The organism is Streptomyces sp. NPDC002851 (genome assembly GCF_053591935.1).
On the sequence record NZ_JBSFUT010000003.1, the window covers coordinates 170,485 to 225,721 of the forward strand.

Consider the following 55,237-nt stretch of genomic DNA (forward strand, 5'->3'; position numbering starts at 1 on the left):
ACGTGGGTGTAGGTGGCCATCGAACTGCTATTTTCGTGGCCAACCTGCTGCTGGATGAACCCGCGGTCCACCCCGTCCTCGGTGAGATGCGTGACGTACGAGTGGCGCAGCGAGTGGGGGACCAACTCCTTGTGGAGCCCGAGGGCGTCCCGGTACGTCTCGAACCGGTCGTTGATCGAACTGGGCTGGAGCCGACCACCTCGCTCAGTGATCCACAATGCTGGCTGATCCGGGAACCCGAAGCGCGGACGGACGTTCTCGACGTAGTCCACGACCGACTCGACGGCCCAGTCCATCACAGACAGTACGTTCCTACGGCGCGGCGGCTGCCCCTTCTTCGCCTTGCCGTAGCGGACGTTGAGTGTGCCGAACCTGCCGAACTGGGGCGCCTTTGCATTGCGCCCGAAGTCCACCAGGTCCAGCCGTGAGGACTCCGTGCGCCGTAGCCCCCACCCGTAGATCACCTTGAACAAGGTGGCGTCTCGGTACGCGGCCAGCGCCCCCTTGCGGCCGGCCCGGACCGCGCGTTCGACCTGCTCGTCGGCGTAGTCGAAGAAGAGCTGCAGTTCCTCGCGGGTGAATGGGCGGGCCTCCGGATCGCCCTCGTAGTCCTGCAGGTGCGGAAGCGTGTTCCACTCGTGGCAGATCGCCACGGGATAGGTGCCGAATGCGTCCTCACACGCCGTCGCCCACCCGTACCGCTGATCAATGAGGAACTCGGTGAACAGCCGTACCGTGCCCTGGTAGTTGCGCACCGATGCCGGGGAAAGATGGTCCTCGCTCGTGAGTTGGGCTGACCACTCATCCATATGGGCCGGGGTCCACGCCCACGGATAGTCGTTCACGAATTTGAGGAACCGGCGGATCAGCTTCTCGCGGTCGCCGATCGTCTTCGTCTTGAGTTTTCGGGCGAGCTGCTGGTTCCGCCAGCCGCGCAGCATGGCGTCGAACATCGCGTCCTCGGGACGCATGTGAACGACCCCCGAGATCAGCTCAAGGTGAGCCGCCCCGGCCAGGTCAACGGTTCGCTGCACGACGAAAATCCCCTTCCCGCCTGACGGGCATATCTTGCATCAGACGGGAAGAGGCTTCAAGAGTGGCAGGTCAGACGGCTAGAGAGTAAGCTCCTCGGAGCTTCATGTCGCCACCCCGTGACCTCGCGACCAGGGCGTTCGCGCCCGTCTGATGCAACTCCCGAGGGTTGGAGTAGCCAAGCGAAGCATGCGGGCGCCCGGGTGCGTATCGCACGGCGGAGGGGCCGCGGACGTCCAGTAGTGCTTTATCCACGATCGCCTGCAACTCATCGAACTCGGTACTCGGGAAGCCGTCCAGCAACGCTCCGGCGCTGTTAGCGATGGGCGGGCCACACATGAGCCGGAAGGCCGGAACATCGGTCAGTCGCTGACGGAGTGCTCCAACGAAGTCGTCGGTGTCCTGCCAGCTCATCTCATCCGACGGCACCGAGGTATCCATCGCGATCGTGATGTGCAGCAGCTCATCCGGCTGCGGGTCGATCGGGTACGGGGCCATCGCCGTGCGGCCGGCTTCGGCCAGTGCCAACAGTTCATGGTCACCTTTCTCGGGAAGGGCGTACACGTGTCGAGCCCGCATTCCGTGCTTCCAAGGGCGCGACTGGAACTCTGGGACCCACTTCTTCACTTGAATTTCCTCTCCATTAGCGGGAGTTGGTCCTATCGGCAACGTGCGATCACATGAAGGCGCGTAGAGACGTTCACGCCCTCCCTCGCTGCAGCGTCGGTGATGCCCGGTTGCCGTGCCAGTAGCGTCTGGGTGTCCCCGGCCTCTGGCATGACCCACACCCATGCGCGGTCCAAAAGGTGTCGATCGGTGAAGTCGACGACTTCGTCAACGTGGCTTTCGTCGGCTACAACAAACTTGAAGCACGCACGTCCTTGGCTCGCCAGGTCGGCGAATGCGGCGATCACGTTGGGTTTGATGCGGCGCTTTTCTGGATCAGCGCCGCCCATCGCGGTGAGCTTCGGGGACACGCTGAAGTGCGCAACATGCTGAGCTGTGCTCGACAGCGGGCCGATGGTGCCGTTGGTCTCCACGTGAACAGCGATGTCACGCTTCTCCAGCAGCGTGAGCAGGGTGGAGAACGCGCTTGTCTGCTGCCAGATGAGCGGCTCCCCTCCAGAGATCACCACCAATCGCACCGTGTGGGGAAGGCGCCCCACCACTTCGTCGACGGCCGTGTCCGGGCACGTGGCGCCCAGGTCGAATCGGGACGTGTCCCAGGTCTGCGCGGTGTCACACGGAGGGCAGTGCAGATTACAGAGGCCGAGACGGATAAAAGCACACGCGCGCCCGGTATAGGGACCTTCGCCCTGTACGACATCCCAGAAGACCTCGTTGACCGGAAGATGTGTCTCTCCACGCAGGGCCGGTTCCGCTGCGGCCAGCGGCAGTTCATCCCCGGTCACAGACCCTCCACGGAAGAAGAGCCGGAAGGCGGGAAGGCCCACTCAGGCTGGTGCCATCGCGCCAGCCGGTAAAGTAGCCGATTTCCTCGATCTGGCAGAACTCTGGGTGAGCATCGACTATTTGACGAAACTCGGCCTGAAGGACCCTGCATACAGACGGTTTATGCGGCACGAGGTTCTTTGCTGCGCCCAGCCTGAGAGCCCCGGGCTGTCTGGTGTCCATGTCGGTGTCGCTCATGCTCGGTCTCTTTCCGTCGTTGTGGGGAGCGGGCGCGCACTCGCCTATCTGCCAGTGCGTGGTCGTCACGTGAACGTGCGGATCTGCGAGTGGTCGGCGCGCTCTAGGTCGAGCGAGACGAGGAGCCCGTAGTGATCCGAGTTCGGGCCTGGATCCACGCGCTGGTAGTCGGTGATCGCCGGGAGCAGCGCGGGCGTGACGTGCGTCTGGTCGACGCGGAGCAGGCCGTGCTTGCCGGTGTGGGCGCGAAGTGTGGGGTCCTCGCGGAGGTCGGCAAGGTGCGCGGCGACGTCGGTGAGCTCCGCGTCGCGGAGGGTCTCGCCCACGATCCGGTTTCCTCGCCAGGGCTCGTCGGGGCTCTTGCGCCGGTGGCAGCGTGAGGTGCGGTTGTAGGGCTGGACCAGGGTCCAATCGATCTCCGGGTCACCGAGTGCCATGTGGTTGATGTCGCCGCCGACCAGGGCGATGCCGCCGTACCGGTAGGCCCGCGCGCACACGATCTGCGCTTCCAGAGCAGCGGCATCCGCCGAGTACGGAGTCAGGTGCGTGCTGATGGCAACCAGCGGCTCCGGCAGTTCACGCTTCAGACCCAGCGGCTTGAACCGCGGCGCACAGTATCCGTGGTGCAACTCCATGCTCAGTTTGGTCTCGACGCCGAGGAGTTCCAGATGGTCCGGGTCCCAGGCGACCGCGGTGGGCAGGTTCCTGCTCGGTGCCATCGCCAGACGGAGACCCAACTCCTCCTCGGCGGCCTCGGCCCTGTCCGGATCGGCGAGGAAGTCGACCTCCTGGAGGAGCACGAGCTGCGGGCGGGTGGCGCGGATGGTCTCCACGAGGTCGACCCAGCGGCCGTCCTGATCGGCGCCGTACTTCACGTTCTGGCTCATCACGGTCAACATGCGGTGGATCTCCTCTGCGGGGTAGGGGCGGGCACGTTCATGGCGTAGAGGCGTTACGGCGTTGCTGTCGGGTTGTGGCGGGCAGGCTCATGCGGGCGAGAGGGAGGCGGGGGACCGGCTACCCCCACTTGGTGATGGCCCATATGGCCGCGCCGCTCGGGGCAACGATGAGAACCGCGGCGAGGAACAGCGCGACGACGGCGCCGAGGGATAGTTCCGGCTCGGGCTCAGGCTCCGGTGGGGGCGGGTGTCCGGCGGCGTGATCCTTGGCTATGCAATGGGGACAGTTGGCGTGATTGGTCACGGGCGGGGAGCCTCCACGAGATCTACGGGGCGAAGGGCAGCCGAGTGCCGATGCGGGCGGTCGGTTACTGGCGACGAGGCGGATGGGGTTCCCGTGGGCTGATAGGCGGTCGGCTCTCGTAGCCGGGGGCGTCCGGGTTCCGCACGTTGCTGCCCTGCCCTATGGCCCGCATCCAGGGACTGGGCATCAACTCGACGCCCCCCTGCCGTTGGTGGGGGAGTGGCGGTGCAGGGCGTCGCGCAGAACAGCAGCGGCGGAGGAGGCGTCATCGCTGTTGTGCAGGGTGATCGCGTGGTGCAGATCCTCCACCGAGGCGAGAACGGCGGCGTCGTCGAGGACGTCCTGTTCGGCATCGTTGAGCGGTCGCTCGTACGCGGTGAAGAAGGCGTCGGCCAGATGCGGGTGTGCTGCCCACAAGGACGCGTTGCGCGCGAAGTCGCAGACCGCGGGAAGGACTTGGGCGCGACCCAGGCTGCTCAGCGACAGGGTGCGGCTGGAAAGGTTCCAACGCCAGGCTGCGGTGCCAAAGGTGCCGTGGCAGAACGCCATCGGCAGTTCCTCGCCCTGCTCCTGGAGTCGGCGGACGCTGCGGCGTACGCCCTCGGCCTCCTGGTCGCTCAGCGAGGTTCCGAGACGATCGAGGACGTACAGGACGCGCTGGACGTACAGGGTCAGGTGCCGGGCGCCCAGAGCTTCGGCATCCGGAACCCGCCGTATGCCGGCGTGGAGTCCGGCAAGAAGCTGCCCGGCGTCCTGATGGATGCGCGACGACACCTGCAGTTCCCGCTCACCGTCGACGGGTCTACCGCGCGGCTGAGCGGCCAGCAGGGCCTTCAATCGGGGCTCGAAGGCGATCAGCCGCGGGCCGTGGGAGGGGCCGAGACGGTGTATCGCCGTCTTGTAGGCGTGGATCTCGCGTCGGAAGTCCAGCTGGGTGCGGGCGACGCGAATGTCGATGAGTCCCTGGGGCGCTGAGTGGCGCCAGGCCCGTGCACCGCTGTGATCTAGCGGGACTGGCCAGGGTGTGATCGTTCCGAGGTGGGCCTTGGCCCATTCGGCCACCTGCGGCGGCATCGGCGTAGGCGGTGTGACTGCGGACTGTCGAGTGCGCATGGCGTGGGTGGGTGTCATGACCGGGTGGGGGAGGAGTGGGTGTCCGACAGGGGAGAGCGCGGGGAGGGCACGGCCGCGCTGTCGGCGGCGTACTGCTGGGCCTGGAGGCTGTATAGCTCGGCGTACACCGACCCTTCCTTGGCGAGGAGCTGGTCGGGGCTGCCGGATTCGACGAGTTGTCCGTTGTCGAGGACGTGGACGAGGTCGGCGTGCCGTACGGAGGCGAGCCGGTGGGTGATCAGCACGATGGTCTGCCCGGCATCCGCCAAAGTCCGGATCCGGTCGAAAACCTCCAGCTCAGCCCTCGCATCGAGCGCCGCGGTCGGCTCGTCCACGATCAACAAATCCCCCGAGCGGAATGCCGCTCGAGCGATCCCCAAACGCTGCCACTGCCCGCCGGAGAGTTCGACTCCGCCGCGAAAGCCCCGGCCGAGCAGGTTGTCCAGGCCGCGCGGCAGCTTCGCGATCACGTCCTGCGCACCCGCGTGGTCGATCGCGGCCTGAAGCCGACCGTTTTCCATAGGGAGTTCGGGGCGGCCGACGGTGATGTTCACGCGGGCGGTGAAGACCCACCTCACGAAGTCCTGGGCCACCATGGCGATCCGGGAGGCGAGCTGCTCACGGGAGGCGTGCGCGCTGTCCACGTCGTTCCACATGATGCGTCCGGAGGTCGGTTGGTAGAGCCCGGCCAGCAATTTCACCAGGGTGCTCTTGCCTGCACCGTTGACGCCGACGAGCGCGACGATCTTCCCCGTGGGGATAGTCAACGACACGTCCTTCAAGGCAAGTTCGCTGTTGTTGTCCTGGCCGGGGTAGGTGAAGGACACGTTCTCGAAGCGGATCACCTCGACCTGCTCAGGCAGATCCGCCCCGCCCGTGGGGATGGCGCGTTCGTCGGCCTCGACAACGAGCCGCTCCAGGTCAGCGACGTGCAACGCCTCGCGGTTCAGGGAGTTGAGCTGGGTGACCAGGGACGTCAGGCTGGATGCCCCGGTGCGGATCCCGATGATGGCGGTGCCGGCCACCGCAAGGTCCATGAACCCCGACCACAGCAGAAGGAAGAGGGCTCCGTAGGTGGCGGCCGTCGCCAGCCCGGTCCAGGCCGACGCGATCAACACCGTGCGCCCTTCCTGGCGGGCCACGCGTTCCTTCTCGGCCTCGGCCGCCTGCGACATGCCCCGGAAGTGGTGCAGCAGGAACGGTCCGACCCGGTGCACCCGGATCTCCGGCGCGGCCTTCGGATCAATGATCATCTGGGCGATCTTCTGGCAGGCACGGGAGTGCTGGACCCAGGCTTGGAAGAGCCGGTAACGGCGGCGGGCTGACACCATCGCCGACCAGCCGCTGGGCAGTGCCATCAGCACGAGCATCGGCATCAACACGGGGTGCAGCACGGTAAGAACGCCGATCGCGGCCACGAATGTCACCAGCGCGTTGATGACCTGAGTGCCCATCTTGATGCAGTAGCGCGCCGAGATCGTCCCGTACTGCGCGGAGTCCAACAGCCGGTGGAAGCCGTCGTCCTCGATGGCGGACAGCTCGACCTGGCAGGCGCGTTCCAGGTACGTCTCGGTCGCCCGCCGTTCCACCTTGGGTTCGAGGCGGCCGGTCGCGTACGTGGAGCGGGACCGGCACAGCGACCCCACCGCCATCGAGACCGCGATCACCGCGAGCGCCGGGGCCGCCGCCTGCGCCCGCTCCTGGAGGCTGACGCCGGTCATCACATGCGCCAAGGCCGAGTTGACCGCGAGTAGCGTGACCACCCGAGCGATGCCTTGGCCGAGCTCGGCTCCGAGAAGCTGCCAGGTCGCGCTCCGGTCGGCGGACCAGGCCAGCCGCATCACGATCGCCAGCTGCGTGGGCAGCTGCTTGATCATGCTCTTGAAACCGACGTCCAGGCGGGCCTCCTCGTGCCGCACCCAGCCCTGGTCGTAGCGCAGCGGCCCGCCGAACAGTAGCTTCTCCGACTCAGACACCATCGCGCCAGAATCATCGACACTGCCCCCCGCGCCCGCACTGTCCGTATCGGTCACAGCACGAACCCTTCCGCGGGGATCTCCCTGACCGCCACGTCGGACGCGGCCGGGAGACCCCACCGGTCCCGGGCGATGCGCTCGGCAGCTTTGGCCTGCATCTGCGCCTGCTCACCCCACCCGAACAGCTCCACCGCCCGCTGCGGTGGAGCGAGCACCCGCAGCAGCGTCTGCCCGGAGGCGGGATCCGGGGCGGCGGGCCCTACCTGGGTGACGCGGGCAGCCATCCGGACGCGGGCGCACGGACCAATGCCCCCGTACACGGCGCCTTCTGCGTCGTACACGTAGCCCAGATACACAGGATCGGCGAGGGAGAGCTGTGCCTCCTCGGCGGCCTCACGCTCCAGCGCGGCCAGAGGGCTGCCACCGTCCGCGTCCGGTTCGATCGTTCCGCCCGGGAGCAGCGGCAGCCAGTCCTCGGTGTCGATCAGCACGATGCACCGGCCGTCCGGGACGAACAGCCATCCCCATGCCTGCTTCACCGGCAAGCGAGCCGGAACCGGATCCGGGTGCCACGGCCACTGCTGGCAGTGCGGCGTCGCATACGGGCGCTCGGCGTGCAGCAGGGGCGTGGCAGGCAGCCGCTCCAGGGTGGTGAGTGGAAGGGGCGTGGCAGCCGGTCGGCGGGTGGTGTCGGGCACAGCAGATCCTCAAGGGTCGTTTGTGTTCAGGACAGTTCGAGCTGGTCTGGTGCGGTAGTACAGGGCCGCGGGCCGGTGCCCCGTACGCCGTCGGACCGCAACACCACAACGGTCACGGTCGCGTTCGGCACCGTCCGGTGCTGGTCCGCGGGGTGGGAAGTGCCGACGTGGGCGAGCGGCACCAGATGGGTCATGGTGTGCTGCCTCTCCTGTCCGCTGTGATCGTGGTGAGCGCGGCTTCGATGTCGTCGAGTTCGTCGAGGAGCCGTCGGACGGTGACCTGCCGTTCGGCCCAGTAGCGGCGAAGGTCGGCCTCAGCCGCGCTGGGCAGCCCGTACTCGCGGGTGGTGGCCCCGAACAGGCTGAACAGCAGATACAGCAGGGCGATGCGGGCACAGGCGCGGACGTCGGCTGTGGGCAGATGCGGGTTCTCCACCCGGTAGGCGCTGATCATCCGCAGCGCACAGTGCCGCCAGGCAGGGCAGTTCGCCACGGTGCGCGGGTCGAACGCGGCCCGCCCCAACTCCCAGGCCGGGAAGCAGGTTTCGCCCTGGAAGTCCAGGACCGCGGTGACCACATCGCCTTGGACCAGCAGGTTGGTGCGGGTGAAGTCGCCGTGCCCGGCCTGGACCACCAGCTCCTCGGGCAGCCCGGCGCGCAGGCGCGACACATGCCTGTCCGGGTCCTCGCGGCGCTGCGCAAGATCCACCCGGATACGAGGCAGGCGCGGTTCGTCTTGTTCGGTCGCCCGGGCCAGGGCCGTGTCGATGGCGTCGAGGGTGGTGTCGACGGGCGTGGTGCGCCACTCTGTCCGCCGGGTGCGGGCCGGGGGTGGGTAGGAGGCCAGCGCCTGGTGGAGGCGGCCCAGTAGTAGCCCTGTGTGCTGAGCCAGAGGCACCGTCATCGGGGTGGTGGCCACCCGGCCGGGTGCCACATCGGTCACCACCCACCCAGTGTCGTCGGTGCAGGTCAGCAGATCCCCAACCCGGTTGCACCACACAGGCGGGGTAGGGACGCGGGCGGTTCGGCAGAACTCCGACATCGCCCACGCAGCCTGAGCCTGATCCAGGTTGGCTGTGCTGGGGTACTGCTTGACGAAGATGCGGCGCGTGTCGCGCAGGGTGACGCGCCGGTTGATGGTCTCGGTGCCGATCGGCACGAGCTCGACCATGGCTGCGTCGACGCCGTACTGGTCGGACAGCACCTTGGCCAGCAGCTCGTCGCCGTGCAGAGTCTCCTCCTGCATGCGGGTCACCACCCGAGGCTTTGGCGGGCGTTGAGCCCGCATGTTCGCGGTCATCGAGGGTCACCGCCCCGACCCGATGGTCCGAAGTGCCTGTTCGAGGTCGTCGAGGTGGGTGAGAAGGCGCCGGACGGCGGCCTGTGTGTCGGCCCACTGCCGAAGCCGCCCGGTGCCGGGCTGGTGATGCCCCGGCGTGCTGGTGGCGCCGTCCACGTTGTGAAGCAGATGCAGCAGCGTGATCCGCGGGATCGCCTGCACCTCGGCCAGCGGCAAGCCCGGGTTCTCCGATCGGTACGCCTCGATCATGCGCAGGGCACACTGCACCCAGCGGGTACTGCTGGCCACCGTGCATGGGTCGAAGGCGGCCCGGCCCAGTTCCCAGGCGGGCGCCGCGGTCGCGGCACGAAAACCCGTTACGGCGGTGACGATGTCGGTCAGGACAAGGACGTTGGTACTGCGGTAGTCCGCGTGAACGGCCTGCTCGATCTGGCGCTCGGGCAGCTTGCTGCGCAGCCGGAGCGTGTGCCGGCGCAGGTCCTCGCGGCGTTGTTCGAGATCGTCTCGCAGCCGGGGCAGGAGCGGATGCTGCTGCCGGACCGCGTGGTTGAGCGCGCGAGTGCAGTGAGCGATGGACTCTTCAACCGTTCCGGTGAGCCACTGGGTCGGAGCCTTCCAGGGCGGCAAAGGGTAGGCGGCGAGGGCACGGTGCATGCGCCCGAGGACGAGGCCGAGGTGCTCGGCACGTTCCGGCGTCATCGGGCCGGTGGCGACCCGGCCGGGCGCTTCCTCGGTCACAGCCCACTCGACTTCGTCCGTGGCCGTGATCAGATATCCCGTCCGGTCCGGCACGACGCGGGGCACGGGCAACTCGGCGGCCCGGCAGAACTCGGACATGTCCCACGCGGCGCGCTCGCGCCTAGTCGTCTCGGCCGTGGGGTGCCGGTACTGGGTGATGACCAGCCGGCGCCCGTCGGTGGTCCGGGCCCGCCAGGTGAACCGGTCGGTGCTCTGCGCTGCGGGATCGACCGAGACGGCATCGATGCCGTACTGCACGGCCAGGACATCGCCGGCCAGGTCGCGGGCCCACTCCTCGTGCGTCATGCCCCTCACCTGCTGCCAGCCGCTGACGTCCCGGTGGCCAAGAGGGCCTTGCAGGCGGTGGATTGGCTGCGCCTCATGGAAGGCGGCCTTCCGTGGGGCGCCGGGTGTGCTCCTGGCTCAGGCGCTCGATCATCGCGTGGGCTTCGTCGACGAGGCCGAGGTCGTGATGGCGGATGCCCCAGCACAACGCGTCGAGCGCGTCCAGGACGGCGTACGCGGTGCGGGCTTGAACCTCGTCTTCGCTCAGGGGCCGGTTGTAGCCGTGCTGGAAGGCCGCGTTGAGGTCGAGGCGCTGAAGCAAGATCCGGTAGTGCAGTCGGCACAGATCCCTGGGGACAGCCGGAGTGATCTCAGTGCGCTCGAAGTCAATGATCCGCAGGCGCTGTTCGCGTGGGTCCCACAGCCAGTTCTTGGGCATGAAGTCGCCGTGCGACAGCACCGGCGCGAGGGCAGGAGGCGGGACTTCGGCCAATGACCGCAGCACGGCGAGCTGGTCCGCAGGCAGGTACCTGGTGGCGGCTTCGAGCCGCTTTCCCACAGATGCAGTCCAGTCCGGCTCTTCTGCTACCGCGGCGGTCCGGTGCACGTCGGCTGCGTGGAGACGCGCGAGGAGCATCCCGGCCTGCCGGTACGCTTCGCGTTCCTGCGCGGCGGGCAGACGAAGCCGGTCGAGGCTCTGGCCAGGTACAGCGGTGACGATGACCGTACGGGTGTCGGCATCGGCGGCTACGAGCTCAGGGGCCCGGTCGGCTCCGAGGGCCTGCGTCCAGTTCGCGTAGGCGTCGACCTCACGCTGGTGCAGGCGGGGACCGGCATGCTGCTTGGCGAACCACCGCATGCCGTGAGGGCCTTCGATCTCCCATACCGAGGAGGGAAGCGTGTGGTGCCGGGGGTGCTCGGCCAGGACGGTGAATGCGTCCGTGACGTCGGCCAGGAGGCCACGGACTGCGATGGGCAAGGAGGTCACGCGGTTCGCCCTTTCAGTACTCCAACCAAGACAGCACCCTGAGTGATCAAGTCAACGCGCTGAGTGCTGATTAGGGGTGCACCATGACATCCCCCACTGACAACGCGGCCCGGCGAACGCGGCGTTGCAGTTCACCCGGCCAAGGACCGCGTCCAACCATCCGCCAGAGACCGGAATCCGGCACATTCGGCTGGTGATATCACCGCAGTGATTTGGGCCCACGGCAGAGGAAGGCCACATTGTCCCGACACAGGGAGGCGGCAGTGGCACACGAATCAGCAGACCGATGCACCCGATGCGACGCCATGCTCAGCCGCTACAACCCCGAACCGGTCTGCGGCCCCTGCACCCGCCGCACTACCGCGCCCCCACTGGGACCCCTCGACCTGCCGAGCAGAGTGTGGCAGGATCAGGATGTCGTGTCCGCGATGACGAGCGGGAACTTCGGAGCGGCCTTTCGCCGCATCCGCGAGATCGCCGGACTGCGTCAGGACGACATGGCCCGCCTCACAGGGCTCAGCCAGTCCTTCCTGTCCAGCCTGGAGTCGGGCACGCGCCGCCTCGTCAACATCGACAAGATCCAGCCCGTGCTCGAGAACCTCGACGTTCCCGCCCACGCGCTGCCGGCCCTGTTCTCCCGCACACCGCCGACTGTCCAGCCGCGGCCGCATCCCATGTCCGAACCCGCGCCGCTGGCCGAGGACATGTGGGAGGAACCGCTCGACATCGCCGAGCGGCTCAACCGGACCACTTCCTCCAACACCGATCCCGCGGCCCTGGACCTGCTCCATCAGCAGGTCACGCAGATCGTCGACTCCTACGAGAGCGCAGGCCCGCACCAGCTGGCCCCAAAGACGATCAAGCTCCGGGCGGTCCTCCAGGACTTTCTCGACGGTCGCCAGCCGCCGCGCCAGCGTGAAGCCCTCTTCAAATTGGCTGCCCAGGTATCGGGCCTGCTCGGCTACATGGCCGTCAACGCGGGCCGCGAAGCCCTCGCCGAGGCGTACTGCACTGAGAGCCATCAACTCGCCCACGAAATCCATAGCCAGGAACTGTTGATGTGGACCTTCGGAACCCGCTCACTGGGCGCCTACTACGCCGGCAATTACCGGCAGGCCCTCCAATGGGCCGACGCCGGAATCGCGGTCAACCCCAGCCATACCCAGGCCATCCGGCTCCTGGCCAACGGCCGGGCCCGCGCCCTGGGCAAGCTCAAAGACCGTGCCGGAGCGCAACGCGCCATCGGCGCCGCCGAAGACCTCAGCAACCGCCACACCGTCCCCGACGGCCTGACCCCATGCATAGCGTTCGCCCCGTACAGCCTGTCCCGCACCCTGGCCAACGCCGCCACCACTCACGTCGCCCTGGGTAACACCACCCAGGTCATCGACTACGCCGGACAGATCGACGAACTCGTCGAACAGTCCGACTCCGCCTGGAGCCGCGCCCTGGTCCGCCTCGACGTCGCTACCGCACTGCTCACCGGACCACGGCCCGACGTCGAGCACGCCATGGTCCTGGGCCGCCAGGTCCTCGAAACCGGAGGCGGCCCGCCCATCCGCTCCGTCGTGCAGCGCGCCGGCGAACTCCACGCCCACGCCGCACGCTGGAACGAGCTGCCCGCGGTCCGGGACTACGAGGAGGCGCTGCGCACCTGGCGCGCCGTCCCGCTAACCAGACAGGTGACCGAGTCTGCCAAGATAGCCGGACCGAGCGAGCAGACGAGGAGAGCAGCGGGTGCCCCTGACCGCCACGGCGAGCGCATTCCCTACCGCGCCGCCTCCGAGCCTCGATGATGCGAGCACCATCGCCGCCCACGACTGGGCGGCGTTCGAGGCTGTCCAGACGATGCACAACCACTGGGAGCGCCCCGGCTGGAGTGCCCAGACCCGCGCCTACTACTGGATGCTGACCTTCCAGAATGCCAACGCCCTGATCGACCAGGCCCAGCACTGCCAACAGCTCCTGAATCACCTGGACTTCGACCCGATCGACGGGGATGGACTGCACCTGACGCTCGGACGCGTCGGCTCCCCCGATACCGCCACCGAGCAAGACCTCGAACTCCTCGTCTCCACGGCCGCCAGCGTCGGCCTGCGCGCCTTCACTCTGCAGGCGCTGCCTCTGACGGCCTCCCGCGGCGCCATCCGCTACAGCGTTGCCCCCTGGACCCCCGTCGTCGCCCTGCACTCAGCCTTGTCCACGGCGAGCGAGCAGGCTGGCCTGCCCTTGAAGAAGCCCACCTCGGTGCTGCGGCCTCACATCGGGATCGCGTACAGCAACCGCACGCTCGACGCGAGCCCGGTACGGGAAGCGGTCCAGAGTCTTCGAGACCTTCCGCCCGTCGAGATCTCGATCGACCACGTGGAGCTGGTGGAGCTGCGCCGCGAAGAGCGTGCCTACCGCTGGCGCAGCCTTGAGAGACTGCCACTCCTCTGACGCTCACCGCCTGTGGTTTCCGCCGCGAAGACGGACCAGGCGCTGCATTCTGCCGCGGCTGTTCATGGAGCGGTGAGCCTGACCGGCAGGGTCTGGCTGCTGTTGCTGACGAAGGACGGCAGGGGGATCAGTTCCTGAACGTCGACGGCGAGAGCGATGTGTGGGAAGCGGTCGAAGAGGGAGGAGAGAGCGATTTCCCCTTCCATGCGGGCGAGTGCGGCGCCGAGACAGTAGTGCGGCCCGTGCCCGAAGGACAGGTGTCGGCTCGGTGGCCGTGCCAGGTCGAACATGTCGGCGTCGGGGCCGTACTGTTTCGGGTCGCGGCCCGCGGCCGCGTATGAAGCGAAAAGCGCCTCGCCCTTGGGGATCACGGTGTTGCCAGCGGGGATGTCGTCGATGGTGTAGCGCAGCGGGAAGTGTCCGACCGGCGAGTCCCAGCGCAGCACCTCTTCAACCACGGCGCCCCAGCTGCGTTGGCCAGAGGCGACGGCGGCTCGCTGGTCAGGGTGGGTGAGCAGAGCCCGAGCCGCGTTAGTGACCAGGTTGAGGGTGGTGCCGTGGCCGGCAACGAGTACCAGGATCAGGGTTCCGAGCAGCTCTGATTCGGAGAGCCGGTCGCCGTCGTCGTGGGCGGCGATCAAGTGGCTCGTGAGGTCCTCACGCGGCTCGTGGCGCCGGGCAGTGACGAGGTCCGTGAGCAGGGCGTGCATGCGCTGCCGTGTGGCCACGGTCTCCTCGGGGCTAGTGGTGCTGCTGGTCAGGCTCGCGGACAGACTGCGGAACTCGTCGAATCGCTCGGCGGGGACGCCCAGCAGGGTGCCGATCGTGTTCATGGGCAGGGGATAGGCGAAGCGATGGCGCAGATCTACAGGGCTGGGCCCGTGCTCGGCCAGTGCGTCCAGGAGACGTTGGGTGATCTCTTCGATGCCGGGGCGCATCGCGGCGATGCGGCGCGAGGTGAATGCCTGGGAGACCAGGGTACGCAGGCGGCGGTGATCTTCTCCGTCCGCAGTGGTCATACCAGGGTTGGTGACGAAGTCGATTAAGGGCCAGCCATCGGGCACGTGCCCGTTGCGCAGGGCGCTCCAGTGCGCAGGGTCTTTGACGACCCGTGGGTCGGTTAGCAGGTCCTGCAGGAGCTGGTGGCGGGTGATGACCCAGGCGGGCACACCGTGCGGGAGCTCCACGCGCACGGCGGGGCCGATCTCACGGAGGCGCTCGATCTCGCCGTGCAGGTCGGCTGCGGTCACATCGAGGCGTATGGGTGGGACGTGGTCCACAGGGCACCTTCGGTATTGGGGGCGTCTAAAGTCGGGGTGAAACGCACCGGAAGAGCGGTGAGTGCTCGCGCCCAGGGCGAGGGCCGGTACGTCAACTGGTCGGGCTGGACGCCGAGTTCGATGTCGGGCAGCCGGTGGATGAGCGTGTCGATGGCGGTGTGAGTGATCAGCCGGGCTGGGTCCCGGGCGGGGCAGGTGTGGGGCCCGGCGCCGAAGCTGACGTGGGAGCGGTTGCCGGGCACGATCTGGCCGCCGGGTGGCTGCACGGCCGGGTCTCGGTTGGCGGCCGCGAGGCCGAGGATCAGTGCGTCTCCGGAGTGGATGTACTGGCCGCCGAAGTGCAGGTCACGGGTGGCGTAGCGGGCGGGGAAGTTCTGCACGGGGGTGTCACGCCACAGGACTTCGTCAAGGGCGGCGTCGATGGTGCGGCGCCCGCCGGCCACGTTGGACCGAAGCCGCGCGTCGAGCAGCAGGAGCCGAACGGTGTTGGTGATCCAGTTCGCCGCGGGGCCGTTGCCGGCGACGATGATCACAGCCAAGTGGTGGATGACCTCTGCGGGGGACAGCTGCACTGGATGGTCGAGCAGCCACGACGGCAGGTCGTCGCGGCGCCGTACGGTGCGGTCCTGGACGAGGTCACTGAACATCCTCTGGAGGTTCCGGTTCGCGGCCTGCGCCTGCGTGCCGCTGTCCACCAGGTCCTTGACCGCTCGGATGAGTGGCGGGGCCATTCCATCGGGCAGGCCCAGGAGCCGGGAGGCGACCCATAGCGGCAGCTGCTGCGCGTAGTCGACCACCAGGTCGGCGCGGCCGCTGGGGGCGACGGCGTCGATGAGATGGTGGGCGAGCTGAGTGACGGTGCGGCGCAGTTGATGCAGGTCTATGCGGCGAAGAGCATCACTGACCGCGGCGGCGAAGCGTCGGTGGACGGGGCCGTCCGTGTGCAGGAGTGTGGGCCGGTAGCCCATCATCGGCATGAGCGGCGAGTTCGCGCGGACTCTGCCATCGTGCAGGGCCCGCCAGCGACGTGAGTCGTGTGAGAAGCACTCCTCGTTGCGGGTGACCTCCAGCAGTTCGCGGTAGCCGAGCACCAGCCACGCCGGAACCCCGGGCTCCAGCTCGATCGGCGCGATCGGACCGTGAGCGCGGCGCATCTGCTCGTACAGCGGGTGCGTATCACCGGTCAGCACGTCCCCGTACAAAGGCGTCGCGTGGGCGGGGCAACCGGCAGGTGGCGTCGCCGGGTTGGGATGCGTCATCGTGTGGTCTCCGGCGCGTTCGTGTACAGATGGTCGACCAGCGTGATCAGGGCATGAGTGCTGGAGGCGCGGTCGCGGGCGTCGCAGACCATCACCGGTGTGCCCGGCAGCAGATCCAGAGCCGACCGGAGTATCTCGGGCGCATGCTCGGGGGCGGAGGGGAACTGGTTGGCGGCTACGGCGAAGGGCACGCCGAGGTCTTCGAGGTGACCGAGCACGTCGAAGCTGGCCTCCAGGCGTCGGGTGTCGACCAGCGCCAGAGCGCCGAGAGCCCCGTGCACCAGGTGCCGCCACAGTGGGAAGAACCGCGGCTGCCCCGGCGTGCCGAACAGGTACAGCACCCGCTGCTCGTTGAGAGTGATGCGACCGAAGTCCATGGCCACCGTTGTGGTGGCCTTGCACGCCAGGATGCTGTCGACCCCTTGGGCGGCCTGCGTCATGGCTTCTTCGGTACGCAGCGGGGTGATCTCGCTGAGGGAGCCGATCAGCGTGGTCTTGCCTACCCCCAGGGGCCCGGCTATCACGATCTTGACGGCCGTGTTGACCGTGTCGGCCAGGTAGCGGTCGTCACAGTCGTCGGAGTCCATCGAGTACCTCTTTCAATAGCGCCTTGTCCGGGCGCTCAGATACGGGAATGGGTGGGCGGGCCCAGACCAGACCGGCGTCGACCAGGTCGGCTAGGAGTACCTTCACCACGGTGATCGGCAGCCGCACATGGGCAGCGACCTCGGCAACGGAGAGCAGCCGACGGCACAGCGCGAGGATCTCAGCAGCTTCCGGGGGCAGACCCGCATCCGTCGCATCCGTGCGGGGGTTCGGGGCGGCGGAGATGACGAGGGTTTCCAGCGCCAGTGTGTTGCGGGTCGGTTCCACACGTCCGCCTGTCACCACGTACGGGCGGACCGGGCCAACTCCCGCCGGGCCGGTCATGGCGTGGGCGCATCCGCGCGCGGCGGGCTGGACAGGTGCTCACCGATCCTCGCCACGAGCTGCTGCATCTCCCGTGCCACCAGCCCGGCATCCACGTCATCGCTGGTGGCCACGGCCATTACAGCACCCGGCCCAGCAGCGACGATAAACAGATAGCCGCCCTCCACCTCCACCATGATCTGCCGACTGGTCGAGCGCACACCAACGAGCTGCACAGCTGCCTCGTGCCCAAGGGACTGAAGTCCCGCGCACAACGCGGCCAGCCGATCGGCACCGTCCGCATCCAGCCGGTCCGATGCGCCCATGCACAGCCCGTCCCGGGATATCACCAGCGCATGCTGCACCGCGGGCACGCGCAGGATGTCGCCCAGCATCCAGTCCAAGTTCTGTGTCCTCAACGCCGTTCGCCTTCCTCGTGATCGGGGCCGCTGCCCGCCGCGCGAGCACGGCCCTGGCGGGTGCCCGCTTGCAGACTGCTCATGAACGCTCCGGCCTCCTCCGGCGACCGCGACGTCCCTGACGCTCTCGTCGATGTAGGGGCAGTGATGGGGGAGAGGGGCTGGTGCCGTCGGCTGCGCCGCTGTGGCAGTCCACCAACGGACATGTCCGCCGCCTGCGGGACGGAAGCGGTTGGGGCGGCCTGGACTGTGGTGCTCGGCGGCGCGGGAGTGGCTGGCGTCTGCGGCACCTCGGCGAGCTGCGCCGACGGCACCAGGACCACCGCTCGCACCCCGCCGTAGGCGGAAGGAGACTCCAGCTTCACCGAAAACCCGAACCGCCGCGCCAGCCGACCCACCGCGGCCAGGCCCAGATGCGGGCTGCCGCCGAGCCCACGCCCGTGCACCCCCAGCTCGCCGCGCAGCCGCACTTCGGCCTCCGTCAGCGCCTGCTCCGTCATGCCCACGCCGCCGTCGTCGATCTCGATGACCGCACCCCGGTGAACTGGCCGGATGGCCACCAGCACCGACACCGTCGGCGGCGAAAACCTCGTCGCGTTGTCCAACAACTCCGCCACCGCATGGATCAACGCCTCCACCATCGGCGCCTGGATCGACAGATCCTGCGGCCCCTGGACCTGCACCCGCTGGTATTCCAAGATCCGCGACTGCGCGCCCCGCACCACATCCACCATCGAGATCGCCGACGGCCACTGCCGCCCCGGCCACGCACCGCACAGCACCGCCATCGTCTGCGCCTGCCGCGCCAACTGGGCAGCCGCATGATCGGCCCGCATCAGCCCGGCCATCAGGTGCGGGTCCTCGACACGCCGCTCCAACTCGTCCAGACCCTGCTGCTGCGCGAGCGCCATGACTTGAATCCGGTCGGCCATCACCAGGAACGCAGCCCGCGCCGCATCGGCCGCGGCCCGCTCGTGGCCCACTGCTGTCGCCGACTGCTTGAGCACCGCCTGCAAACGGGCAGCGAAGTCAGTCGAGCCGAGCTCCCGATGCCGCAGCGGCACCTCGGACCCGTCCGACTGGCCCTCCAGCGCGGCAGGGAGCCGAGCTGACGCAAAATGCCCGAGCTCCTCCTCAAGGAGCAGGCGCTGAGCCGCGTACCGGTGTCTCTCGTGCACTGCCGCATCACGCTCGCCCCGCAGCTTCACCAGAGTCCGGCGCGTGTACAGCAGAACCGGTCCAGCCACCACAGCGGCAACCCCCAGGCTCAGGGGCACGGCATCCAGCAACGCGGTCATCAACAGTCCTCGGTCACAGGGCAATTGGTTGGGAAGGCTGCCGGGCGCGGGGGTGACAGCCAGGGCAACGGTCACCTCACCCGCGCCCGACAGCCGGCCTAGAAATCGATCTTTGCGATCAGTCCGAACACGTCGCGTACCGCGTCTTGGACCGTCGGAGCCGCATCACTGTCCGCCAGGAAGAACCCGAACAGGACACAGACGAGCGCGTGCCCAGCGTTCAACCCGCCCTTCTTGATGAAGAGGAACACCAAGACGGCCATGAGCACGACGGCAGACACGCTGACGCTCACGACGTACCGCCGCCGGCGCGCGGAACCCGGCGCAGCGCGTCCTCGGCCGAACCATGCCACCCAGGCCACATGCTGGTTGACGAGCCGTCAGTCGGGTGCAGAGGTGAAGACACCGTGAACTCCCGGAAGAGAACGAGAACGGGATCGAACTCCGCAACGCCCTCGGCTCAGAAGCCACCACCTGGTTACGCTTTCCACCACCCGCTGGAGCCGCGACGCTGCGTGTCGTCCAGAGTGATGCGCGGCCACGTAGAGCACACATTCCCCGGGTGATATCACCGCGGTGATTTCGGTTTTGGGAAGGTGTCATAGACGTCTGAGACGTGCGTGTCAGGGGGAGGCAGGGATGGTCATGCAGATGCCACGCCGCTGCGAACGGTGCGGCTGCCCGCTGAGCCGGTACAACATCGAAACGCAGTGCTCCGCATGCGCGCGTGCCCACGTGATCGAGCACCGTCCGCCTTCCGTGCCGGATCGCGTCTGGGGACATCCGGACATCCAACAGGCCCTTGCACGCTGGGACTTCGCCCGCGCTGTGCGCCTCATCCGGAAGCACGGTTGCCTTCGCCAAGAGGACATGGCGCAACTGACCGGGCTCAGCCAATCGTTCCTATCGATGCTCGAATCAGGCCGCCGGAGGCTCACCAACATCGACAAAATCGCCGAGCTCCTCACGGGACTCGGCGTACCTGGGGAACTCTCGCCGCTTCCTTTGACCCAGCCTTCGCGACCGTCACCAACCCTGCTCACCGAGGACTTTGACCCGGTCCTGCCGTGGAGCGCGAACCGTATGGTGTCCGCACTCACCACTGCGGTTGGAGGGAGCACGATGGACCGTCGAAGGTTCCTCGCAGTGAGCGGCATGGCCCTGACGGCCTTCATTCACCACTGGGGCACCGCCGAGGCCGAACCACTCGTACGCGCTGCCGAAGGCAGCAGACTCACCCACGAACTCTTGGACAGCCTGCAGCAGACCACGGACAACCTTCGGGTCATGGACGCCAGCGCCGGAAGCGGCAGTCTGGCCGACCTGGCCAACGCCCACCTGGCGTTCCTCAACCAACTGGTCCGGCAAGCCACATACGACGAAGAGGCCGGCCGACGCCTGGCCGCCGTCGTCGCCGACACCGCCACCCAGACGGCCTGGTTCACCTTCGATGCCGGAGACCGAGCCCGCACCCCTGCCTACCTCTTCGCCGCCCTCCGCGCTGCCAAAGCCTCCGGTGACACCCGGCTTGGCGCCGGTGCCCTGTCATACCTGGCCATTCACGGCTACTCCATCGGGCAGCCTCGCGATGCCGTCACCGCGGCCCAAGCGGCCCGAGAGAAGACCAAACACCTCGGCGCCCCAGCTCTCGAAGCGATGCTCCTGACCCGGCAGGCCCGCGGCCACGCGATGCTCGGCGAACGCCAAGCAGCCGTCACCGCCCTTGGCCGCGCAGCCGACCTGTGCGCACAAGGCCGCTCCGAACAGGACCCGCCCTGGCTCTACTGGATCAACGACGGCGAAATCCATGGTCAGACCGGAAGCTGCTACCTCGCACTCGGAGACCCACACCGCGCCGCCGACAGCTTCGCCCAGGCCCGCGATGCGCTTAACCCAGCCGACCACCGCACCCGCGCCCTGATCATGACCCGCGCTGCCTCCGCGCATCTACGCCAGGGGGATGCCGAAGCCGGATGCGACAGTGCTCACCATGCCCTAGACCTCGCCGAACAACTCCAGTCCACCCGCCTCAACGAACACGTCACCACCATGCTCGCCGACCTCAAGGCATCTGGTGACACCCCGTACGCTCGGGAACTGCTCGACCGCGCCGCCACCATGACCGCAGCGAGGAACCGGACGTGACCCAAAACCAGACCCTCGTCCTGTGGGACATCGACCGCACCCTGCTGTACGTCGGAGACATCGACCGGCAGGTATACCGCGAAACCTTCGCTGAAATCGTCGGCCGACCAGCCGAGCACCTGCCGGCCCGAGGCACCGGCGTCACCATGCCACTTGCGATCCGGTCCCTGCTCCTGGACAACGGCGTCGAGGAGGCGGCGGTGCCGGACCTGCTGCAGCGCATGGTGGAGCTGCTGCCTCAACGGCTCGCGGCCCACACGGATGATCTCCGCAACGAAGGGGTCCTCATGCCCGGAGCGATGGCCGCCCTTCAGGCTGTCCACGACCACGACGGCTGGATCCCCGCGGTAGTCACCGGAAACTTCAAACCGAACGCCCTACTGAAGCTCGCAGCCTTCGACCTCGCCCGCCACCTCGACACCGAAATCGGCGGCTACGCCTCCGACGACAGCCACCGCCCCGCCCTCGTTGCCGTCGCCCAGAAACGCGCCCAGACCAAGTACGGCACGATCTTCAACCGTGCCAACACCGTGATCATCGGCGACTCGCTCGAGGACGTCCGCACCGGGCTCGAAGGCGGCGCTGCCGTTATCGGAGTCTCCTCGGGAAAGACCACAGGCGACCAACTGGCCGCTGCTGGAGCGGACGCTGTGCTCGACAGCCTCTCCGACCTTCCGCGAGTCCTTGGAGCCGTCGCCGAGCTGACGAACAGGGCCAGAAAGGCGTAGGTCGCTCTGCTGACCGAACGTCGCTGTCCCCCTTCCCATTGCTATCGCGCGTGACCGCTATGCGACCACAGAGCAGGGCGGGACGACACCCCACCGCCTTACCGTGCGGACCCCCACCGGTAGCGCGTCCTTGCCTCACGGGCTGCCAATTCCGAAGGCGTGCCCACAAACGCCGGGCCGCAGCCAGCAGGAAGGCATCCGACCACCATGGCTATGGCCTCACGCGCGGTCGCTGCCGGCCCCACGGCCTGCGTCCGCAGCGGTCCAGCAACCCAGTAGCTACCCCCGGCATCCGGCTGTACGTAGGGGATGTCCCAAGTCCATCGCGGCGCGGTGCAACGGCTGAAGTGCAGCTCGCCCATGCCCGTCCACGGGAAGAGCTGCCGCAGGAGCGGCTCAGAGTACGCCGCGTCCACCAGTTCGGCGTGAACGCGACCGTCATCACGCACCGTCTGCCAGCCCGCTTCGACGATGTCCCTCCAAGAGTCCCTGTCCACGGCACCATCATGCACGGCCGACTCTGGCCCATCACCCGCGTGATATCACCCGCGGAATGTGCCCTCGCCCGCCCAGCGCGGCACGCTCCTCACCGGACAGCCACTACGGCAAGTCCGTACAGCGCCACTGACCGAAGACAGCAGTGTGCCACCGGAGGGAGAACCGGAATGCCGACACCCCGCCGCACCAAGAACGATCACCTCATCTACGCCGACGTCGTCGACTCCAAGCAGAAGGCCGGAGTCTGGATGGGCGAGCGTGACGCCTTCCAGGCCAAGCAGGCCGAGATCCTGGAAGGTGTCAAGGACAAGACCGACTGGGTCCCGGTCGAGAACGCAATCATGATCGTCAGCACCGAGCCTGCCGGGATCACGGTTCTCGCCGCGAACCCGACCCTGCCGGGCGTGATCGTCCTCGCCGACGGCGGCTCCCCGGAGGCATCGGCGCAGCTGCAGGCCGCCGGTGAGGAGCTGATCCGAACGGTGATGGCCGAGCGTGGCATCGTCGCCGAGGAAGCCGCGTAACCACCGTGGCTGCCTCACAGCTTCTGTGGGGGAAGTACATCCAGTTTGACCGGGACGGGGCGGCTGCCCTCCTCGATCCGGTCTCCCTGGAGAGCGTGTACCTCGACCGCGGGGAGGTCACCGACCTCTCCGCGGTCCCCCCGACCGCGACGCACCAGGCTCTTGCCGAGCTCGGCTTCACGCCCGACACCCGCGACATCGACCCGCGTGAGGCAATCCGTACCCGCCTGAGCACCCTCGGCCTCGATCCGACGCCGGCCCGGATCAGCGGCCTTCGGGTGGTGCTCACCGACCGCTGCAACATGAAGTGCAGCTACTGCTTCGTCGACACGAACACTGGCAAGCCGGACATGAGCGAGAAAGATCTCGCCGAGGGCCTGGCCTACCTATTCGAGACGAACGAGGGCCAGGACCAGGTGGCCATCCAGTGGTTCGGCGGCGAGCCGACCACACGCTTCGACCTGATGCAGTACGGCGATGCTCTCGCCGACGCGCTCGCCACCCAGCACGGCGTCAAGAACGTGCGGCGCACAGTGGTCACCAACGGCGCCCGCCTCACCGACGCCATGGTCGACCACTTCGCCTACTACCAGTACGGGGTCGGCATCTCCATCGACGGGCCACCGTCCATCAACGCAGCGCACCGGCTCCTCCTCGGCGGACAGTCTGCAGACGACCGCATTCGCCGCAACGCGCAGCGGCTCCTGGACACGGACGGCATTCACGTCGGCTGCAACCTCACCCCAACCTCCGCGAACATCGGCCGCCTCGCCGAAACCGTCACATGGATCACCGACGAGCTCGGCCTGAAGTTCATCTACGCCAACACCCCCATCCCCACCGGCGGCCGCTGGCTCGTCGACGGCACAGAGCTGGCGAAGGAGCTGTACGATGCCCGACTCGTGGCTCTGGGTCGGGGCGGGATGATGTTCTCCGTCCTCGACCGGGCCTTCCAAGCCCTCGACCGGCGACGCCCGATGCTGCTCGACCACATGCAAAGCGACCGCACCTTGAACGCGGCTCTCCTGCCCGGGCGGAAGGTCAGCCTCTGCGACATCAACTTCACCGAGCCCCAGTTCTTACACACCATCGACGAACTTCGCACCCACCCAAGCCTGTTGGGCGGTATCGCGAAGACCGTGGCCCCGATCCCAGAATGCGGCACCTGCCCAGCCTTGGCGATCTGCGGAGGCCCCTCCCGCAACGAGCAGCTCCTCGTCGGAGGCGACCGCCCGGACCCGCAAATGTGCGCCTTCTACACGAGCACGGTGGAAATCGCCGTGTGGGACAACACGGGGATGCAATGAGCCTCCCCACCACAACCGAACCTGCCGCACCCGGCCGTGTACGCGGCCGGTTCCGGTCGGCGCTGATCAGCACTGCCGGGCACTGCAAGATCGCCTGCGGCTTCTGCTTCCGCGCCGACCGTGCACACGGCTTCCTCCCCCTGTCCCTTTACACGCGGAGCCTGTCCCGCCTCAAAGAGGTCGGCGTGCAGGAGATCTGCCTGACCGGCGGCGAGCCCGCCCACCACCCAGAACTGCGTAAACTCGTGCGATTGGCCCACCAGTTCGGCATGCCCGTATCCGTCGTCACATCAGCGCGTGAGCGCAACGACGTGGACCAGCTCCAAGCGGTGGCGCACCTGCTGACCAACGTCACGGTGTCCGCCGACTCAGCCCGCGCGATGGAACTGGGCCGTACCACGCGCAGCACCACCTCCGGCATATCCGCTCTGGAGAGCCTTCGCTCCGCACCGGGCAGAATCTTGCACGTCACGTACTGGCGGCTCACCGACACCGAGTGCCACACCCTGCGCGACCTGGTCGCCGAGGCCCAGATCGAGGTGCAGTTCAGCCCCGTCATGCTCAACGACACCGACCGGAAGCGGACCGGCTATAGCCTCGACGCCTACCTGGAACAACAGCGCCGGGACACAGCCCTCCTCGGAGATCACTTCCAGTTCACAGCCCGGTTCCAACAGCATCTCCACGAACTACGGCAGCTGCACCACGAATCTCGAGGACAACAGCTCTGCCGCGGCTCATCCCTGTATGTGTCCGCTCAGGGCACGATCCGCCGCTGCCCGTACGGCACGGCCTCCGTGAACGTCACCGCACCCAGGACGGGCATCCGCGCCTTCATCGACGCCGCACCATGCGAGCGCACCACTCCGTCGTGCGCGGCCATCTGCCGTGCCGAACCGCCACCCGGGAGCCGCCGATGACGAACCCTGTCACTACCCGAGGCGAGTTCCTCGAACGTTGGTGCATCCCGCCGAACTTTCCAGTCGGCGGTGACGTGATCCACTTCGACTGCGCCTTTCCGCCCGCCGTCGAGGTTCTCGACGCAGTCCGGCAGGACGAAGAGGTACGGTTCACGATCCTGGGCGACGACGACTGGTCCCTCCGCATGGACCGTACCGCCGCCTTCCGCACCGCCCGGATCGACGAGATCGTCACGTGGACGTTCCGGCTGGTGCACTTCAACCTCGCCCGCTTCTACACCGGAATGCTCGCCGGCTTCCAAGAGCAGGTCATGATCCCCTGGCGCACCGGGTTGTCCAGCTGGGGGTATACGTGGCAGAGGTGCGCGCCGCTGCTTTTCCTCTCTACAGCCGGTGCTGCGTCGACGTATCACAACGACAACTCTCATGGCCTGGTGTGGCAGATCGAGGGCACCAAGACGTTCCACAGCTACCACGCCCCGGACGACGTCCTGTCTGCTGAGGCGGCCGTCGTTGGCGAGACCACCGCCGAGGAGCCGCCCGAGCATGATCCGGCCGACCGGCTCTCCGTACGCATGGAGCCGGACGCGAAGCTGTGGAGTCACGCACTGACCCCGCACTGGGTGACCACCGAGTCTCCCCTGGCGATGAGCGTCACCCTCGCCCACGGCGCGCTCTGCCATCAGGGCCGCTTCTCAGAGCGGGAGCTGGCGCTGCGCTCCTACTGGGACAAGCACCCCGACGAAGCGTGGATGCACGATCTACGCAACGTCCGCTACTGACTGGCCGGAAAGCCCCTCTTGGCCACAGCAAGGGGTGGTTTCACACTGCGAGCAGATTTCATGAACGGGGAGGCGGCATGCCCAAACGCAAGCGCCGATACACCAAGGCGCAACGGCGGCGCCTCGTCCGCCAGCGCGTCACCCTCGCGGCCGTGGCTGTCACCGCGATCGTGTTCGTGTTCTACCAAACACCTTGGCTGCTGCTGGGGTTGCTGTTCGCGTCCGCAGCAGCGTCCGCCGGCTGGGCCCTATGGAAGATCGACCGCCGTGCCCGTCACGGTGACCGGGCCTGGCGCGAGCAGGACCGTCGCATGGCCTTGGAAAGATCCATGACGGCCATCGACGCGATGAGCTGGCAGGACTTCGAGCACTACGTAGCCGAGCTATGCCGCAGGGACGGCTGCACCAACGTGACCGTGGTGGGCGGCGCCGGGGACCTCGCCGCCGACATCATCGGCAACATGCCGGACGGGCGGCGCCTCGTCGTCCAGGTCAAGCACTACGCACCGCACCGCACTGTCCCCAGCGGGGACATGCAGAAGTTCGTCGGAATGGCCTTCTCCGAACACCTCGCAGACGTGGCCGTGTTCGTGGCCACCTGCGAATACACTGCCGCCGCCCGAACCCTCGCCACCAAGCACAACATCGTGACGCTCAACCGGGACCTGTTCGGATCCTGGAACAACGGTGCCCGCCTGGACTCTCTGCTGCCCCTCGGAGGCACCGGCAGCGGACCCGCCCGGACTCGTAAGACGGCACGGGGTACTCGGACTCCAGGAACGAAACCGAAGAATCCACCGACGCGCGAAGCACCTTGAACGAACCAAGTTGGGGCGGTCAGCCGAGCTGCTGACCGCCCCAACCGTCGAGACGCGGCCTCTACGGGGTGAGCCGGTTCGGTCCGCGGAACAGGAAGGTGGCTTCGCGGATGGAGTCGAGCCCGAGCATCACCATCAACACCCGGCCGAGGCCCATGCCGAGACCCCCATGCGGGGGACAGCCGTACCTGAAGGCGTTCAGGTAGTCCTGCAACGGCTCAGGAGCCATCCCCTTCTCGGCAGCCTGCTTGAGGAGCACCTCGTGCCGATGCTCGCGCTGCGCACCAGTAGTGACCTCCAGACCTTTCCACAGCAGGTCGAAGCTGAGTGTCACGTCAGGGTCGTCCGCGGGACGCATGTGGTAGAAGGGCCGGATGCTCGTCGGGTAGTGGGTGATAAACACCCACTCGTGCCCGGTCTGCTCCCTGATGTGCGCGGCGATACCACGCTCGCCCTCCGGGTCCAGGTCCTCCTTAACACCTTCGGGGTCCCAGCCCTTGGCACGGAGAATCTGCTGGGCCTCGGCCATCGTGATCCTCGGAAACGGTGTCGCCGGCACCGAAACCTCCACGCCGAAGGTCTCCCGGACCGCCTCACCGTGGGCATCTGCGACCTTGCGGATGGCGTACGCGAGCATCTGCTCCTCGAAGGCCATGACATCTTCGACACCATTGATCCACCCGAGCTCCACGTCCACGCCGGTGAACTCGGTGGCGTGCCGGGACGTGAACGATGGCTCGGCACGGAAGACCGGTCCGATCTCGAAGACCCTGTCGATGCCCGCTGCGATCGCCATTTGCTTGTAGAACTGCGGGGACTGCGCGAGATAGGCGGAGCGGTCGAAGTAGCCGAGCTTGAACACCTCCGCACCACTCTCACTCGCGGTACCCATGAGCTTCGGGGTGTGCATCTCCGTGCAGCCCTGACCGTAGGCGTACTCACGCATTCCCTGCTCGAGGGTCGTTTGCACAGCGAACAGCAGCTGTGCTGCCGGACGCTTGCGCACGTCGAGGAAACGCCAGTCCAGGCGCTGCTCCAGCGCGGTGTGCTCGTCGATCGGCAGCGGCGTCTCGGCCCGGTTCAGTACCTCGACCCGCTCAGGGACGAGCTCCAGCCCGCCTAGGTTCACGATCGGGTTGTCGACCACGAGGCCCGTGATACGGACCGCGGACTCCGGAGTCAGCCCCTCCAGGGCCGTCTCAATTTCGTCGCCTTCGCCACCGCGCTTGTGGGTGACCTGCACCATGCCGGTGTGGTCGCGTACGACAACGAACTGCATTTTCCGCTGGAGCCGGAGCGTGTTTACCCAGCCCGACACTGAAACGGTCCGCCCTACGTGTTCTCGCAGGTCAGACACCAATACACGGTTAGTCGTGTGGATCATCGCAGCCCTCCCAGGGGCGTCGTCATGATCCCTTGGGGGCGTGGACGAGAAGGGGACTCGCGGTGCCACCACGCCTTTGCCGCCGCCGGAGGGCAGCGGCCTCATTCAGGCCCGATCACGGGGGCCAGCCGGCGGGGCATTGGGCCGTTCATCGGCCGTTCCTCCCCGCGCTCAGGAGGGTCTTCACGACAGGGGGCGAGACTGCCTTCCCAGCTCCCGGCAGCTCTCTCGGCTCGCGCAAGTCCGTCGCTACTCGTCTCCGTCAACGCGTTGTGAGCGAGGGTAGAAGAATCCAGCGGGCTGGGGCAACAAAGAATCAACGTGAGCTCACATTACGCCGGTGATATCACGCCTGAAATGTGGCTCTCATTGCCACAGGCGGAGGAATTGCAGGGATGACGAGCCTCATCTCTGTAATCCCTGCCGCCGTCGGAGCGTCGACCGGGGCAGGGGCGCCCACCGAGCCCTCGGAGCCGGACATAGTGTCCGGCCTCCACCAGTCCCGAGGGCGGATGCTGAGGACGGCACTGCCGGTCCGAATCGCGTCCTGATCTCGGGGGCTGGTCGGCCGCTACCGTCGATACACGGACCTACAGCCGGGGAGGCAGCGCACGTGCGTGGTCTTGGGGATCACCTCAGCATCGGAGAGCGGATCGCGTTCTACCGCGAGCGCCGGGGGTACACGCAGCCTGTGCTCGCAGGTCTCGTCGGGCACAGCACGGACTGGCTCTCAAAGATCGAACGCGATGTGCGGAAGCCGCCGAGGATCGACAAGCTCGCCGAGCTCGCCCGCGTACTGCGGGTCCCACTCGGCGACTTGATGGGGCAGCCCGTCCTCATGGAGGACGATGAGAAGCACATGGACGACGTGCCGGCGGTTCGTGATGCGCTGATGAGCCCTCGCCGTCTCTCCAAGCTGCTGTTCGGCCCGACGGCGGAAAGGCAGTTGCCGAGGCCGGAGCAAGCCCAGATGTTCGTGGAACGCAGCTGGGGTGACTACCAGGCAGGCGTTCTCGGGGACGTCATCGCGGCGCTGCCCGGGCTGCTCCGGACAGCCCAGGAACTCGAAGACCTTCCACACGGCGATCAGCGTCGACGCGGCCTCGCGGTCTCCGCCCGTACGCATCATCTGGCGGCGACCACCCTTGCCAAGGTCGGCGAGTCCGACCTGTCATGGCTCGCGGCCGAACGCGCTATGCGGGCTGCCGACGAGTCCGAGGATCCGCTGTCGCTCGTCTCCGCCGCGCGATCCGGAACGCATGCGCTCTTGGCCAACGGGCGTTACGAGGACGCCCTCGAACTAGGCGACACAGCGGCGGCCTGGCTCGCGCGCCGAGCCAATGCGGACGATCCTGTCGCCCTGAGTCTGCTTGGCATGATTGACCTGCGCGCGGCGGTGGCTGCGGCGCGTCACCAGGACCGGCCCACGGCCAGCACCTTGCTTGAGCGGGCGAAGGGACTAGCTGATCGGCTCGGCTCGGACGAGAACCACTGGCAGACCTGCTTCGGGCCGACGAACGTCGAACTACACCGCGTCTCGATCGAGCTGGACCTGGAGAACATCCCGTACGTCATCAACCACGGAGACATCAACGTCGACCACATGCCGCCGGAACGCGCGGTATCGCATCGCATCGACTACGCCCGTGCCCTGTGCCTCAGCGGCCGTGTCGACGATGCCTTCAGCGAGCTACGTGAGGCTGAGCGAACGTCGCCGCAGCTCGTGCGGAACAACCCGCGGGTACGGGAGACTCTCCGTGATCTGAGGAAGCAGTCCCCGGTCACTGGCGGCAGCCACTCGTCCGAGTTGCTGGCCATGGCCCAACGGTGCAGGGCGGTGCAATGAGGTTGATGCAGGGCAAGGTACTCGGCGTCGTTGGGTCAGGTGCCGGCGGAGTAGAGGAGCTGCGGACGGGACTCGTGGTCCCCGCCCTCGAACGCGGCTGGACCGTCGCCGTCACGCTCACCCCGACAGCAGGAGAATGGCTTCGCCCAAGCGGAGAGGCCCGCAGGATCGAGGAGTTGACGGGCCTGCCCGTCCGAACCGAGTCGCGTCTCCCCGGCGACTCCCGCCCGCATCCCCCAGTGGACTGCTACGCCGTTGCCCCCGCGAGCGCCAACACCGTCGCCAAACTCGCCTTGGGTATCTCCGACAACCAAGGGTTGACACAGGTCAACGAGGCCATCGGGACACTTGATCTGCCGGTCGTGGTCTGGCCGCGAGTGAACGCCGCGCACGCCCGCCACCCCGCATGGGAGAGACACATCAAGGCCCTGCACGATGCGAGGGTCCGGTTGATCTACGGGGACGAAGTATGGCCGCTCGCTGAGCCGCGCGCTGGGATGCCGGGGCGCCGGTACCCGTGGCAAGCCGTGCTGGAGGAAGCTGGTAGAGCAATGTTCTGACGTGCCATCAATAACTTCAATGCAAAAGGAATTGGACCCGGACAGTCTGTCCGGGTCCTTCGTCTTGACCGACGCCAACCTGAGGGCATCACCGACTAACGGAGGCAACAGGTGCCCAATCAGGAATTGAGTACGGCGTCGCTCCTCGGTGCGGGGACCCGGGGCGACGCATCCAGGAGTTGCTCGAACCCACGCACAGACGTGGACTCTCCTAGCTCTGCGGGCCCCAGGATGAATAGTCTCCCCACCTCACCGCAGGGCCAGAGCTCCATAACGGTGTCACCCCCAGCTGCTGGCGGCACGCGGTTCTGCGGCCTCTGCCGATGCCATCTGAGCCGGTACAACAGGGAAGACCTGTGTGCCGGTTGTAGCCGCGACAACCGGCACCAGGCACGGACCGTGTGCAGCGTCCCCACGGACATCTGGCAGTTACCCGATGTCCAGCAGGCCCTGGTCAACCGCGAATTCGGGTCTATGTGCCTGCTGATCAGACAGCACGGCGGGCTCCGCCAAGACGACATGGCGGAGATCACCGGCTTGAGCCAACCGTTCCTATCGATGCTCGAGTCCGGAGCCCGCAAACTGACCAACATCGACAAGATCGTTGAACTGTTGGGTGGTCTGCAAGCTCCACCAGAACTGACCGGACCGATGCTGCGGCCCAGCATCCATCACCACCCTCGCGTCTATGCGGCGACCGCTCTCTGACGGCGCTGACCCCGCCGCCGGCGAAAGCAGCGCAACGGCCCAGGGCCTCGCAGCCAACACAACGTCGTCGCTTTCACCGGCAGCTGTCTGACCCGAAGATCACTTGCCCAAACCGCGCCGGATGGCGAGCTCTACGGGCGCGTAACGGCCATTCGAGCGTTCGAGTCGATACTCCTCAGCCGGGTACAGCGGCGGCTGCGCCAGGAACCGCGGGGACGTCCCGCGGTGAGGCTGGGCAGCGTGCACCAGAAACGGGTGACACAGGTTGACGTCGCCCGCCTCGCCCGCCTCGCCCGTGGCCAGGACCTGTGGTCGCCTCGAAAAGGCCGGTAGCAGCAAGATCTCCAGTGCTCATCCCATCCTCCCTGGCGGGCTCTAGGCGTGAGGGGACGTCGAGGTGCGAGCCCACGCGGATCCGAGTGGGAGCGTCGTTCTCCGTGGTGTCGGAGAACAGGAACAGCATGAGCAGGGCACGAGGCCGTTGACGGATGGCGGAGTTCACCCCTTGATCGCCTTACCCCCGTGAGGGTTCCGCGAGGACCTCCCGGGCCTGGGAGAAGGTGCCGTAAAGTCGGTCCTTGAGGGCTCCCGGGGGGAGAATGCGGAGCGCAGCGGGCAGTTGTTTCGCGGCCGACTTCAGCAGGTTGCGCTGCATGTCCTGGTAGGCGTTCAGGAAGGACGCCACTGTCTGGTCGGCCAGCACCTCCGAGATCGCGCGCTGGCTGTATAGGACGGTGAGTGCGAATGCCCAGCAGGCGTGCAGGAAGCCGAAGAGCGGGCGGTGGGTGCCGCGCCAGGGGGAGTAGAAGGTGATGTCGTCCGGGAGCTGGACGGCGTGCAGGGCGAGGGCTTCGTTTAGCCAGTTGTGCGCGGCCTCGTGGATGAGGTCGCGGGCGAGGACCTCGGGGTGGTCGGTGTAGTCGGTGAACACGGTGCCGGGGAGCCGAGTCAGGGCCCAGCTGTGGAGGGGGTCGTGGACCTGGCGGTGATCGAGTAGGCAGATGATTGGGGCGTGGTTTCTCAGCAGCGGGCCGAAACCGTGGTCGGTTGCCGAGGCGATGGCCGCGTGGATGAGTGCCCGGGTGTGTATTGAAGGAGCAGGGGTGTCCGGGGCGACGAGGTAGTACTCCGTTTCCGAGATGGGCGCGCGGGCTCGTTGTTCGGGGTGGGGGTTGAGGATCGTGTGTGTGCCGTCGGATAGGTGGGCGAGGAGGTCTGGGGGTGTGGTGCGGTACCACGCCAGGAGGTCGGCTTCCTGGGCTCGTGCCGCTTGCTCGGCGCCTTCGAGGAAGTGGTGGGCGAGGGCATAGCCGTGTGGGGTGGCTGGCAGCGGTGTGCCGAGGACGGATGTGATGCGTTCGGTACGGCGTCGGCGATGTATTGGCAGGCCGGGCAGATCGAAGAGCGGCTCGAGTGTCGTGGTCATGGCGTCCCTCGTGACGGTGTCGTTGAGGGGCCGGGCCGGGTGCGTTGTTGCATGACCCGTCCCGGCCCCGTGCAGCGGGTTGATCAGGACGTGCTGCTGCTGTGGGTGCCCGGGGCGTCCGCGGACTGCGGGAGCCAGGTCTCGGTGGCCGCGTTGGAGGTGTGCGCAGTGATACGGATGGGTTCGTCGTCGCGCAGCTTCTCCACGGCTTCGAGGAATTCGTCGAAGGACTGCTGGTCGTTCTGATCGTTCATGTCCGTCTCCGGTGTGTTGATGGCTGTTGGGTGTGAGGCGGGGTGCCGTGCGGTGGTGCTCGGATCGTCTGCACGGGCGGTGCTCATTCCGCGATGAGCAGGGTCAGGAACTTGCGGACGCGGCCGCTTTCTACCGGTTCGGTGCCGTGGATCAGCTGGCTGCCGAAGACCGCGAGGGTGCCGGGGGCGGGTGTTGTGGTCCACCGGGTGCGGGGCATGGTGCGGAACCAGGGGGAGGAGCTGTCGGTGCCGTCGTGGATGAAGCGCATCCCCGAGGCGTACCCCGTGGTGGTTATGGTGCGGTCCGGGGTCCAAAGCGTGTTGCTGCCGGTGGTTTCGACGTAGAAGGCGCCGCCGGTGTACGGGGTATTGAGGGTGACCGTGGCGGCGGCGATCTGGCGGGGGCGCGTGAGCGGGTCGGGGGCGATGCCGTCCGCGTGCGGCGTGATGTGCTGGCCCGGGCCGTACTCGAGATATGTCCAAGGGCGGTGTCCTGCCACGGAGGGGAGGGCGCGGGTGAGTTGAGGCATCGCCGCGTCCAGGGTCTGGTCGAGAAGGGCCGCGGCCTCGGCAGGGATGTCCGTCATCTCGACGCGCCCGGCCGGCTCGTAGACATCCTGGGCCTGGGCTGAGGAGTGGCCGGGTATCTCGTGGACTGTTGTGCGGCGGTCAGCGTCGAAGTGGCTGCGGCCGCGTTTCGTGAGCGTTCGGTCCATGACCTGCGCCAGTTCGTCCATGTGGAGTGGGCTGAGGAAGCCCTCCACGCTGTGAATGCCGAGTGTCTCTGCTATGTGGATCACTGGTCGGCACCCGCCTCTTCTCTGCTGTCCGCCGAGCAGGAGCAACGGTCTGCGGGCGGGGGCGGTGCGGCGGTCAGGGCAGTGGCGATGGTCTGTGCTGCCTGATCGAGGTCGCGAAAGTATGCGTCGTGGCTGACGTCCTGCGCCGGGGTGAGCTCGAGGTCGAGTACTGGGTACGTCTTCCCCGTGGCTCGGCAGGTCAGTTCGCCGCGGCGCAGTGTCAGGGTGCAGGAGGCCGGGAGGGCTGCCGTGGCGCGGTCGGCGGCGTCGCAGAGACGGGCCGAGAGGCTTGCGTACTCGCTGCGGGTACGGGGGAGCACTCCTACGTTCAGCCACCGGGGTGCGTCGTCCTGCGCGCCTGTGTGGGCGTGGCCGCCGCAGCTGTCGTACGTGATCGCGTTCCAGGAAGGGCCCGTCAGCGTGTCGATTATGGGGCGGATGCGGGGCTCGATGCCCTGGTCCCATTGCGGGTGGTGCGGGTCGAGATCGTCGGCCTCGTGGACGCCGGGAAGGCCAACGGTGTTGATGTTGCCGTACCGGCTGACGCGCAGCGTGGCCGGGGGACGGGGCGCCATCGGATCGTCCCAGCGGGCGAGGAAGGCGGCCACGTGATGCATGGAGTTGGGGGTACGGGGGAGCCAGCGCCAGCGGGTGCACCACATCGCGGCCGGATGGCCCGGCTGGGCGAGCAGGGCCGCGGTGCCGTCGATCAGCCTCATGCGGTGGTCGCAGTACGCCTTGTCGTCACCGGCTTGCGCGAAGCGGTGGCGTACGGCGAGGCAGCCCGCGCCACACGTGTCGCGGTAGTCGCAGATGCCGCACACCGAGACCAATGTGCGGGCTTGCTGGAGCAGCGGCAGGCGGCGCTGAGAGTCTGCGAGTTCGGCCTCCGTCGTCGAGGGCGTGAGCCGGGTCAACGTGGCGTTGGGCCAAGGGAGTTCGTCGCAGCTGCCGAGGCGGTCGTCCGGATAGAGCGTGAAGACGTGGTCGCACTTCAGATCCGAGAAGTGGCAGGACGCGGTGTGATGTCCCTTGATCCGGCGGATGGTTGAGACGATCGGCTCCAGCTTGACCCGGCGGAAGATGCCCGAGGAGACCCAGCGGGCCGCACAGGCGAGCACGAAGTCCACGTACTGCTGTGGCGTGATCGCCCACGCCGGGCCCTGCGGGCCCATGGCCTGGGCCTGTCGCTGTCGGCTGGGGGGAATTCGTCGGCCGGTGGAGGTGGTGGGGCGGGTGACCGCGGCGTCGAAGCAGGGGACCAGGCTGACGGTGGTGACCGACTCGAAGGAGGCCAGGTGGTCGGTGACCTCGCGGGCGCGGCCTAGTACGTGTGGAGTGACGGCGCAGATGATCCCGGTCTGGCGGCCGCGTCGGCCGAGCAGCTTGAGGGTTTCGAACACGCGGGGGTAGGTCGGTCGGCCGTCGTAGCCGACGCGCCAGCTGTTGCCCAGGGCGTCGCCGTCGAGCGAGACGCCGAACTGTACGTCGGGGTAGTGGGCGTCGAAGAGGTCGAGCCAGTCGTCATCCAGCAACAGTCCGTTGGTCTGCAGGGAGACCCTTATGACGTTTGGCTGCTCGGTGAGGGCGTCGAGGATTTCGGCCATGCGGTCTCGTCCGATGGTCAGGGGTTCGCCGCCGTGCAGTTCCACGCAGATGGGGCGGTCGGCGAACGTCGTACCCAGGTCGTGGATCTGTTCGGCGGTGATGCGCGCGCCGCCGGGCGCCTGCTTGCGTTTCTCGTAGCAGTACAGGCAGTCGATGTCGCAGGTGTCACCGCGGAGCTTGAGGATGACCGAGACCGCGGTGTCCGGCCCGGTGGATGACAGGGGTGCGTAGAGCGATTCCGGGGTGGCGATTGTCGGCGTGGGGGTGTGCATCGCTTGCCTCCAAGGCGGCGATGAGGGTGGGGATTTGAGAGCTACGTGCGGGTGGAGCCGAGTGACCGGTACCAGGCGAGCAGGCTCGCGCCGCTGACCGGGACGTGGGTGTCGCCGAGGCGCAGGAACCAGCCGTCGGCGTAGTACTGCGGCAGCCATCCGGCGCCCGGATCGTCCAGGTCAGGCGCCCTGCCCGGGCGGTCCTGGACGGGCCAGCAGGACAGCAACGCCTTGGTGACCTGCCGCTGCACCGGGCGGAACCACAGCCAGCCGGGCGTGCTGGGGGTGAGCCGGGGGATCGGCAGAGGAGATGTCGCGCTGCCCAGCAGCGGCAGCCACTTGTCGCCCAGGACCGGGTGGCCGGCCGCCGCTCGGGCCAGCGCCAGCAGGCACATTTCCAGCTTTCGGCTGGTGACTTCGACCGGGACGGCCAGTTCGTCGAGCAGCAGGCCCATGAGGTCCTCGGTCAGGCTGGCGGCGATCTCCGCCTGGTCGGCCACGGCCCAGCGGCGGTACCCGTCGCGCTCGGGCTCGGTGAGTACCGGCTGCCAGCAGCCGGAGTCGTACGAGAGCGCGGTGCGCAGATCGCGGAGGGCGGGCATGGTGCTGCGGGCCTGGCGGAATACCGGCAGATGGTCACGGCGTACGTCGAAGGTGCTGAGCAGCGCGCGGAGGTTGTTGATCTCTTCCGGGGTGGATGCCTGCAGGTCGACGCGGATGCCGTTGACGATCTGGGACTCCCAGGCCGCCGAAGGCGGAGTGTCCACGATGCCACGTAGATCGATATCACTGGCCGCGTGGGCGAACCCGCAGGCCAGGGCCCCCTCCAGCCACGCCTCCTGCGCTGTGCCATTGCAGAGGAGCTCTGCTGCGACGGTCGCGGCGATTTTGCGTCGGCGTTGCGCGGAGAGATTCATCGTGCCCCTCCGCCAGCAGCGGTGGTGACCGTCGGCTCCAGGAGGTCTCGAACGAGCCCTGCCGTCCAACAGTCCAATTGCTCGCGTACGTCCCTGCGTTGAGCACCGATGTGGGGTGTAACGAGCAGGTTCATCGGGGTGGGCAGGTCTCGCAGCAGCGGGAGGTGCGCCCGTTCCACGGCATCGACTGCGAGGCCGGAGAGGCGGCCGTCGGCGAGGGCGCGCAGGCAGGCCGTGGTGTCGAGCGTCTCCAGGCGGCCCGCGCAGATGACGTGCGGTAGCCGGGCTGCCGTCCCCGTGAGGAAGTCGGTTCCGATGATGTGGCGGGTGCGCGGTCGCAGTGGCAGGGCGATGACGTGGAGCTTACAGCGGTCGAGGAGGGTGTCCGCGGGCAGCTCGTCCACCCAGGGTGGGTTGGACGGCCACTGCACGTAGACCACGCCCGCGACGTGAGGCGCTAGCGCATGGCCGGCCGCCAGCCCAACGGGCCCCGCACCCCAGATGCCCACCGTCATCTCGCCGAGAGGCGCCGAGAGGCAGGCGGCCTTGTCGTGGGTGCCGTTCATGAGGGCGCTGTTCCCCAGAGGGATCCGGCGGGACAGGGCCAGAGCCGAGGCCAGAGCCCACTCCGCCACTGCCGGGGCGCTCGCTGAAGCGTTACGGTGCAGACGGACACCCCGGTCCTCCAGCGCCCGAACGTCGATGTTGTCGATGCCCGAGCCGGTGCGGACGACATGCCGCAGGCGCGGAAGGGCATCGAGTTCCTCCGCCCCAATGTGGACGCCGGAGCGCAGAATCAGGACCGAGATGTCGTCGCATACGTGGCGGGCCGCCCTCGGATGTGGCGCTTCGACGACCTGCGTGCTCGGCACTGCCGCGCGCAGGGCGGGTACGTCTGTAGCCCCGGTGAGCACCAAGACGCCGGCCATCAGGGCACCGCCCGCTCATAGCGCCCGAAGGCCAGGTCGCCGTCGCCGACGACGACGGTCATCGGCGAATAGTCGGCAAAGTACGTGTCGCACGCCCGCTTGACGCCCGGTAGTCCGTCCCAGGCTCGCGGGTTCACGGCTGTGTCGGCGTAGTCATCAACCAGGAGCACGGCTCCCGTGGCGAGCCGGGGCACGCAGTGCTCCAGGCCGGTCAGTGTGGAGGCGTAGAAGTCTCCGTCAAGGTAGGCGAAAGCGATCGGTTCGGGCAGCGATACGGGTAGCGTTTCGTCGAACCATCCAGGATGAATCTTCGGAGGTTGCTTCCCCCACTGAGTGTGGACGGCGCGCACATCCTCGGGCGAGGAGACGAGCTCGCCGGCGCCCAGGTGATCCGAGTCCTCCTTGCTGGGAGCCGGTAGGCCCTGGAACGAGTCGTAGACGTGGATCTCCCGGCTCTCCTCGCCCAGTGTGTCCAGGACGGCCCTCATCCACAGGGCCGTTGCCCCGCGAAATGTTCCGACTTCGACCACGGCGCCGGGTATTCCGCGCTTGCAGAGTGTTGCCAACTCTGCGGAGATCGCTTGGAGTCGGTCGGCGCACACGGTCCCGGAGTGTTCTCGTAGCAGCCACTCGTGCAGATCTTTGAGTTCGGCGTTGATTGTGGTCATGGCGGTCACCACTTGTCCAGGAGGGGGTCGTCGAGCTCGCCGCTCAGTGAGGTGAGCAGGGGCTGATTGATCCGGGGGAGCAGGTAGACCTCGGGCAGTCGGCTCAGTGGCAGCCACTCGAAGCCCACTTGGAAGGGATCCGGGGGATCGGGCATCCGGGGCTCGCGGTCCGTGAGCGTTGTGGCCAGGAAGTTGAACTGAACTTTCTGTACGTTGCCGAACTCGCCGTTCCAGGTCTCGGGGACGTACTCGACAATGCACAGCAGCCGCTCGGCGACGACCTCGAGGCCGGTCTCCTGCAGTACCTTGCGACGTACCGCGCTGCGAAGGTTCTCTCCGGTCCGGGCCTTGCCGCCGGGCAGGTTGTAGTGGAACCCCGTCTCGTCGTCGTACGACAGCAGCAGGAGCTTTTCGTCGCGCACGATGGCCGCCTTGACCGAGACGCTGATGCGCGGCAATGGACTGTTCAGATGCATGACATCGCCCCGGGTTCGCCGACGCGCAGCAGATCTCCGACGTCGGCCAGGGGCGTCCCCCGAGATGAGGCGAACGTTCCGGCAGTGGCGAAGTCGCGGATGGCGTCGCGCATGGCGGCCAGGGCCGCGCGGCTGAGGTGGTTGGCGTAGATGCACAGCCGGTAGCCGTGCTGGCCGAGACGGTCCGCGGTGACCTGGGGGAAGGCGGTGGGGACGCTGACGAGAGGGATGTCCAGGCGCCAGGTGCTGGCGACTGCGAGGGCTTCCTGGCCGGTGGAGTCCTTGGAGTGGATGAGGGCGGCGTCCGCTCCGGCTTCGGCGTAGCACCGGGCGCGTTCCAGCGCAGTCTCCGGAGTGGCACCGGTGATGAGCGCCTCGGTGCGGGCGATGAGCACAAGGTCGTCACCGACCAGTTTGCGCATGCTCTCCAACTGGCTGCACATCACGTCGCGTTCGGAGAGGCGCTGGGCGGTGTGCGCCGCGAAGCTGTTGCACTTCGGGTAGGCGCTGTCCTCGATGCACACCGCTGCGGCGCCCGCGCGCAGAAGGTCGGAGGCGAAACGCTCCGCAGTGCTGACGGCTCCGCCGGCGTTGTCGATGTCGGCGATGACGGGAAGGCGGGTGACGCGGGTGAGTGCGGACACCGTATCGGCGAGATCGCGTGGGCCCAGGACATTGGCGTCGGGCAGTCCTTGGGCCGCGGACACCTCAAGACCGCTGACCCACAGGGCGTCGAAACCGCCCTCAGCGGCAAGCCGTGCGGCGATGGCGTTGACGGCGCCGATCGCCAGGAGCGGGCGGCGCTCCCGGCGCTCCATTCCGGTGCGCAGTCGATGGGCGGGATGCTCATGCATCGGCGTACTCCTCGTCGGTGACGTCGGGCAGAAGACCGTGTTCGCACAGCGCATCCCAGGCAGCGAGCAGGACGTCGGCCCGTGGGCGGTCCGCATCGAGCTGCACCACTTCTCCGAGCAGTGGAAAGGCCTCGGGCTGGCGGGCCACAGCGTCGTACACCTCGCGCACGCGGTTCTGTACGTCGCGTACGTCCCAGTCGGCGCGGACGGCGTCGCCCTGACGGGCACGTGCGCGGCGCAGGGAGTCGTCCGGGTGCAGGTCGAGGACGAGTGTCAGATCCGGGACGTGGGTGAGTCCGGCGGTGAGGCGTTCGTAGGTCGCGGCAGGCTTCGTACTGTGCTTTACCGCGAAGAACGCCAGCTCGCTCAGCAGCCAGCGGTCGGCGATGATGGGCCGCACGGACTGCTGGGACAGGACCAGGTGGCGCAGGCTCGCGGCCTTGTCCTCATTGAGCGCGGCCAGATACGAGTCCCGGTTCCCGCTGTCCGGCTGGTACTTGCCCGCGATGATGTCCGCCGCAACCTGTGGCGCAAGGAAGTTTGTCGTCAGCACGCACAACGGCGTGATGCCGTACAGTCCTTCCCAGAGGCGGAACAAGCCTTTGCGGAGGGTGGTCTTGCCGGTGCCGTCCAGGCCTTCGATGACGATGAAGGGGTAGCGCACGGTCACTCGACCTGCCCCGCGCCGGTACCGCCCGCGTACTTGGTGAACCGCCCCCGCCAGCGGGCCGTCGTGGACACTAGGTCCACCAGCCTCAACTCGCCCAGCTCTTCAAGAAGTTCCTGCATCTCCCGCTCGGCATCGATGCCTGCCTCGATCGCCCGGCAGTATGCGGCCCGAACGTCGCGGGACTTGTCGGCGCCGAGCGTCGCTTCGAGCACCCGGGTGGCCATGCCGATCGCGACCGTGCGCACCGCGGCGTGCAGGGCCTGAATCGGGAGCGGCCGGGGATGTGGTTCCAGCGTGAGGTGGTGAACGCCGCGGTGCCGTACCACGGAGAAGAAGCCGACCCACCACGCCGCCGCGTCGCAGACCGCGGTCACCGACCCGGACCACGGTGCCGCGGTGGCGCGGCCCGTCAAGTACTCGGCGGCACGTCGGGCGGCATTCGGGAGCGGACTGCCCGGACCGGCGCATTCCACCCCGTACTCTTGCGGCAGCCCGTACCAGTAACGCAGTTGAGATGCTCGTACGGCCGACAGATCAGTGCCAGGCGGGGCTGCCGGCGGGCGTGCCGCAAGCTGTATGGCCGACAACTCGTCGATGTCCGGGAGACGGCCGCCGGCCGTCATAGCTGAGCGCCACTCGTCTAGGTGCAGATGGAGGCGTTGAATGGCCAAGCCGTCGGCCAGTGTCTGCCACGCGCGGTGCACAGGTAGTGGGCCGGACGGAGGCGGAGCTGTCTGGGGCGTCACGTGCGTTGATCCCTTCGCTCAGTGCGCGGGCATAAGAGGCCGGCCTTCGGGCTTATCGAGGGGCGCACTTCACGGTCGCAGTCGCCGAGGCCCGGCCCTATGAGCGTTTATGAGCGGTCCATCAAATGCCCCTGTACGGCGGTTGGTTCGGAGAGAGAATGCTGCTCATGGGCAGTAGTCCACGACGACGGTGCGCGCAGTGCGGCGCCTTGCTGAGCCGTTCCAACGCAGGCGTCCGATGCGCCCCATGCCAGCGCGATCCGGTCAAGCGACTGGACCCGGCCTTCTGGGCCGATCGCGCCGTACGAGAGGCCGCGGCAGCCTGGGACTTCGGGACGGTAGTGCGGCTCTTCAGGCGCCATACCGGCCTTTCGCAGACCGCGGTGGCCCGTCTCGTCAGCATCGACCAGGCGGAAGTCAGCCGACTGGAACGCGGCCAGAAGAAACTCCGAGACCGACGTCAACTCGCCCAGTGGAGCGACGCCTTGGGCATGCCGGACGAGCTCCTGGGGCCGCTACCGAGCAAGGCCCCCAGGCCGTCCGACCATGGAGAGCCCGGGGAAGGGCGTCTCATACTCCGGGACGGGCCGGGCCAGTTACTGCTGCCCTCCGGACGGAACCTTCCCCCGACCTTGCTGCCCACGCTGTCGACCCCCGCGACCTCCTTCAGGGGAAACACTCTGTGGCTCTCACCCAGCAGCGAAATCGAGGCCTGGAGCAGAACGCCACTCAGAACCTTGCTGGCCGCGTCCCGCGTCGTCGACGGAGTGCCCAGACACTACGTGGTCGACGCCCACGCGAGCGCCGGTACCGAACCCCGTGGCTCCTGGGTCGTCCCTGCCGCATACGAACTCGACGACCTCACCTACGGCATCCTGTGGGCCGTCGCGGGATACGACGGCGTTCTCCTCGGCGACGACGCTCCCCTCCACGAAGCACTCGGCCACGCAGGCGCCTTGCCCGCTGACCTGCCCGGAACCCCGTCACCGCTGGACCGTCTCGCTGACGGCTCGCAGATGCTGGTCGGCTCGCAGGCGTGCGCGTCGTTCATCCTGGACCAACGGGACGCTCTCGCCGACGAACCGGTCTTCTGGACCCGCGAACAGCGCGGAGAAGAAGCCGCCACCTGGCTCATCTTCGAGCACAAGCACCGCTACCTGCGCCGCATGGCACCGCGCCACCAGCACAGCGGAGTCGGCCGCGGCTTCTGCATCCCCCGCCCGGAAGTCGATGCCTCGCCGGCGTACGAGCGCGTGATGCTCTTCCTCGCGGTCGCGCTCATGGAGTCCTACGGCGTCACCACCTGGCTGACCGACGAGCCGGACCTCGCGCAGACCGATGGATTCGTGCTCGTACCCGGCCACAGGGCCGTCATCGCGACCTGGGTGCGCGCCCAATCCGTACCACAAACCGACCTGACTGCGAAGGCCCCGCTGCTGCGCACCTTCGGCGACGTCACCGCCCACGCCCGGGCCCACACCCTCACAGCGGGGGCAACTCCCGGCCAGCGCCTCGCCGCCACTGCGGAATACCTCGATCTCGACCGGTCATGGCTCGCCCGACGCTGCCACCAACTTGCCGCCGATGGAACCGCGGGGCTGGCCCGCCCCCGTAGCCGACATCTCAGCCTGGACGCGCTCGACGTCGCCTGTGCCTATTCCGCCGCCCAACTTCAGCCGGAGGCTGGTGCCCAGGCGGCCACGACCCGATAGCCTGCATCGGAACGATCTCCACGGACTCCTTGGACGCCTCGGACTTCCCTGGCGAGATCGCTGAGCCGGAACAGACATGCACCTGGGGGCGACGGTGGGCGCGACGGCAACGGTGGCGGTGTACTCGCTGGGCGGCACTATCGCCATGACCACCGATCCGGCCACCGGTGGAGTCGTGCCGGCCCTCTCGGCCCGTGACCTGCTCGCGGCCGTCCCAGGCCTCGAAGGGCGCGGCATCGGCCTGCGCGTCCACGACTTCCGCCGCATGCCCGGAGCCTCCCTCACCTTCGACGACCTGGCCGAACTCAGCGCCGTCATCGACAAGACCCTCGACGCGGGCGACATTGACGGCGTCGTGATCACCCAAGGCACGGACACCATCGAGGAGACGGCCTTCCTCCTCGACCTGCGCCACCGACACGACCAGCCCGTCGTCGTCACCGGAGCCATGCGCAACCCCACCCTCGCCGGTCCCGACGGCCCGGCCAACCTCCACGCGGCCGTCATCGCCGCCGCCGCACCTCAACTGCGCGGCGCGGGAGTGCTGGTCGTCCTGAACGACGAGATCCACGCGGCACGGCACGTCCGCAAGTCCCACACCACCAGCCCCGCCGCCTTCACCTCCCCGGCAGCAGGCCCCATCGGGCGCGTGGCCGAAAGCCGTGTCCAGATGGCCGCACCGTTCCCAGGTCGCAAGCCGGTGCCGCCGGTGCTGAATCCACCGACCCATGAGGTACAAGTCGGCCTATACACCGCAACCTTGGGCGACGACGGCACACTGCTCGCGGCTTGGGACAGCCAATGCGACGGCCTCGTCGTGGCCGCCTTCGGAGTCGGACACGTACCGCAGAAGTTCGTGAAGACTCTCGAAGGACTCGCACTCACCATCCCTGTGGTCCTGGCCTCACGTATCGGCAGCGGCCCCGTCCTGACGTCCACTTACGGCTTCCCGGGTTCCGAGAAGGACCTCCTCGCGCGCGGCCTCATCCCGGCCGGCCGACTCGGCCCGTACCAGGCACGCCTCCTGCTGCACGGTCTGCTCGCCCAGAACGCGGACCGGAACAGCATCACGGACACCTTCGCCGCCCTGGCGTAACCGCCGCCACCCGACACCGTCCCAGGAGCACTCCGCATGCGAGCCCACGAACTGACCATCGGCCGCACCTTCGGCGTCACCTTCGACCACGGAGAGGACTTCTTCGACGCCCTCTCCGCATTCTGCAGCAGCAACGGAGTACGCCAGGGCTACATCCCGTCCTTCATCGGTGCATTCGCCGAGGCCGAAATCGTCGGCGCCTGCGGGAAGCTCGACGATCCCGACGCGCCCGTATGGGACAAGACCTACATCACCAACGTCGAGGCCTTCGGCGCCGGCACCCTTGCCCACGACCCCGACACCGGCACACTCCTGCCCCACATCCACGTATCAGCCGGCCTCAAGGCCCAAGCGGCCGACAGCCGCACCAGCCACCTGCTCAACGCCAAAGTCCAGTTCCTCAGCGAACTCCTCGTCGTCGAGGTCGAGTCGCCCACCATGACCCGGCCGCGCAACCCGCAGCTCTACGACGTACCCCTCCTCACCTTCGGCCAGCCGGGCTGAGGCGCTCGCGCCACGGATGGCCTGGCGCGGTCAGCTCCAGCGCCTGCGCCAGCCACGCCCGCTGCGCCGGATCCAGGAGAGGGAGCACGGCTTCAAAGTCGACCTCGTCCTTCTCCCGCGTCGCCTTCGCCTTGTAGAAGAGCTGCACCTCGGGTGCGAGGAAGGGAATGCCCTCCGCGGACACCCGGCCGACGTTGCGAATCGGCCGCCGGATCCGCGCGTCGCGACGCGACACCCACTCATCGCCCTCGGCCTCGTCCAGGAGCAGTTCCAGCGCCCACGGGCCCGTCGGCGTACGACGGCACCAGAGCCCGTTGACCGGGGGCAGGAGCACCTCGCCCGGCGCCCAGGGCCGCAGCCTGCCCGCTCCCGGCGGGTCTGCGACGTGCACATCCCACCCGGCCAGGCGCTCACGCACGCGCTCCTGGTCGCGACGCAGCACCAATACGTCCACATCGTCGTGAGACCGGAGCACACGTCCTGCGGCTAGCTCGATGGCGTATCCGCCCGCGATCCACCAAGGAAAGTCTGCGTCCTTGAAGAGCGAGGCGATTTCGGCTGGTTGGGCGGGGGACCAAGGTCCAAGGGCATCGTTCACTCGCTCATGGTCCCAGCCTTGCGCGAGCGAGGGAGACACATCCACAGCGGTAGCCATGTCGGGCGGCGCCTCGCACTCATAAACGCCCATGACCGAAGTCGGCGAGCCGGACCACCGTGAACGGTATGCCCCACACCGGAACTACTCCCGCATTCCCATTCTGCACCGGACCCACGACGTCACGGTCGCGCATCGGCCTCGTTCGGCCAGCAGGCTGACACGACGCCGACCGCGTACAGCGAAGTGCCCGACGAGCCGGCGCGTGAGGCCGATGCCCGTCTGCCGCTTCCCGATCTACGGAGGTCACAGGATGCCCGATCAGAGATTCGGCCGCTCTGTTCAGCGCCGCCCGAGTCGGCTCTCACTCGGTCGCCTTCGGAGTCCCCGGTGGTGAGCGCCAGAGGAACTACTCCCGCACCTGTCGGCGCCACTCGACTGTGTGTCCTCTGCGAGTGCCGTCTGAGCCGGTACAACAGCGACGATCTGTGCGCCAACTGCGGCCGTCACCATCGGCACGCAGCATTTTCAGGACGGGGCGTTCCCACGGGCATCTGGCAGTTACCTGATGTTCAGCACGCCTTGGTCAACCGCGAGTTCGGGGAGATGTGCCAGCTGATCAGACAGCACAGTGGGCTCCGCCAAGATGACATCGCCGCGATCGTCGGCCTGACCCAGCCCTTCCTGTCGATGCTCGAGTCCGGAGCCCGCAAACTCACCAACATCGACAAGATCGTGCAGCTACTCGACGGGCTCCAGGCTCCACCCGAGCTCACCGGCCCCATGCTCCGAGCGCGCGTCGAACGGATGGACAGGTCCCTCGGAGCCCTATCGGCTCAGCGACCTGAGGTCAGCGGTCGCGTACGATCTTGAACGGGCTCTCGGTGATGCCCGCTCCGGACCTCAGTGTGCGAGTCGCCGGTCGGAATGGGCCGCCTGCAGACTCTAGGTGCGCGACCGAAGCGATGGCCACGACAGACCAGTGATCCAGCGTGGTGATCGCACAGGAGGGGACGCCGTTGTGCATCAACTCGCCAGGCACCTCGTGGTCACCGATCAAGGTACGCAACAGGTCCACGGTGACCCCGCCATGCGTCACAAGGGCAACAGGTCCCGACTCTTCGGCCAGATCGACCAGGCAGGAACGCAACCGCTCTGCCGCGCCGCGAGAGGAGTCACCGGAAAGAGGGACGAAATCCCGGTCCTTCACCGAGGAAGCCCAGTCCGCCAGAAAGCCTTCCATGGGCTGAGATCCGTCCCAGCTCATCCTCTCGCGCAAGCGGACGTCTTCCTGAATAGGAAGGCCGGTCCTGGACGCTACGAACAAGGCAGTCTCGCGAGCGCGGCGCAGAGGACTGCTGAAGAGCGAGCGCACACCGACGTGCTGCAGCCAGTCGGCAGTGATGGCTGCCTGCCGGCGTCCCAGCTCGGTCAGCTCCGGATCACCGGGCTCACGTTCCTTCTCAGCATGCTGCACCAGATAGAAGACGGTCATGCTCCCAGGGTGGTGGTTCGGTATGACGCCAGGCCACTGAAATCTTCGCGGCCAGGCCAGCTACGGGCACGGAGCAGGCCCCGAGGACCCGGCGAACCTTCACGATCACGGCACGAGGCCGACTCAGCCGACGTGGCGCCCAGCGTTCATCGCAGCAGCGAGTTGCACGACCGGATCAGCGCGGGCGTGATGGGACGACTGCCCCTTGGGCCAGGTTGAGAACACGGCATCCGCCCAACGTGGCACCACATGAGTGTGGAAATGCGGCACGGACTGTTCAGAGCCTGGACCGCTGTCATGGAGGAGGTTCACCCCGCTCGCCTTCAGCGCGAACCTCATCGCTGTGGCGATCTCTTGAGCGAGGGCTGTCGTCGCGTCCAGCACGGCTCGCGGGATGTCGAACAGGCCCTGATGATGGTCCTTTGGGACTACGAGGGTGTGCCCGAGCGCGAGCGACGACAGCGGGGCGAAGGCGGCAGCAGCCTCGTCGCGGGCGATCCAGCGGGCGGAGTTCTCGCGGATGAGGGCGCAGAACACGCAGTCCATGACAGACGCGGAGCACGGGTGCTACTGAATTCGCTGCTCGTGCACTGCTCCGACCCCGGTGCCGGGTACAGGGTGACATTGGTGTGGGGAGACCCAACGACCGATCTCCCCACACGCTTCACCTTCACCGCGGTGGATCACTGGCCCAGGCCGCGCCGGATGGCGATCTCGACGGGCGAGAAGTCCTCATTCGAGCGTTCGATGCGGTACGGCTCAGCCAGGTACAGCGGCGGCTGCCCCAGAAACCGTGGGGACGCCCCGTGGTGAGGCTGAGCAGCGTGCACCAGAAACGGGTGACACAGGTAGACGTCGCCCGCCTCACCGGTCGCCAGGACCTGCGGCAGGTCTGCGGTCGCCTCGAACAGACCGGCAGCAGCAAGATCCCCTGTGCTCATCCCGTCCTCCCCGGCGGCCTCCAAACGTGACGGGACGTCGAGGTGCGAGCCCACGCGGATCCGAGTGGGAGCGTCGTTCTCCGCGGTGTCGGAGAACAGGAACAGCATGAGCAGGGCACGACCACGCGAGCGGACGTTTACCCATGGAGGGCCACTTTTCTGCTCGTCGGGGTGGTAGCTGCCGTCGATGTGCCACCCGTCGTCACCCGGTGCGTCCGGGTGCGGGAAACGGATCGGGATGGTGCCGATGCTCTGCCGCGGCAGCCAGGTCTCGGCGCCCACGAGCTGATCGAACGCCGCGTGGAGCGTGGCGGTGTTGGCAGCCTGAACGAACGGCTTCTGGGCGCAAGAGCCAAGCCTGATTACCGGCTTCGCCCACGTGCGACGGTCATCCGGGTCGCAACCTGTCTGCTGCCAGCAAATGCTGCGGCACTCCGCAGCCACCTCAGCAGGGAAGGCACCCTCAACGCGTACGAATCCGTTCTCGATGAATCCCTGAACCTGTGCTTCGGACAGTCCGCTGCTCAACAATGTCACCTCTCTCCATGCGCCAACTCCTTTGATAGGAAAGCGCGTTAAGGGCAATGCGTCGAAAGGTTTTCCTAGTCCCGGAGAGGCTAGGGCGGCCTTGACGCTGCACAACAGCGCGCGGCCGAGAGTCGCCGAGCCGGGGCGCGGACGCGACAGCATGAAATCTGTCGCGCACTGGCGGGCTTTCCCTCACCCTGGCTGCATGCCGAAGATCCTCACCCCGCGGCTTCAGTACAACTCCACCGCCGCCCGCCCGCGCTGGTCCCAGCTTCCTCAACACGTCCGCGACCTCATCGAACGGCAGCTCGGTGGCGCCGCACACGCTGAGGAGAGCGCCGGAGGCGGCTTCACCAGCGGGTACGCAGCAGTGATCGAAGGTGCCCACGGCTCCCAGTTCGTCAAAGCTATCGATGTCCGGAACAACACCGTGGTGGCCGACTGCTACCGGCGGGAGGCACTGATCAACAAGGCACTCCCGGCGGCCGTTCCAGCCCCCCGCATCCAGTGGACGGACGAGCAAGACGAGTGGCTCGTGCTCGGCTTCGACGCGGTCGAAGGAGGCCGCATGCCTGCCGCTCCGTGGAGGACCGACGAACTCAACACCACCCTCGCCGCGTACGCGATCACTGCCGAGGCCCTGGCCACAGCACCCGAGGAACTCCAGCAGGTCGGCCTGAGACCGGTCGGTGATGGCGGCGACTTCAACGACTGGCGCACCCTGGCCTCCGGCAGCCCCGGCACGACGGTTTCCCTGCCCAGATGGGTGCCCGTCGACAAGCGGGAGGCGCTGGCCAAGCTGGAATCAGGATGGCGGTCGGCGGTTGCCGGGACCGCAGTCCTGCACCACGACCTGCGCCAGGACAACGTCCTCCTAGACGTTCACGGCAGCGCGTGGATCTGCGACTGGAACTGGCTCTGCCTGGGTGCCAGCTGGTTCGACCTGGTGCTCCTGTTGGCTTCCGCGCACGCCGATGGCCACGATGCGACCGCGCTGTTCCGGACCCACCCCACAGCCCGTGGCGTGGACGACGACCAGCTCGATGCCGCTCTCGCCGCCCTCTCCGGCTTCTTCCTCGTCTCGGGCGCGCACCCGCCGGCAGAATGGTCACCGCACATTCGCCAGCACCAGACCTGGTGCGGCGAAGTGACGCTTCGATGGCTGGCCGACCGGCGCGGATGGGTCTTCTGATCCCTCCAGCCGAAGCACACGGCGGCCAGGAAAATCAGGGGCGAGTCGGTCAAAGCAGCCACTACGCTCCGGGCATGTCGAACTCGCCACGTGTCCGCTTCGCCCCGTCACCGACGGGCATGTTCCATGTCGGCGGAGCCCGCTCCGCCCTCTACAACTGGGCACTTGCGCGACAGCAGCAGGGCCGGTTCGTCCTGCGAATCGAGGACACCGACAGCGAGCGCAACGGCCCCGAATGGGTGGACGGCATCCTCAGCGCACTCGCTGCCATTGGCATCAGCGACAAAGACCCTGTCTTCGAGGGCCCCAACTTCCAGTCCCACAACACCTATGCCCACCGCCAGGCGGCCCTCGATCTGCTCGAAGAGGGCCACGCCTATTACTGTGACTGCACCCGGGAACAGCTCGCCGCACGCACCGGATCACAGCACCTCGGCTACGACGGCTTCTGCCGCGGCCGAGGCCTCCACTACGAGCCAGGCCGGGCGCTGCGGTTCCACACCCCGGACGATGGGGTCACCGTCATCGACGATGTAGTGCGCGGCCGCACCGAGTTCCCGAACACCGCCATCGAAGACTTCGTCGTCGCCCGAGGCAACGGCACCCCAGTCTTCATCCTGGCCAACGCGGTGGACGACATCCGGGAGGGCATCACCCACGTCATCCGAGGCGAGGAACACTTGTCGAACGCGCCCAAGCAGCAGATGCTGTGGCAGGCCCTGGGCGCTGAAGCCCCGGTGTGGGGGCATCTGCCAGTGATCGTGAACGAGAAGCGACAGAAGCTGTCCAAACGCCGCGACAAGGTCGCACTCGAGGACTACCTCGCCGAGGGCTACATGGCCGAGGCGATGGTGAACTACCTGATGCTCCTCGGCTGGGGGCCAAGTGACAACATCGAGATCCGCCCTTACGAGGAGCTCGAAGCCCGCTTCCGGCTGGAGGACGTCACCAAGTCCTCCGCGTTCTTCGACGTGAAGAAGCTCGCAGCGTTCAACGGCGCGTACCTGCGCAACCTCAGCGAGGAAAACTTCATCACCGCATGCAGGCCGTGGCTTCAGGCCCCACACGCCCCTTGGGACGAGGGTGACTTCGACAAGGCGGTATTCCGATCGGTGGCCGGCCTGGCGCATACCCGACTTACAGTGCTGGGCGAGATCACCACGTACGTGGACTGGCTGTTCCTCACCCAGGCGCCGTACGACGAGGCATCCTGGGCGAAAGCTATGAAACCGGGCGCAGGCGCGATCCTGCACTCGGCCCGTGACCGCTGGGCCAAGACGGAGTGGACAACGGACGGGCTGAAAGCAGGGCTGGAGGAGGTCGCTGCCGAGCACGGGCTCAAGCTTGGAAAGGCGCAGGCCCCAGTGCGGGTCGCGGTGACAGGCCGAACTGTCGGACTGCCCCTTTTCGAGTCAGTCGAGATCTTTGGCCGTGACCGCACACTGACCCGCATCGACACCGCGATCGAGAAGGCCAGAGTCCACTTGCCCGAATGAAGGTCACGGAACCGGCAGTAGGGGCGGCGGGACTACGGCCTTCACGGCCATGGGGACGGCGGAGGAGCTCCGTCGCCCCGGATGGCCGTCAAGACTCTCGGGACACCCTGCCGCGGCGGAGACGGTGGTCAAGTTCCCACAACCCGGTGCGGTTTGAATCCCAACGAACCGCCGACATATCTGCCTCCAAGGAAAACCAGCCGTACTCGGTGTGCTCCCTGGACAACACCAGCTCAGCTGCGTTGAGCCGGACCCCGAAGGCGCGCTCGGGGATCACCAGCACGTCCGGCCCCTAGGTGAACTCACCAGTGACATGCACCACCGGGATCGTCGCACGTGCATCCAACCTGAGGAACTCGAAGTCGCCGGTCAGGCCCGCTTCTGTGGCTGCCTCGCGCCTAGCGGCCTGTAGCGGAGCTACCCCTGCTTCACCATCACCAGCCACCCCCTGCTAATAGGCATCGTCCGAGCGACGGAACAAGGCATAGAGCAGCCCTTCTTCAGTCTCGCGATGGGGCAGCACCAGCACCTGGAACGGAGCGCGGCCACCTACAACTTCAGCCATCGCTCCCCGGTAGAGCTCACGGGGTCGGCCGTGGTCTGGTCCTGGGAAGCCACGTTTCCCGAGACGTGTCCGAATGGCCAGCGCCATCGCTGGCACACGTCCACGCAATCAGGCCGTCCATCCGAGAGTCTGTTTTGTAGGATTCGCGACTTCGTACGCACTGGGTACTGCGGAAACGCCGGAATCCGCGCTTGGTCAGGACTGCGTGTGTCGGTCGATCATGAGCAATTGAGGCAGTGATCTCGGTGTATGTGGTCACTGTGAGTGAGGCTCACATGTCGAGCGGCTGGACAAGAGAAGGATGGCTTGCCCGGTCGGATGCGCGGACCGAGCGCGGATCAGCGGCGCGGGGATGGCTCAGGCGTCATCGTTGACGGAACGCTGGCTCCGATCGCCATTTCGGCAACATGGGTGATCGGAGCCCCGTAGCATACTTTTCGACTGTAGCCGCACTCGGGCAGTGGAACGATCTCTGACTCTCGTAGCTGGAAAGTGGCGTCGCATGAAGTCCCGTATCCCCTGGGATCGATTGGAGCCGGCCGAGGCCGAACTCTTGATCTCCATCTTGCTCTTGACGGAGTACTCCCCTCATGCTCAGCGAATCCATCCGGCGGGGCGTCGTGGCGACGGGGGTGTCGATGTCCAGAGGTACAAGCCACTCGCTCGTATCCATGACGTCTTCCAGATCAAGTACTTCACCCTCCTGGGGTCTAGCGAGAAGGACCAGATCCGGCGCTCGCTCCAGCGCCTTATGGAGAGTCAGGTAGTAAAGGCTGAGAGCTGGTTCATCACGATGCCGCTCAAGCTGACCCTCACGCACCAAGACTGGCTGGCCGACCTGGCCAAGGAAGTGCAGCCGGAATTCGATCTCCACTGGTTTGGGCTCGATCAGCTGGAGGCGCTTGCGTCGAAGCATCCGCAAGTGGAGGATTTCTACCTCAATGGGGGAAACGGCAGAGTCGCGGAGGCCATGAAGGCGCTGGAAAGCCTGGCGGCGATCAGCAACCTCGACTCAGTGACGCCTGATTCGGTTCAGGCGAAGGTGCTCGACATCGTGGCGCAACTGAACCGCAATGACCCTCAGTTCACCTTTGCCATCTTCGCGGACGACCCGACCCGCAAGCCCACCTCTCCCGATGGGCCGTCGCCAACGAAAATGCCCGAACTGCTCGTAGCGCGCAAAATCATCGGTCGTGGTCAGCACAGTTCAGGAATCGATATCTTTGCCCGTTATCCGGAGGCCCCTGAAGATCGGCCGGAAGATCTAAAGGTCACACTCGAATTGCTGGGTGTTGACGAGGAAGAACTGCGCAGGACCCTCTACAGCGGACAACCGCTCATGGCTCGAGCCAGAATGAACCTAGACCTGCCGGCTGGCATGACCGTGGGCGAGGGTGAGGAGGCCTTTGTCCGCCTGAGCCCGCTTGGTGGTCCTAGGAAGATTCGTCTGGTGGTCGAGACCGAACGGGGTGACGTCGCAGCTCAGGTCGGCATCACGCTCAGAACACCTGCCTCGCAGCCTCCTCGCGGAACAAGGCTCGTAGGACATGATGAACACGGGTGTCTTGATATCGAGATCCTGCTAGATCCTTCATCGCCAACCGCACCCCTGAACGCCACTATCGTCGAGCGCCCGCTTTCAGGGCTTCCCGTCAAGCAAGTTGTTGCAGCGGCTGATTTTCTGGAATCGCTTCACGCGCCAAATCGTGTGCGAATCGCTGGTGAGTTTGGGCCGCCATTTGAGGGCGCTTCCCCTGTCCCCAGCACTTTGACGCCTTTCAGCCGTGCGCGGACTATGGCGCTGCGCTCCCTTGCCGCGATCCAGGATGCCGTTCGACAGCCGCTCAAAGTGCCCGCATCCTATGACCACCAGCAGGTCGTTCTAGTTGCCAAAGCCATCGCTCAGGGGCGAGTGGAACACCAATGGGGCGAGGCTTCCGTGAGACTTCCGGTAAAGGAAGCTCGGAGCATCCTGAATGGCGCGGACCCTGATGATCTCGACCGCTCGCCTGCATGGGTGCGCCTGGACATGTCTGCATCTATTGTCCTCGACGATGCAGAGATCACCATCCCTGGCATGTACCGAACCTTGGAGCATGCTCGGATCGTCCGCTGGGTGGACGAAGGTGATGGGACCGCGACCGTTGATGTGATCCCGGCAGACCCTCATCGCAGAGCCACGTTGACGTATGACCGTGAAAACCAGAGGAACGACCCAAGCAAGTGGAAGACTCCATAGAGCCAACACCAATCCGATGTCAACGAAACGCCTTCATCGTCAGCGAAGTCGCGGATCCTAGATGTTTCAGATCGTGTAAGCCGTCTCAGGCCAAGTCGGCCAGTACCGCCCCCATCGCGGAGTAGCTCTCGCGTACCCCGTCGGTGTTCGAAAGGCGATGACGCTCCAAGCGGATCGCGCCGAGATGCCGGGCGTCGTAGATCTTCGAGCGCCAGGCTGCGGCTTCAGACTGCTCCAAACAGTCGTAGGTGTCCCAGAACGCCTGCCGCTCATCAGACTTGGCTGTGACCATGCGGATGGTCCAGTCAGCTGCCGGATCGCCCCACCATGTCCGATCGATGTCGTACACGCCGCTGATCGTCGGTTCCGGCGCATTGTGATCAAGCAGAGTGTTGGGGACCCACAGGTCCCCGCCGAGCAAGCGGGGTTCGGTGATCTCATCGAGGACGGTGCGGTGGCGGAGTGCAGCAGCAGAGACCTTGCGCACGTCGCTGGCGTCGATGCCGGCGCCTTCCAGGTCGGCGGCGATGTCATCCAGGGACGCGGTGACCGCCTCGCTCCACGTCCGGTACGTGGGACCGGCAACCGGGCCGAAGGCGGGGCCACGGACCGCGTGCACGCGTTGCGTGATCTCGCCGAGCTGCCGGTAGTACGTCGGCCACGTCGACCGCGGGTACGTGCGGAGGTGCTCGGTGGCTGGGATACCGTCGAGCAGCGACTGCACCATGTAGTCACGGCTGATGATCTCGTGGGTGAAGTCCACCGTGATGAGGCGGGGCATGAGGGGCGCGAGTTCCGCGAGGTAGGGCAGGCTGGCGTACTCGTTGCGCATCAGCGCCCGCTCCGAGGTGAACTGGCGGTCCGGCTCCGGGGCGATCCTCAGGATCACTGGTCGCTCCTGGTCGGCGACGGTGACTTTGAGGGTCGTGTTGTACATCCCGGTGCCGAGCTCGGTCGCCGAAGCGACCTCGGTGTGGGTTCCGAAGGCTCGGCGGCAGATTGCCTCGATCTCATCCGAGGCCACGGCTTGCTGAAATGCCCCGGGTGCTCGCGGCACTGGCTGAAACTGCATGAGTGTCGTCCCCCTAGCGCAGCCTGCCGGGGCACCGTATCGCGGGGGTCTGCGCGGGATGGCCATGTCCCGGGCGTGTGCCACCCGGCATCGGGCGTTTGGGACTGGCACGACCGGACGGCCAGGACGCTGGCAGTGGTCGTCCTCAGTCAGCGGTTGTTAGGGCTCAGCAGCGTGGCGGCCGCGGCGATGAAGGCGACGGATGCTTCCTTGGCCGCATGCCGCCGGGCGTCCAGTTCGGTCCGGTCGATGGCCTTGCGCAGCGCGTACGTGGCATCTGCGGCTTGCTGGGCGGGGCCGGCCAGCTCGGGGACCAGGATCTGAAGTCGGATGTGGGGCGCGGTGATTGCCGCCCGGGTGTCGTGGGACCTCGTCTGGGCCTCCAGCTGGTGCTCGGTGCCTGTCTCGGTCAGGGCCAGACGTGCCCGATGGAACATCGCCGAGCGGTGCGCGTCCAGGGCGGCCGCGAAGTCGGTGACGGCGCCGAGCTGGTCCTGGCGGTGGTTGTCGGCGCGCTCCTCGGCGCGTGCGGTGCGTGCCGAACGGTGCTGGAGGAGTCCGGCGGTCAGGGCACCGGCGAGGGTACCGAGTACGGCAACGATCGAAGGCCATATGGACATCAGGTGTTGGGTCCTCTCGGGTAGTCGGTTTTCGGCGGTGAGGTCGGCGGACAGCGAGGTACGCGGCGGCGCCTTCGGTGGCGGGGTTACGCCTGCGGCGCTCCGGACCTACCCTGGCGGTCAGTTGCGGCTGGGGTCAGAGATTGGAGTCCGGGGCCATGATCACTTGCTCCGAGCCATCACACGAGACGGCCGGAAGCAAGTACCAGCGCGCTCCCAGAACTCAGCAACACGTTTCTTGTCGCTGACGGAGCGTTTCCAGCGGTGACCAGCGGTAAAACCACTTCGATGCCGCTGGTCATGTGGACACGCTGTCGCTGGCCTCCGAGAGGTCACGGAAGGCTTGGAGGGAGGTCAGACTCCAGGCCCGCACCTTGTCCCACGGTTCTGCGTGGTACGGGCCCCACAAGGCCCCGGCCGCGAGCGACGTACGTCCGGGGATCTCCTCGGCCACGATGCGTACCGGAAGCCCGGCCGGCAGAAGTCCGACCCCGATGGTGAGCCCGGAGACCTCGCCCCTACGACGACGATCGGCCCCTTGCTGGCATGCCCCGACGTAACCAACTGGTCGGAGTGAAGGGCTCTCATCGCCCTCGGACGGACTCGCGGTCCTGTGGGACATCACCCCTGAACGCCGCTGGGGCGTGGGCCCTTTCGGCGGGAACGCCGCGGACGAGGTCTGGATCAGGTTCGACCCGCGGATCTTCGTGAAAGATCCCGCAAGCCAACTCTCCACTCTCCAGGCCGCGTTCCGC

Annotated in this window: 60 protein-coding genes and 2 pseudogenes (2 of these 62 running past the window's edge); 22 read left to right on the plus strand and 40 right to left on the minus strand. The window is 67.2% G+C overall.

Annotated elements, in window-relative coordinates:
• The 6 genes from ACWD10_RS04360 to ACWD10_RS04385 form a co-directional block, all read right to left on the minus strand.
• Positions 1-1,034 carry the 5' portion of a tyrosine-type recombinase/integrase gene (locus ACWD10_RS04360; protein ID WP_451086847.1) on the minus strand. The gene continues 58 nt to the left of window position 1, outside the view, so only the first 1,034 of its 1,092 coding nucleotides appear in the window; it begins with the start codon at positions 1,032-1,034; its stop codon lies beyond the left edge, outside the window.
• A gap of 70 nt (positions 1,035-1,104) precedes the next feature.
• Entirely contained in the window at positions 1,105-1,659 is a 555-nt protein-coding gene (locus ACWD10_RS04365; RefSeq protein ID WP_451086849.1) for a hypothetical protein, read from the minus strand.
• Between the two features lie 32 nt (positions 1,660-1,691).
• Positions 1,692-2,444, minus strand: a complete 753-nt coding sequence (locus ACWD10_RS04370; RefSeq protein WP_451086851.1) for a 7-carboxy-7-deazaguanine synthase QueE — start codon at positions 2,442-2,444, stop codon at positions 1,692-1,694.
• Between the two features lie 303 nt (positions 2,445-2,747).
• Positions 2,748-3,581 carry an endonuclease/exonuclease/phosphatase family protein gene (locus ACWD10_RS04375; RefSeq protein WP_451086853.1) on the minus strand — a complete coding sequence of 278 codons (834 nt, stop codon included), beginning with the start codon at positions 3,579-3,581 and terminating at the stop codon, positions 2,748-2,750.
• A gap of 118 nt (positions 3,582-3,699) precedes the next feature.
• The gene (locus ACWD10_RS04380) at positions 3,700-3,885 is read right to left on the minus strand and encodes a hypothetical protein (RefSeq protein WP_451086855.1); all 186 of its coding nucleotides are present in this window, start codon (positions 3,883-3,885) and stop codon (positions 3,700-3,702) included.
• A 186-nt stretch (positions 3,886-4,071) separates the two neighbouring features.
• Positions 4,072-4,434 (minus strand): hypothetical protein, encoded by a 363-nt coding sequence (locus ACWD10_RS04385; RefSeq protein WP_451086857.1) that lies wholly within the window; start codon positions 4,432-4,434, stop codon positions 4,072-4,074.
• Between ACWD10_RS04385 and ACWD10_RS04390 the strand changes: the two genes are divergently transcribed.
• On the plus strand, positions 4,420-4,860 hold the full coding sequence (locus ACWD10_RS04390) for a hypothetical protein (RefSeq protein ID WP_451086859.1): 441 nt from the start codon (positions 4,420-4,422) through the stop codon (positions 4,858-4,860). The two genes, ACWD10_RS04385 and ACWD10_RS04390, sit on opposite strands and share 15 nt — an antisense overlap.
• A gap of 152 nt (positions 4,861-5,012) precedes the next feature.
• On the opposite strand, the gene ACWD10_RS04395 is transcribed toward ACWD10_RS04390, so the two are convergent.
• The 6 genes from ACWD10_RS04395 to ACWD10_RS04420 form a co-directional block, all read right to left on the minus strand.
• On the minus strand, positions 5,013-6,977 hold the full coding sequence (locus ACWD10_RS04395; RefSeq protein WP_451086862.1) for an ABC transporter ATP-binding protein: 1,965 nt from the start codon (positions 6,975-6,977) through the stop codon (positions 5,013-5,015).
• Positions 6,978-7,027: 50 nt separating this feature from the next.
• Positions 7,028-7,672, minus strand: coding sequence for an NUDIX domain-containing protein (locus ACWD10_RS04400; RefSeq protein ID WP_451086864.1), 645 nt, complete (start codon positions 7,670-7,672; stop codon positions 7,028-7,030).
• 26 nt (positions 7,673-7,698) lie between these two features.
• Positions 7,699-7,866 (minus strand): hypothetical protein, encoded by a 168-nt coding sequence (locus tag ACWD10_RS04405; RefSeq protein ID WP_451086866.1) that lies wholly within the window; start codon positions 7,864-7,866, stop codon positions 7,699-7,701.
• Complete coding sequence (locus tag ACWD10_RS04410; RefSeq protein ID WP_451086868.1) at positions 7,863-8,918, minus strand: phosphotransferase enzyme family protein; 1,056 nt, start codon at positions 8,916-8,918, stop codon at positions 7,863-7,865. The genes ACWD10_RS04405 and ACWD10_RS04410 overlap by 4 nt, the downstream gene beginning before the upstream one ends.
• Positions 8,919-8,978: 60 nt before the next feature.
• Positions 8,979-10,016, minus strand: a complete 1,038-nt coding sequence (locus ACWD10_RS04415; protein WP_451086870.1) for a phosphotransferase enzyme family protein — start codon at positions 10,014-10,016, stop codon at positions 8,979-8,981.
• Positions 10,017-10,089: 73 nt separating this feature from the next.
• Positions 10,090-10,983 (minus strand): aminoglycoside phosphotransferase family protein, encoded by an 894-nt coding sequence (locus tag ACWD10_RS04420; RefSeq protein WP_451086872.1) that lies wholly within the window; start codon positions 10,981-10,983, stop codon positions 10,090-10,092.
• A 428-nt stretch (positions 10,984-11,411) separates the two neighbouring features.
• Between ACWD10_RS04420 and ACWD10_RS04425 the strand changes: the two genes are divergently transcribed.
• Together ACWD10_RS04425 and ACWD10_RS04430 are read left to right on the plus strand one after the other, a co-directional pair.
• Positions 11,412-12,779: a helix-turn-helix domain-containing protein gene (locus ACWD10_RS04425; RefSeq protein WP_451087201.1), complete on the plus strand. Its 1,368-nt coding sequence runs from the start codon at positions 11,412-11,414 to the stop codon at positions 12,777-12,779.
• Positions 12,721-13,422, plus strand: coding sequence for a 2'-5' RNA ligase family protein (locus ACWD10_RS04430; protein WP_451086874.1), 702 nt, complete (start codon positions 12,721-12,723; stop codon positions 13,420-13,422). Before ACWD10_RS04425 ends, ACWD10_RS04430 begins: the two co-directional genes overlap by 59 nt.
• A 62-nt stretch (positions 13,423-13,484) precedes the next feature.
• On the opposite strand, the gene ACWD10_RS04435 is transcribed toward ACWD10_RS04430, so the two are convergent.
• The 7 genes from ACWD10_RS04435 to ACWD10_RS04465 form a co-directional block, all read right to left on the minus strand.
• Positions 13,485-14,672 carry a cytochrome P450 family protein gene (locus ACWD10_RS04435; protein WP_451086876.1) on the minus strand — a complete coding sequence of 396 codons (1,188 nt, stop codon included), beginning with the start codon at positions 14,670-14,672 and terminating at the stop codon, positions 13,485-13,487.
• On the minus strand, positions 14,669-15,961 hold the full coding sequence (locus ACWD10_RS04440) for a cytochrome P450 (protein ID WP_451086878.1): 1,293 nt from the start codon (positions 15,959-15,961) through the stop codon (positions 14,669-14,671). Before ACWD10_RS04440 ends, ACWD10_RS04435 begins: the two co-directional genes overlap by 4 nt.
• Positions 15,958-16,548: a GTP-binding protein gene (locus ACWD10_RS04445; protein WP_451086880.1), complete on the minus strand. Its 591-nt coding sequence runs from the start codon at positions 16,546-16,548 to the stop codon at positions 15,958-15,960. Before ACWD10_RS04445 ends, ACWD10_RS04440 begins: the two co-directional genes overlap by 4 nt.
• The gene (locus ACWD10_RS04450; RefSeq protein ID WP_451086882.1) at positions 16,529-16,834 is read right to left on the minus strand and encodes a DUF742 domain-containing protein; all 306 of its coding nucleotides are present in this window, start codon (positions 16,832-16,834) and stop codon (positions 16,529-16,531) included. Before ACWD10_RS04450 ends, ACWD10_RS04445 begins: the two co-directional genes overlap by 20 nt.
• Before the next feature lie 53 nt (positions 16,835-16,887).
• Positions 16,888-17,265, minus strand: a complete 378-nt coding sequence (locus tag ACWD10_RS04455; protein WP_451087203.1) for a roadblock/LC7 domain-containing protein — start codon at positions 17,263-17,265, stop codon at positions 16,888-16,890.
• Positions 17,266-17,285: 20 nt separating this feature from the next.
• Positions 17,286-18,587 carry an ATP-binding protein gene (locus tag ACWD10_RS04460; RefSeq protein WP_451086884.1) on the minus strand — a complete coding sequence of 434 codons (1,302 nt, stop codon included), beginning with the start codon at positions 18,585-18,587 and terminating at the stop codon, positions 17,286-17,288.
• 98 nt (positions 18,588-18,685) lie between these two features.
• Positions 18,686-18,880, minus strand: a complete 195-nt coding sequence (locus tag ACWD10_RS04465) for a hypothetical protein (protein WP_451086886.1) — start codon at positions 18,878-18,880, stop codon at positions 18,686-18,688.
• 346 nt (positions 18,881-19,226) lie between these two features.
• On the opposite strand from ACWD10_RS04465, the gene ACWD10_RS04470 reads away from it, so the two are divergent.
• Positions 19,227-20,732 carry a helix-turn-helix domain-containing protein gene (locus tag ACWD10_RS04470; RefSeq protein ID WP_451086888.1) on the plus strand — a complete coding sequence of 502 codons (1,506 nt, stop codon included), beginning with the start codon at positions 19,227-19,229 and terminating at the stop codon, positions 20,730-20,732.
• Positions 20,729-21,460 carry an HAD family hydrolase gene (locus ACWD10_RS04475; RefSeq protein ID WP_451086890.1) on the plus strand — a complete coding sequence of 244 codons (732 nt, stop codon included), beginning with the start codon at positions 20,729-20,731 and terminating at the stop codon, positions 21,458-21,460. Before ACWD10_RS04470 ends, ACWD10_RS04475 begins: the two co-directional genes overlap by 4 nt.
• A 98-nt stretch (positions 21,461-21,558) precedes the next feature.
• Here ACWD10_RS04475 and ACWD10_RS04480 read toward each other — a convergent pair whose 3' ends face one another.
• On the minus strand, positions 21,559-21,972 hold the full coding sequence (locus ACWD10_RS04480) for a DUF6193 family natural product biosynthesis protein (protein WP_451086892.1): 414 nt from the start codon (positions 21,970-21,972) through the stop codon (positions 21,559-21,561).
• A 153-nt stretch (positions 21,973-22,125) separates the two neighbouring features.
• Between ACWD10_RS04480 and ACWD10_RS04485 the strand changes: the two genes are divergently transcribed.
• From ACWD10_RS04485 to ACWD10_RS04505, 5 genes are all read left to right on the plus strand, one after another.
• Positions 22,126-22,482 (plus strand): hypothetical protein, encoded by a 357-nt coding sequence (locus ACWD10_RS04485; RefSeq protein WP_451086894.1) that lies wholly within the window; start codon positions 22,126-22,128, stop codon positions 22,480-22,482.
• 5 nt (positions 22,483-22,487) lie between these two features.
• On the plus strand, positions 22,488-23,789 hold the full coding sequence (locus ACWD10_RS04490) for a radical SAM protein (RefSeq protein ID WP_451086896.1): 1,302 nt from the start codon (positions 22,488-22,490) through the stop codon (positions 23,787-23,789).
• Positions 23,786-24,709, plus strand: coding sequence for a radical SAM protein (locus ACWD10_RS04495; RefSeq protein ID WP_451086898.1), 924 nt, complete (start codon positions 23,786-23,788; stop codon positions 24,707-24,709). Before ACWD10_RS04490 ends, ACWD10_RS04495 begins: the two co-directional genes overlap by 4 nt.
• Positions 24,706-25,491, plus strand: a complete 786-nt coding sequence (locus ACWD10_RS04500; RefSeq protein WP_451086900.1) for a hypothetical protein — start codon at positions 24,706-24,708, stop codon at positions 25,489-25,491. The genes ACWD10_RS04495 and ACWD10_RS04500 overlap by 4 nt, the downstream gene beginning before the upstream one ends.
• A 77-nt stretch (positions 25,492-25,568) precedes the next feature.
• Entirely contained in the window at positions 25,569-26,309 is a 741-nt protein-coding gene (locus ACWD10_RS04505; protein WP_451086902.1) for a restriction endonuclease, read from the plus strand.
• A gap of 61 nt (positions 26,310-26,370) precedes the next feature.
• On the opposite strand, the gene aspS is transcribed toward ACWD10_RS04505, so the two are convergent.
• Positions 26,371-27,693 (minus strand): aspartate--tRNA(Asn) ligase, encoded by a 1,323-nt coding sequence (gene aspS, locus ACWD10_RS04510; protein WP_451087205.1) that lies wholly within the window; start codon positions 27,691-27,693, stop codon positions 26,371-26,373.
• A gap of 613 nt (positions 27,694-28,306) precedes the next feature.
• On the opposite strand from aspS, the gene ACWD10_RS04515 reads away from it, so the two are divergent.
• From ACWD10_RS04515 to ACWD10_RS04525, 3 genes are all read left to right on the plus strand, one after another.
• Positions 28,307-29,539, plus strand: coding sequence for a helix-turn-helix domain-containing protein (locus ACWD10_RS04515; protein ID WP_451086904.1), 1,233 nt, complete (start codon positions 28,307-28,309; stop codon positions 29,537-29,539).
• Positions 29,536-30,099 (plus strand): flavoprotein, encoded by a 564-nt coding sequence (locus ACWD10_RS04520; RefSeq protein WP_451086906.1) that lies wholly within the window; start codon positions 29,536-29,538, stop codon positions 30,097-30,099. Before ACWD10_RS04515 ends, ACWD10_RS04520 begins: the two co-directional genes overlap by 4 nt.
• Before the next feature lie 399 nt (positions 30,100-30,498).
• On the plus strand, positions 30,499-30,807 hold the full coding sequence (locus ACWD10_RS04525; protein WP_451086908.1) for a helix-turn-helix domain-containing protein: 309 nt from the start codon (positions 30,499-30,501) through the stop codon (positions 30,805-30,807).
• 99 nt (positions 30,808-30,906) lie between these two features.
• Here the strand turns inward: ACWD10_RS04525 and ACWD10_RS04530 are convergent.
• The 12 genes and pseudogenes from ACWD10_RS04530 to ACWD10_RS04585 all read right to left on the minus strand — a co-directional run.
• Positions 30,907-31,321, minus strand: a pseudogene (locus ACWD10_RS04530) (phytanoyl-CoA dioxygenase); the annotation flags it as partial.
• Positions 31,322-32,233 carry an aKG-HExxH-type peptide beta-hydroxylase gene (locus ACWD10_RS04535; RefSeq protein WP_451086910.1) on the minus strand — a complete coding sequence of 304 codons (912 nt, stop codon included), beginning with the start codon at positions 32,231-32,233 and terminating at the stop codon, positions 31,322-31,324.
• 83 nt (positions 32,234-32,316) lie between these two features.
• Positions 32,317-32,487: a hypothetical protein gene (locus ACWD10_RS04540; RefSeq protein ID WP_451086912.1), complete on the minus strand. Its 171-nt coding sequence runs from the start codon at positions 32,485-32,487 to the stop codon at positions 32,317-32,319.
• A gap of 83 nt (positions 32,488-32,570) precedes the next feature.
• A complete protein-coding gene (locus ACWD10_RS04545) occupies positions 32,571-33,287 on the minus strand; it encodes a 2OG-Fe(II) oxygenase (RefSeq protein ID WP_451086914.1) in 717 nt (238 codons plus the stop codon).
• On the minus strand, positions 33,284-35,167 hold the full coding sequence (locus ACWD10_RS04550; protein WP_451086916.1) for a radical SAM protein: 1,884 nt from the start codon (positions 35,165-35,167) through the stop codon (positions 33,284-33,286). The genes ACWD10_RS04545 and ACWD10_RS04550 overlap by 4 nt, the downstream gene beginning before the upstream one ends.
• Before the next feature lie 41 nt (positions 35,168-35,208).
• Entirely contained in the window at positions 35,209-36,084 is an 876-nt protein-coding gene (locus ACWD10_RS04555; RefSeq protein WP_451086918.1) for a hypothetical protein, read from the minus strand.
• Positions 36,081-37,013 (minus strand): NAD(P)-dependent oxidoreductase, encoded by a 933-nt coding sequence (locus ACWD10_RS04560; RefSeq protein ID WP_451086920.1) that lies wholly within the window; start codon positions 37,011-37,013, stop codon positions 36,081-36,083. Before ACWD10_RS04560 ends, ACWD10_RS04555 begins: the two co-directional genes overlap by 4 nt.
• A complete protein-coding gene (locus ACWD10_RS04565; protein WP_451087207.1) occupies positions 37,013-37,681 on the minus strand; it encodes a TylF/MycF/NovP-related O-methyltransferase in 669 nt (222 codons plus the stop codon). Before ACWD10_RS04565 ends, ACWD10_RS04560 begins: the two co-directional genes overlap by 1 nt.
• A gap of 5 nt (positions 37,682-37,686) precedes the next feature.
• Positions 37,687-38,157 (minus strand): NUDIX domain-containing protein, encoded by a 471-nt coding sequence (locus ACWD10_RS04570; protein WP_451086922.1) that lies wholly within the window; start codon positions 38,155-38,157, stop codon positions 37,687-37,689.
• Positions 38,148-39,011, minus strand: coding sequence for an isocitrate lyase/phosphoenolpyruvate mutase family protein (locus tag ACWD10_RS04575; RefSeq protein WP_451086924.1), 864 nt, complete (start codon positions 39,009-39,011; stop codon positions 38,148-38,150). The genes ACWD10_RS04570 and ACWD10_RS04575 overlap by 10 nt, the downstream gene beginning before the upstream one ends.
• Positions 39,004-39,675: a dTMP kinase gene (locus ACWD10_RS04580; RefSeq protein ID WP_451086926.1), complete on the minus strand. Its 672-nt coding sequence runs from the start codon at positions 39,673-39,675 to the stop codon at positions 39,004-39,006. Before ACWD10_RS04580 ends, ACWD10_RS04575 begins: the two co-directional genes overlap by 8 nt.
• Positions 39,676-39,677: 2 nt before the next feature.
• Positions 39,678-40,055, minus strand: a complete 378-nt coding sequence (locus tag ACWD10_RS04585) for a hypothetical protein (RefSeq protein WP_451086927.1) — start codon at positions 40,053-40,055, stop codon at positions 39,678-39,680.
• Positions 40,056-40,594: 539 nt separating this feature from the next.
• Between ACWD10_RS04585 and ACWD10_RS04590 the strand changes: the two are divergent.
• From ACWD10_RS04590 to ACWD10_RS04605, 4 genes and pseudogenes are all read left to right on the plus strand, one after another.
• Positions 40,595-40,924: pseudogene (locus ACWD10_RS04590) on the plus strand (helix-turn-helix domain-containing protein); the annotation flags it as partial.
• A gap of 270 nt (positions 40,925-41,194) precedes the next feature.
• Positions 41,195-42,139 carry a hypothetical protein gene (locus ACWD10_RS04595; RefSeq protein ID WP_451087237.1) on the plus strand — a complete coding sequence of 315 codons (945 nt, stop codon included), beginning with the start codon at positions 41,195-41,197 and terminating at the stop codon, positions 42,137-42,139.
• Positions 42,140-42,215: 76 nt separating this feature from the next.
• Entirely contained in the window at positions 42,216-43,235 is a 1,020-nt protein-coding gene (locus tag ACWD10_RS04600; RefSeq protein WP_451086929.1) for an asparaginase, read from the plus strand.
• Between the two features lie 36 nt (positions 43,236-43,271).
• Entirely contained in the window at positions 43,272-43,739 is a 468-nt protein-coding gene (locus tag ACWD10_RS04605; RefSeq protein WP_451086931.1) for a PPC domain-containing DNA-binding protein, read from the plus strand.
• Here ACWD10_RS04605 and ACWD10_RS04610 read toward each other — a convergent pair.
• Entirely contained in the window at positions 43,717-44,394 is a 678-nt protein-coding gene (locus tag ACWD10_RS04610) for a nucleotidyltransferase domain-containing protein (protein ID WP_451086933.1), read from the minus strand. The genes ACWD10_RS04605 and ACWD10_RS04610 overlap by 23 nt on opposite strands.
• A gap of 546 nt (positions 44,395-44,940) precedes the next feature.
• Here ACWD10_RS04610 and ACWD10_RS04615 point away from each other — a divergent pair.
• A complete protein-coding gene (locus ACWD10_RS04615) occupies positions 44,941-45,207 on the plus strand; it encodes a helix-turn-helix domain-containing protein (protein ID WP_451086935.1) in 267 nt (88 codons plus the stop codon).
• On the opposite strand, the gene ACWD10_RS04620 is transcribed toward ACWD10_RS04615, so the two are convergent.
• The 3 genes from ACWD10_RS04620 to ACWD10_RS04630 form a co-directional block, all read right to left on the minus strand.
• Positions 45,185-45,829 (minus strand): histidine phosphatase family protein, encoded by a 645-nt coding sequence (locus ACWD10_RS04620; protein WP_451086937.1) that lies wholly within the window; start codon positions 45,827-45,829, stop codon positions 45,185-45,187. The two genes, ACWD10_RS04615 and ACWD10_RS04620, sit on opposite strands and share 23 nt — an antisense overlap.
• Positions 45,830-45,952: 123 nt before the next feature.
• The gene (locus ACWD10_RS04625; RefSeq protein ID WP_451086939.1) at positions 45,953-46,375 is read right to left on the minus strand and encodes an HIT family protein; all 423 of its coding nucleotides are present in this window, start codon (positions 46,373-46,375) and stop codon (positions 45,953-45,955) included.
• 137 nt (positions 46,376-46,512) lie between these two features.
• Complete coding sequence (locus ACWD10_RS04630) at positions 46,513-47,298, minus strand: phytanoyl-CoA dioxygenase family protein (protein WP_451086941.1); 786 nt, start codon at positions 47,296-47,298, stop codon at positions 46,513-46,515.
• A gap of 205 nt (positions 47,299-47,503) precedes the next feature.
• On the opposite strand from ACWD10_RS04630, the gene ACWD10_RS04635 reads away from it, so the two are divergent.
• From ACWD10_RS04635 to ACWD10_RS04645, 3 genes are all read left to right on the plus strand, one after another.
• On the plus strand, positions 47,504-48,490 hold the full coding sequence (locus ACWD10_RS04635) for a phosphotransferase family protein (protein WP_451086943.1): 987 nt from the start codon (positions 47,504-47,506) through the stop codon (positions 48,488-48,490).
• Between the two features lie 119 nt (positions 48,491-48,609).
• Positions 48,610-49,986 (plus strand): glutamate--tRNA ligase, encoded by a 1,377-nt coding sequence (gltX, locus tag ACWD10_RS04640; RefSeq protein ID WP_451087209.1) that lies wholly within the window; start codon positions 48,610-48,612, stop codon positions 49,984-49,986.
• 1,067 nt (positions 49,987-51,053) lie between these two features.
• The gene (locus ACWD10_RS04645) at positions 51,054-52,790 is read left to right on the plus strand and encodes a hypothetical protein (RefSeq protein WP_451086945.1); all 1,737 of its coding nucleotides are present in this window, start codon (positions 51,054-51,056) and stop codon (positions 52,788-52,790) included.
• An 85-nt stretch (positions 52,791-52,875) separates the two neighbouring features.
• On the opposite strand, the gene ACWD10_RS04650 is transcribed toward ACWD10_RS04645, so the two are convergent.
• The 3 genes from ACWD10_RS04650 to ACWD10_RS04660 form a co-directional block, all read right to left on the minus strand.
• Positions 52,876-53,928, minus strand: a complete 1,053-nt coding sequence (locus tag ACWD10_RS04650) for a phosphotransferase family protein (protein WP_451086947.1) — start codon at positions 53,926-53,928, stop codon at positions 52,876-52,878.
• An 83-nt stretch (positions 53,929-54,011) separates the two neighbouring features.
• Entirely contained in the window at positions 54,012-54,482 is a 471-nt protein-coding gene (locus ACWD10_RS04655; RefSeq protein ID WP_451086948.1) for a hypothetical protein, read from the minus strand.
• Positions 54,483-54,780: 298 nt separating this feature from the next.
• Positions 54,781-54,936, minus strand: coding sequence for a hypothetical protein (locus ACWD10_RS04660; RefSeq protein WP_451086950.1), 156 nt, complete (start codon positions 54,934-54,936; stop codon positions 54,781-54,783).
• 190 nt (positions 54,937-55,126) lie between these two features.
• Here ACWD10_RS04660 and ACWD10_RS04665 point away from each other — a divergent pair, with 190 nt between their 5' ends.
• Positions 55,127-55,237 carry the beginning of a hypothetical protein gene (locus tag ACWD10_RS04665; protein WP_451086952.1) on the plus strand. The gene runs 156 nt beyond the window's last position, so the window shows 111 of its 267 coding nt (coding positions 1-111); the start codon lies at positions 55,127-55,129; its stop codon lies off the right edge, out of view.

What these genes read in the sequence shown, in the direction of transcription:
- ACWD10_RS04375 (WP_451086853.1), bottom strand. Translation starts at nt 3,581, where the DNA reads ATGTTGACCGTGATGAGCCAGAACGTGAAGTACGGCGCCGATCAGGAC.
- ACWD10_RS04385 (WP_451086857.1), bottom strand. Translation starts at nt 4,434, where the DNA reads ATGGCGTTCTGCCACGGCACCTTTGGCACCGCAGCCTGGCGTTGGAAC.
- ACWD10_RS04395 (WP_451086862.1), bottom strand. Translation starts at nt 6,977, where the DNA reads ATGGTGTCTGAGTCGGAGAAGCTACTGTTCGGCGGGCCGCTGCGCTAC.
- ACWD10_RS04405 (WP_451086866.1), bottom strand. Translation starts at nt 7,866, where the DNA reads ATGACCCATCTGGTGCCGCTCGCCCACGTCGGCACTTCCCACCCCGCG.
- ACWD10_RS04410 (WP_451086868.1), bottom strand. Translation starts at nt 8,918, where the DNA reads ATGCAGGAGGAGACTCTGCACGGCGACGAGCTGCTGGCCAAGGTGCTG.
- ACWD10_RS04415 (WP_451086870.1), bottom strand. Translation starts at nt 10,016, where the DNA reads ATGACGCACGAGGAGTGGGCCCGCGACCTGGCCGGCGATGTCCTGGCC.
- ACWD10_RS04425 (WP_451087201.1), top strand. Translation starts at nt 11,412, where the DNA reads ATGACGAGCGGGAACTTCGGAGCGGCCTTTCGCCGCATCCGCGAGATC.
- ACWD10_RS04440 (WP_451086878.1), bottom strand. Translation starts at nt 15,961, where the DNA reads ATGACGCATCCCAACCCGGCGACGCCACCTGCCGGTTGCCCCGCCCAC.
- ACWD10_RS04445 (WP_451086880.1), bottom strand. Translation starts at nt 16,548, where the DNA reads ATGGACTCCGACGACTGTGACGACCGCTACCTGGCCGACACGGTCAAC.
- ACWD10_RS04455 (WP_451087203.1), bottom strand. Translation starts at nt 17,265, where the DNA reads ATGCTGGGCGACATCCTGCGCGTGCCCGCGGTGCAGCATGCGCTGGTG.
- ACWD10_RS04460 (WP_451086884.1), bottom strand. Translation starts at nt 18,587, where the DNA reads ATGACCGCGTTGCTGGATGCCGTGCCCCTGAGCCTGGGGGTTGCCGCT.
- ACWD10_RS04470 (WP_451086888.1), top strand. Translation starts at nt 19,227, where the DNA reads ATGGTCATGCAGATGCCACGCCGCTGCGAACGGTGCGGCTGCCCGCTG.
- ACWD10_RS04485 (WP_451086894.1), top strand. Translation starts at nt 22,126, where the DNA reads ATGCCGACACCCCGCCGCACCAAGAACGATCACCTCATCTACGCCGAC.
- ACWD10_RS04495 (WP_451086898.1), top strand. Translation starts at nt 23,786, where the DNA reads ATGAGCCTCCCCACCACAACCGAACCTGCCGCACCCGGCCGTGTACGC.
- ACWD10_RS04500 (WP_451086900.1), top strand. Translation starts at nt 24,706, where the DNA reads ATGACGAACCCTGTCACTACCCGAGGCGAGTTCCTCGAACGTTGGTGC.
- ACWD10_RS04505 (WP_451086902.1), top strand. Translation starts at nt 25,569, where the DNA reads ATGCCCAAACGCAAGCGCCGATACACCAAGGCGCAACGGCGGCGCCTC.
- aspS (WP_451087205.1), bottom strand. Translation starts at nt 27,693, where the DNA reads ATGATCCACACGACTAACCGTGTATTGGTGTCTGACCTGCGAGAACAC.
- ACWD10_RS04520 (WP_451086906.1), top strand. Translation starts at nt 29,536, where the DNA reads ATGAGGTTGATGCAGGGCAAGGTACTCGGCGTCGTTGGGTCAGGTGCC.
- ACWD10_RS04535 (WP_451086910.1), bottom strand. Translation starts at nt 32,233, where the DNA reads ATGACCACGACACTCGAGCCGCTCTTCGATCTGCCCGGCCTGCCAATA.
- ACWD10_RS04540 (WP_451086912.1), bottom strand. Translation starts at nt 32,487, where the DNA reads ATGAACGATCAGAACGACCAGCAGTCCTTCGACGAATTCCTCGAAGCC.
- ACWD10_RS04550 (WP_451086916.1), bottom strand. Translation starts at nt 35,167, where the DNA reads ATGCACACCCCCACGCCGACAATCGCCACCCCGGAATCGCTCTACGCA.
- ACWD10_RS04555 (WP_451086918.1), bottom strand. Translation starts at nt 36,084, where the DNA reads ATGAATCTCTCCGCGCAACGCCGACGCAAAATCGCCGCGACCGTCGCA.
- ACWD10_RS04560 (WP_451086920.1), bottom strand. Translation starts at nt 37,013, where the DNA reads ATGGCCGGCGTCTTGGTGCTCACCGGGGCTACAGACGTACCCGCCCTG.
- ACWD10_RS04565 (WP_451087207.1), bottom strand. Translation starts at nt 37,681, where the DNA reads ATGACCACAATCAACGCCGAACTCAAAGATCTGCACGAGTGGCTGCTA.
- ACWD10_RS04570 (WP_451086922.1), bottom strand. Translation starts at nt 38,157, where the DNA reads ATGCATCTGAACAGTCCATTGCCGCGCATCAGCGTCTCGGTCAAGGCG.
- ACWD10_RS04575 (WP_451086924.1), bottom strand. Translation starts at nt 39,011, where the DNA reads ATGCATGAGCATCCCGCCCATCGACTGCGCACCGGAATGGAGCGCCGG.
- ACWD10_RS04600 (WP_451086929.1), top strand. Translation starts at nt 42,216, where the DNA reads ATGCACCTGGGGGCGACGGTGGGCGCGACGGCAACGGTGGCGGTGTAC.
- ACWD10_RS04605 (WP_451086931.1), top strand. Translation starts at nt 43,272, where the DNA reads ATGCGAGCCCACGAACTGACCATCGGCCGCACCTTCGGCGTCACCTTC.
- ACWD10_RS04610 (WP_451086933.1), bottom strand. Translation starts at nt 44,394, where the DNA reads ATGGCTACCGCTGTGGATGTGTCTCCCTCGCTCGCGCAAGGCTGGGAC.
- ACWD10_RS04615 (WP_451086935.1), top strand. Translation starts at nt 44,941, where the DNA reads ATGTGCCAGCTGATCAGACAGCACAGTGGGCTCCGCCAAGATGACATC.
- ACWD10_RS04620 (WP_451086937.1), bottom strand. Translation starts at nt 45,829, where the DNA reads ATGACCGTCTTCTATCTGGTGCAGCATGCTGAGAAGGAACGTGAGCCC.
- ACWD10_RS04625 (WP_451086939.1), bottom strand. Translation starts at nt 46,375, where the DNA reads ATGGACTGCGTGTTCTGCGCCCTCATCCGCGAGAACTCCGCCCGCTGG.
- ACWD10_RS04635 (WP_451086943.1), top strand. Translation starts at nt 47,504, where the DNA reads ATGCCGAAGATCCTCACCCCGCGGCTTCAGTACAACTCCACCGCCGCC.
- gltX (WP_451087209.1), top strand. Translation starts at nt 48,610, where the DNA reads ATGTTCCATGTCGGCGGAGCCCGCTCCGCCCTCTACAACTGGGCACTT.
- ACWD10_RS04645 (WP_451086945.1), top strand. Translation starts at nt 51,054, where the DNA reads ATGAAGTCCCGTATCCCCTGGGATCGATTGGAGCCGGCCGAGGCCGAA.
- ACWD10_RS04650 (WP_451086947.1), bottom strand. Translation starts at nt 53,928, where the DNA reads ATGGCCATCCCGCGCAGACCCCCGCGATACGGTGCCCCGGCAGGCTGC.
- ACWD10_RS04655 (WP_451086948.1), bottom strand. Translation starts at nt 54,482, where the DNA reads ATGTCCATATGGCCTTCGATCGTTGCCGTACTCGGTACCCTCGCCGGT.